This window comes from Pseudomonas sp. NPDC090208 (genome assembly GCF_044746785.1).
GTDB lineage: Bacteria > Pseudomonadota > Gammaproteobacteria > Pseudomonadales > Pseudomonadaceae > Aquipseudomonas.
Genome location: NZ_JBIVCU010000012.1, coordinates 10742 through 66956 on the forward strand (window position 1 = coordinate 10742; position 56215 = coordinate 66956).

At 61.1% G+C, this 56215-nt stretch carries 57 protein-coding genes and 3 tRNA genes (1 of these 60 only partly in view); 36 read left to right on the forward strand and 24 right to left on the reverse strand.

Annotated elements, in window-relative coordinates:
• The first annotated feature begins 1110 nt into the window (after positions 1–1110).
• From ACIPL0_RS19670 to ACIPL0_RS19680, 3 genes are all read left to right on the forward strand, one after another.
• Positions 1111–1383 (forward strand): DUF2790 domain-containing protein, encoded by a 273-nt coding sequence (locus ACIPL0_RS19670; RefSeq protein ID WP_400598890.1) that lies wholly within the window; start codon positions 1111–1113, stop codon positions 1381–1383.
• A gap of 322 nt (positions 1384–1705) precedes the next feature.
• Complete coding sequence (locus ACIPL0_RS19675) at positions 1706–1978, forward strand: DUF2790 domain-containing protein (protein WP_400598888.1); 273 nt, start codon at positions 1706–1708, stop codon at positions 1976–1978.
• Between the two features lie 239 nt (positions 1979–2217).
• A complete protein-coding gene (locus ACIPL0_RS19680; protein ID WP_400598886.1) occupies positions 2218–2982 on the forward strand; it encodes a 2-keto-4-pentenoate hydratase in 765 nt (254 codons plus the stop codon).
• Between the two features lie 320 nt (positions 2983–3302).
• Here the strand turns inward: ACIPL0_RS19680 and ACIPL0_RS19685 are convergent, their stop codons facing one another.
• Positions 3303–4211, reverse strand: a complete 909-nt coding sequence (locus tag ACIPL0_RS19685; RefSeq protein WP_400731569.1) for a LysR family transcriptional regulator — start codon at positions 4209–4211, stop codon at positions 3303–3305.
• A gap of 129 nt (positions 4212–4340) precedes the next feature.
• Here ACIPL0_RS19685 and gcl point away from each other — a divergent pair, with 129 nt between their 5' ends.
• From gcl to ACIPL0_RS19700, 3 genes are all read left to right on the forward strand, one after another.
• Positions 4341–6116: a glyoxylate carboligase gene (gene gcl / locus ACIPL0_RS19690; protein ID WP_400731570.1), complete on the forward strand. Its 1776-nt coding sequence runs from the start codon at positions 4341–4343 to the stop codon at positions 6114–6116.
• A 27-nt stretch (positions 6117–6143) separates the two neighbouring features.
• Positions 6144–6926, forward strand: a complete 783-nt coding sequence (gene hyi / locus ACIPL0_RS19695; RefSeq protein ID WP_400598880.1) for a hydroxypyruvate isomerase — start codon at positions 6144–6146, stop codon at positions 6924–6926.
• Positions 6927–7171: 245 nt separating this feature from the next.
• On the forward strand, positions 7172–8074 hold the full coding sequence (locus tag ACIPL0_RS19700; protein WP_400598878.1) for a 2-hydroxy-3-oxopropionate reductase: 903 nt from the start codon (positions 7172–7174) through the stop codon (positions 8072–8074).
• A gap of 209 nt (positions 8075–8283) precedes the next feature.
• On the opposite strand, the gene ACIPL0_RS19705 is transcribed toward ACIPL0_RS19700, so the two are convergent.
• The gene (locus ACIPL0_RS19705) at positions 8284–9612 is read right to left on the reverse strand and encodes an OprD family porin (protein WP_400598875.1); all 1329 of its coding nucleotides are present in this window, start codon (positions 9610–9612) and stop codon (positions 8284–8286) included.
• A gap of 804 nt (positions 9613–10416) precedes the next feature.
• Between ACIPL0_RS19705 and ACIPL0_RS19710 the strand changes: the two genes are divergently transcribed.
• The 6 genes from ACIPL0_RS19710 (at position 10417) to ada (ending at position 14882) form a co-directional block, all read left to right on the forward strand.
• Positions 10417–10968 (forward strand): tetratricopeptide repeat protein, encoded by a 552-nt coding sequence (locus ACIPL0_RS19710; RefSeq protein WP_400598873.1) that lies wholly within the window; start codon positions 10417–10419, stop codon positions 10966–10968.
• 59 nt (positions 10969–11027) lie between these two features.
• The gene (locus tag ACIPL0_RS19715) at positions 11028–11522 is read left to right on the forward strand and encodes an RNA polymerase sigma factor (protein WP_400598872.1); all 495 of its coding nucleotides are present in this window, start codon (positions 11028–11030) and stop codon (positions 11520–11522) included.
• Positions 11519–12301, forward strand: a complete 783-nt coding sequence (locus ACIPL0_RS19720; RefSeq protein ID WP_400598870.1) for an anti-sigma factor family protein — start codon at positions 11519–11521, stop codon at positions 12299–12301. The genes ACIPL0_RS19715 and ACIPL0_RS19720 overlap by 4 nt, the downstream gene beginning before the upstream one ends.
• 136 nt (positions 12302–12437) lie before the next feature.
• Positions 12438–12815 carry a copper homeostasis periplasmic binding protein CopC gene (gene copC, locus ACIPL0_RS19725; RefSeq protein WP_400598868.1) on the forward strand — a complete coding sequence of 126 codons (378 nt, stop codon included), beginning with the start codon at positions 12438–12440 and terminating at the stop codon, positions 12813–12815.
• A 4-nt stretch (positions 12816–12819) separates the two neighbouring features.
• Positions 12820–13692: a copper homeostasis membrane protein CopD gene (copD, locus tag ACIPL0_RS19730; protein ID WP_400598866.1), complete on the forward strand. Its 873-nt coding sequence runs from the start codon at positions 12820–12822 to the stop codon at positions 13690–13692.
• A gap of 86 nt (positions 13693–13778) precedes the next feature.
• Positions 13779–14882: a bifunctional DNA-binding transcriptional regulator/O6-methylguanine-DNA methyltransferase Ada gene (gene ada, locus ACIPL0_RS19735; RefSeq protein ID WP_400598864.1), complete on the forward strand. Its 1104-nt coding sequence runs from the start codon at positions 13779–13781 to the stop codon at positions 14880–14882.
• A 9-nt stretch (positions 14883–14891) separates the two neighbouring features.
• Here the strand turns inward: ada and ACIPL0_RS19740 are convergent, their stop codons facing one another.
• Together ACIPL0_RS19740 and ACIPL0_RS19745 are read right to left on the reverse strand one after the other, a co-directional pair.
• On the reverse strand, positions 14892–15875 hold the full coding sequence (locus ACIPL0_RS19740) for an MDR family oxidoreductase (RefSeq protein ID WP_400598863.1): 984 nt from the start codon (positions 15873–15875) through the stop codon (positions 14892–14894).
• A 47-nt stretch (positions 15876–15922) separates the two neighbouring features.
• Positions 15923–16561: a TetR/AcrR family transcriptional regulator gene (locus ACIPL0_RS19745; protein WP_400598861.1), complete on the reverse strand. Its 639-nt coding sequence runs from the start codon at positions 16559–16561 to the stop codon at positions 15923–15925.
• Between the two features lie 133 nt (positions 16562–16694).
• On the opposite strand from ACIPL0_RS19745, the gene ACIPL0_RS19750 reads away from it, so the two are divergent.
• The 9 genes from ACIPL0_RS19750 (at position 16695) to ACIPL0_RS19790 (ending at position 25441) form a co-directional block, all read left to right on the forward strand.
• The gene (locus ACIPL0_RS19750) at positions 16695–17777 is read left to right on the forward strand and encodes an NAD(P)H-dependent flavin oxidoreductase (protein WP_400731571.1); all 1083 of its coding nucleotides are present in this window, start codon (positions 16695–16697) and stop codon (positions 17775–17777) included.
• 123 nt (positions 17778–17900) lie between these two features.
• Positions 17901–18668 (forward strand): molybdate ABC transporter substrate-binding protein, encoded by a 768-nt coding sequence (modA, locus tag ACIPL0_RS19755; protein WP_400598857.1) that lies wholly within the window; start codon positions 17901–17903, stop codon positions 18666–18668.
• Positions 18669–19349, forward strand: coding sequence for a molybdate ABC transporter permease subunit (modB, locus tag ACIPL0_RS19760; protein WP_400598855.1), 681 nt, complete (start codon positions 18669–18671; stop codon positions 19347–19349).
• Positions 19350–19351: 2 nt separating this feature from the next.
• Entirely contained in the window at positions 19352–20440 is a 1089-nt protein-coding gene (gene modC / locus ACIPL0_RS19765) for a molybdenum ABC transporter ATP-binding protein (protein ID WP_400598853.1), read from the forward strand.
• 81 nt (positions 20441–20521) lie between these two features.
• On the forward strand, positions 20522–21628 hold the full coding sequence (locus ACIPL0_RS19770; protein ID WP_400598851.1) for a DNA topoisomerase IB: 1107 nt from the start codon (positions 20522–20524) through the stop codon (positions 21626–21628).
• A 37-nt stretch (positions 21629–21665) separates the two neighbouring features.
• Complete coding sequence (locus ACIPL0_RS19775; RefSeq protein WP_400598850.1) at positions 21666–24233, forward strand: excinuclease ABC subunit A; 2568 nt, start codon at positions 21666–21668, stop codon at positions 24231–24233.
• Between the two features lie 100 nt (positions 24234–24333).
• Complete coding sequence (locus ACIPL0_RS19780; RefSeq protein WP_400598848.1) at positions 24334–24687, forward strand: hypothetical protein; 354 nt, start codon at positions 24334–24336, stop codon at positions 24685–24687.
• Between the two features lie 176 nt (positions 24688–24863).
• On the forward strand, positions 24864–25067 hold the full coding sequence (locus tag ACIPL0_RS19785; RefSeq protein WP_400598846.1) for a hypothetical protein: 204 nt from the start codon (positions 24864–24866) through the stop codon (positions 25065–25067).
• A 110-nt stretch (positions 25068–25177) separates the two neighbouring features.
• Positions 25178–25441, forward strand: coding sequence for a hypothetical protein (locus ACIPL0_RS19790; protein ID WP_400598844.1), 264 nt, complete (start codon positions 25178–25180; stop codon positions 25439–25441).
• Between the two features lie 102 nt (positions 25442–25543).
• Here ACIPL0_RS19790 and ACIPL0_RS19795 read toward each other — a convergent pair whose 3' ends face one another.
• Positions 25544–26362 (reverse strand): substrate-binding periplasmic protein, encoded by an 819-nt coding sequence (locus ACIPL0_RS19795; RefSeq protein WP_400598843.1) that lies wholly within the window; start codon positions 26360–26362, stop codon positions 25544–25546.
• Positions 26363–26544: 182 nt separating this feature from the next.
• On the opposite strand from ACIPL0_RS19795, the gene ACIPL0_RS19800 reads away from it, so the two are divergent.
• A complete protein-coding gene (locus tag ACIPL0_RS19800) occupies positions 26545–26748 on the forward strand; it encodes a hypothetical protein (RefSeq protein ID WP_400598841.1) in 204 nt (67 codons plus the stop codon).
• A gap of 97 nt (positions 26749–26845) precedes the next feature.
• Here ACIPL0_RS19800 and ACIPL0_RS19805 read toward each other — a convergent pair.
• From ACIPL0_RS19805 to ACIPL0_RS19835, 7 genes are all read right to left on the reverse strand, one after another.
• A tRNA-Leu gene (locus tag ACIPL0_RS19805) sits at positions 26846–26932 on the reverse strand.
• A gap of 185 nt (positions 26933–27117) precedes the next feature.
• Positions 27118–27191 (reverse strand) — tRNA-Cys (locus tag ACIPL0_RS19810).
• Between the two features lie 46 nt (positions 27192–27237).
• Positions 27238–27313: transfer RNA gene (locus ACIPL0_RS19815), tRNA-Gly, on the reverse strand.
• 61 nt (positions 27314–27374) lie between these two features.
• The gene (pgsA, locus tag ACIPL0_RS19820) at positions 27375–27935 is read right to left on the reverse strand and encodes a CDP-diacylglycerol--glycerol-3-phosphate 3-phosphatidyltransferase (RefSeq protein WP_400598840.1); all 561 of its coding nucleotides are present in this window, start codon (positions 27933–27935) and stop codon (positions 27375–27377) included.
• Between the two features lie 32 nt (positions 27936–27967).
• The gene (gene uvrC / locus ACIPL0_RS19825) at positions 27968–29791 is read right to left on the reverse strand and encodes an excinuclease ABC subunit UvrC (RefSeq protein ID WP_400598907.1); all 1824 of its coding nucleotides are present in this window, start codon (positions 29789–29791) and stop codon (positions 27968–27970) included.
• A gap of 1 nt (position 29792) precedes the next feature.
• On the reverse strand, positions 29793–30437 hold the full coding sequence (gene uvrY, locus ACIPL0_RS19830; protein ID WP_400598839.1) for a UvrY/SirA/GacA family response regulator transcription factor: 645 nt from the start codon (positions 30435–30437) through the stop codon (positions 29793–29795).
• 194 nt (positions 30438–30631) lie between these two features.
• Positions 30632–30988 (reverse strand): helix-turn-helix domain-containing protein, encoded by a 357-nt coding sequence (locus tag ACIPL0_RS19835; protein ID WP_400598837.1) that lies wholly within the window; start codon positions 30986–30988, stop codon positions 30632–30634.
• Between the two features lie 81 nt (positions 30989–31069).
• Here ACIPL0_RS19835 and ACIPL0_RS19840 point away from each other — a divergent pair, with 81 nt between their 5' ends.
• From ACIPL0_RS19840 to ACIPL0_RS19890, 11 genes are all read left to right on the forward strand, one after another.
• Positions 31070–31303: a DNA-binding protein gene (locus ACIPL0_RS19840; protein ID WP_400598835.1), complete on the forward strand. Its 234-nt coding sequence runs from the start codon at positions 31070–31072 to the stop codon at positions 31301–31303.
• Between the two features lie 187 nt (positions 31304–31490).
• On the forward strand, positions 31491–31634 hold the full coding sequence (locus ACIPL0_RS19845; RefSeq protein WP_400598833.1) for a hypothetical protein: 144 nt from the start codon (positions 31491–31493) through the stop codon (positions 31632–31634).
• A 329-nt stretch (positions 31635–31963) separates the two neighbouring features.
• Entirely contained in the window at positions 31964–33049 is a 1086-nt protein-coding gene (locus ACIPL0_RS19850) for a 3-deoxy-7-phosphoheptulonate synthase (RefSeq protein WP_400598831.1), read from the forward strand.
• A 105-nt stretch (positions 33050–33154) separates the two neighbouring features.
• Entirely contained in the window at positions 33155–33436 is a 282-nt protein-coding gene (locus ACIPL0_RS19855; RefSeq protein WP_400598829.1) for a peptidylprolyl isomerase, read from the forward strand.
• A gap of 321 nt (positions 33437–33757) precedes the next feature.
• Positions 33758–35626 carry an extracellular solute-binding protein gene (locus tag ACIPL0_RS19860; RefSeq protein ID WP_400598827.1) on the forward strand — a complete coding sequence of 623 codons (1869 nt, stop codon included), beginning with the start codon at positions 33758–33760 and terminating at the stop codon, positions 35624–35626.
• The gene (locus ACIPL0_RS19865) at positions 35626–36690 is read left to right on the forward strand and encodes a microcin C ABC transporter permease YejB (RefSeq protein ID WP_400598826.1); all 1065 of its coding nucleotides are present in this window, start codon (positions 35626–35628) and stop codon (positions 36688–36690) included. Before ACIPL0_RS19860 ends, ACIPL0_RS19865 begins: the two co-directional genes overlap by 1 nt.
• Positions 36690–37712 carry an ABC transporter permease gene (locus ACIPL0_RS19870; RefSeq protein WP_400598824.1) on the forward strand — a complete coding sequence of 341 codons (1023 nt, stop codon included), beginning with the start codon at positions 36690–36692 and terminating at the stop codon, positions 37710–37712. The genes ACIPL0_RS19865 and ACIPL0_RS19870 overlap by 1 nt, the downstream gene beginning before the upstream one ends.
• A 1-nt stretch (position 37713) precedes the next feature.
• Positions 37714–39297: an ABC transporter ATP-binding protein gene (locus ACIPL0_RS19875; RefSeq protein WP_400598822.1), complete on the forward strand. Its 1584-nt coding sequence runs from the start codon at positions 37714–37716 to the stop codon at positions 39295–39297.
• A 61-nt stretch (positions 39298–39358) separates the two neighbouring features.
• Positions 39359–40771 (forward strand): sigma-54 interaction domain-containing protein, encoded by a 1413-nt coding sequence (locus tag ACIPL0_RS19880; RefSeq protein WP_400598820.1) that lies wholly within the window; start codon positions 39359–39361, stop codon positions 40769–40771.
• Between the two features lie 327 nt (positions 40772–41098).
• Complete coding sequence (locus ACIPL0_RS19885; protein ID WP_400598818.1) at positions 41099–42490, forward strand: GntP family permease; 1392 nt, start codon at positions 41099–41101, stop codon at positions 42488–42490.
• 10 nt (positions 42491–42500) lie between these two features.
• Positions 42501–43271, forward strand: coding sequence for a 3-hydroxybutyrate dehydrogenase (locus ACIPL0_RS19890; protein ID WP_400598816.1), 771 nt, complete (start codon positions 42501–42503; stop codon positions 43269–43271).
• Positions 43272–43447: 176 nt separating this feature from the next.
• On the opposite strand, the gene ACIPL0_RS19895 is transcribed toward ACIPL0_RS19890, so the two are convergent.
• Positions 43448–44623, reverse strand: a complete 1176-nt coding sequence (locus ACIPL0_RS19895) for a PilT/PilU family type 4a pilus ATPase (RefSeq protein ID WP_400598815.1) — start codon at positions 44621–44623, stop codon at positions 43448–43450.
• Positions 44624–44811: 188 nt separating this feature from the next.
• Between ACIPL0_RS19895 and ACIPL0_RS19900 the strand changes: the two genes are divergently transcribed.
• Complete coding sequence (locus ACIPL0_RS19900; protein ID WP_400598813.1) at positions 44812–45087, forward strand: peptidylprolyl isomerase; 276 nt, start codon at positions 44812–44814, stop codon at positions 45085–45087.
• A gap of 152 nt (positions 45088–45239) precedes the next feature.
• Here ACIPL0_RS19900 and ACIPL0_RS19905 read toward each other — a convergent pair whose 3' ends face one another.
• The 8 genes from ACIPL0_RS19905 to ACIPL0_RS19940 all read right to left on the reverse strand — a co-directional run bounded on the left by ACIPL0_RS19905 (position 45240) and on the right by ACIPL0_RS19940 (position 51892).
• A complete protein-coding gene (locus tag ACIPL0_RS19905) occupies positions 45240–46181 on the reverse strand; it encodes a sugar kinase (RefSeq protein WP_400598811.1) in 942 nt (313 codons plus the stop codon).
• 11 nt (positions 46182–46192) lie between these two features.
• Positions 46193–47398 carry an amino acid deaminase gene (locus ACIPL0_RS19910; protein WP_400598809.1) on the reverse strand — a complete coding sequence of 402 codons (1206 nt, stop codon included), beginning with the start codon at positions 47396–47398 and terminating at the stop codon, positions 46193–46195.
• A gap of 43 nt (positions 47399–47441) precedes the next feature.
• Positions 47442–48206, reverse strand: a complete 765-nt coding sequence (locus ACIPL0_RS19915; RefSeq protein ID WP_400598807.1) for an IclR family transcriptional regulator — start codon at positions 48204–48206, stop codon at positions 47442–47444.
• A gap of 210 nt (positions 48207–48416) precedes the next feature.
• On the reverse strand, positions 48417–48806 hold the full coding sequence (locus ACIPL0_RS19920) for a RidA family protein (protein ID WP_400598805.1): 390 nt from the start codon (positions 48804–48806) through the stop codon (positions 48417–48419).
• A 22-nt stretch (positions 48807–48828) separates the two neighbouring features.
• Positions 48829–49620, reverse strand: coding sequence for an amino acid ABC transporter ATP-binding protein (locus ACIPL0_RS19925; RefSeq protein ID WP_400598803.1), 792 nt, complete (start codon positions 49618–49620; stop codon positions 48829–48831).
• Entirely contained in the window at positions 49617–50279 is a 663-nt protein-coding gene (locus ACIPL0_RS19930) for an amino acid ABC transporter permease (protein ID WP_400598801.1), read from the reverse strand. The genes ACIPL0_RS19925 and ACIPL0_RS19930 overlap by 4 nt, the downstream gene beginning before the upstream one ends.
• Before the next feature lie 11 nt (positions 50280–50290).
• Entirely contained in the window at positions 50291–50953 is a 663-nt protein-coding gene (locus ACIPL0_RS19935) for an amino acid ABC transporter permease (RefSeq protein WP_400598799.1), read from the reverse strand.
• A gap of 90 nt (positions 50954–51043) precedes the next feature.
• Positions 51044–51892, reverse strand: a complete 849-nt coding sequence (locus ACIPL0_RS19940) for a transporter substrate-binding domain-containing protein (protein ID WP_400598797.1) — start codon at positions 51890–51892, stop codon at positions 51044–51046.
• A 354-nt stretch (positions 51893–52246) separates the two neighbouring features.
• Between ACIPL0_RS19940 and ACIPL0_RS19945 the strand changes: the two genes are divergently transcribed.
• Both ACIPL0_RS19945 and ACIPL0_RS19950 read left to right on the forward strand, forming a co-directional pair.
• Positions 52247–52528 (forward strand): hypothetical protein, encoded by a 282-nt coding sequence (locus ACIPL0_RS19945; protein ID WP_400598795.1) that lies wholly within the window; start codon positions 52247–52249, stop codon positions 52526–52528.
• Positions 52529–52750: 222 nt separating this feature from the next.
• On the forward strand, positions 52751–53119 hold the full coding sequence (locus ACIPL0_RS19950; RefSeq protein WP_400598792.1) for an NUDIX hydrolase: 369 nt from the start codon (positions 52751–52753) through the stop codon (positions 53117–53119).
• 21 nt (positions 53120–53140) lie between these two features.
• On the opposite strand, the gene accC is transcribed toward ACIPL0_RS19950, so the two are convergent.
• From accC to ACIPL0_RS19965, 3 genes are all read right to left on the reverse strand, one after another.
• Complete coding sequence (gene accC / locus ACIPL0_RS19955) at positions 53141–54517, reverse strand: acetyl-CoA carboxylase biotin carboxylase subunit (RefSeq protein WP_400598790.1); 1377 nt, start codon at positions 54515–54517, stop codon at positions 53141–53143.
• Positions 54514–54945: an acetyl-CoA carboxylase biotin carboxyl carrier protein gene (gene accB / locus ACIPL0_RS19960; protein WP_400598788.1), complete on the reverse strand. Its 432-nt coding sequence runs from the start codon at positions 54943–54945 to the stop codon at positions 54514–54516. The genes accC and accB overlap by 4 nt, the downstream gene beginning before the upstream one ends.
• A gap of 130 nt (positions 54946–55075) precedes the next feature.
• Positions 55076–56215 carry the 3' portion of an MFS transporter gene (locus ACIPL0_RS19965; protein ID WP_400598787.1) on the reverse strand. 198 nt of this gene lie beyond the right edge of the window, so the window shows 1140 of its 1338 coding nt (coding positions 199–1338); its start codon lies off the right edge, out of view — the gene reads right to left on this strand; the stop codon is at positions 55076–55078.

Genomic DNA, 56215 nt, shown 5'->3' on the forward strand with positions numbered 1-56215 from the left:
CGGCCAATACAGCAGTGTCAGAACTGACGCTTTCGCGAGCAGGGCTCCCTCCCACAGATCGAGGTGTTCGCTGGATTCAGGTCGATCAGCACAATCCCTGAGCCCGCACAAAACCCTGTGGGAGGGATCCGAGGTCACGAGGGTCGCGAAGGCGTTCTGTCGGCCAATACAGCAGTGTCAGAACTGACGCTTTCGCGAGCAGGGCTCCCTCCCACAAAAACAAAACCTCAGCGTGATCCCCGTAGCAGTCCGGCTTGCCGGCGGTGGTGATTTCAAGGACGCCTTCGCGGGCGAGCCCGCTCCCACAGGAGGTGTGTGTTTCGCCGGCTTTTGATCTGGGGCCCCGTTCCAGAAGGCCGAACGCAGGCGATGTGCAGTGGGGCGAGCGACAGGATGTCGCGAGAGCCGCGTGGGCCATGGATGGCCCATTCGCGGCGTGCCCACGGAGCGTCGCCGGAGTAAGGGCATGCCGAGCCTGGGCGAGGCACCGTATGGCGGGGAAAGAAGCCCTTGGTTACTTGGGGCTTTTCCAAGTAACTCGCCGTCAGGCGAAACAGGCTGCGTTAGCAGCTACAGCGTCAGGCCAGACACACCGAGTGCACAGGTTTTACGACGACTGCGTCGCCGCTCGCAGGACAAGCCAGCTCCTACAAGGGTCCGCGTAAAGTGCCGAGGGCGAAACAGGGCTGCGTTAGCAGACTCGGCGAAGTAACTGACACACCGAGTGCGCAGGTTTACGACGACTGCGTCGCCGCTCGCAAGACAAGCCAGCTCCTACACACAGGCAGTGATCATCCCGGTTGTGTTGCCATGCCAGGATCCCGCAAACACCATAATCCGTGGGAGGGAGCCGTGCTTGACGGCTTTTCAACTAAATAGGCGTTTGAAAGTACGGCGCCATATTGACCGGTATTGCCATTAATACCGGCAAAAGACTCTTACTGAAATTAATGCAATCCATCTACTTACAGCCATCGATATATCAAGGCCAATGATGACGTCTATCGATGCTCAGTATTTCTGGCAAACACCCGGCACTCCTTAAACTGGCCCCATCAGCAAGCCACCCCTGAAACAGTCGCTTGTTCTCCTGACACGTTGGAGCCCGCCATGAAATATGCATTGTTTGCCGCCCTGTCGATGTTCAGTCTGTTCGCGTCTGCCAACGACACGTCCAGCCCGGCAAGCTCTGCGTCGGCGCAGTCCAATCAGTACGATTACACCCAGGATCTGGACATCGCCAAGGTCGTGCGCATCAGCAATACCGGCACTTCGGGCAATGCCTGCGAGCCGCTGAAGGCGCAGATGGAGTACGTGGACAGCAAGGGCGTGACGCACAAGATCGAGTACACCCGCTTCGGCGACGACTGCCAGAACGGTTGATTGCCCGTCACGAAAACGGCCAACCGCGATAAAACCGCTGCTCTGACTGCAGCGGTTTTATATATCGTTAATGCCTCAACGCTATCGGCTTAATAGCCGCTTATTATCAGTATTAACCTGTCAGTTAATCTTCGACAAGCCTGCCCTCCAAGCCCCCAAGTTCGTTCACATCAATAATCCCCCCTGCCCCTATCACTTTCGATGATGCTCCTTATCGACAGTCACCATTTTTGTAATGACGAGGCCGGACCTAAACTTTGACCCATGAGCAAAACACGACACGCTTTGCTCGACACGATTCAAACTTCTGTGGAGCCTCATCATGAAATACGCACTGTTTGCCGCCCTGTCGATCTTCAGCGCCTTCGCTTCGGCGAACGGTAACGTCAATGCCGCCAGCCAGTCCGTACCGGCGCCGGTCGAGTACACCTACTCCCAGCACCTGGACATCGCCAAAGTCATCAGCATGAGCAGCGATGAAAACATCTCGACGGCCTGTGGCCCGGTTGAATCGCACATGATTTACGTCGACAGCAAAGGCGTGACCCACAACATGGCGTACAGCCGTCTGGGTGAAGGTTGCCAGAATGGCTGATCGGCGCCTTGTCGTACGCCGGACAATCGATCCTCACTGAAAAACCGCTGCTCACCGGCAGCGGTTTTTTTATGCCCGCCAGGCCCGCTAATGACGACGGTATGCGGGCACACATCCGGCAACACGCTCTTCCGTCTTCGACAAATGGGGGTACAGTAGGGCCGCTGGCGTCCGGTTCGAGGCGGCAAGACCGCGGACCGTGGCGCGCTTTCCATTCATTTGTCTGAAGGAAGTCCCGCGTGAATCAACCGTCTCACCCAGCGAAGATTGCCGAATTGATCGTCGACGCCATGCAGCGCGGTCAGAAACTCACCGAGATCCGTGCCGAGTACGTCCCTGTCGATGCTGCTGGCGCCTTCGCCCTGCAACGGGAAATCCTGCGTCTGCGCGACACCGGCGTCGGCGGCTGGAAAGTCGGCGCAAAATCCCCCACCGGCCCGATCAACGGCGCGCTGCTGCCGGAAGACGGCCTGTTCGCCAGTGGCAGCCAGCTCGAATGCGTCAATTACCCGCAACCGATCGTCGAGCTGGAAATTGCCTTCCGCCTGAACAAGACCTTCGCCCCCCGCGAACAGGTGTATTCCGATGAGGAGGTGCTGAGCAGCATCGGTTCGATGGCCACGACCATCGAGGTGGTGTCCAGCCGCTTCGCCGTCTGGCCGAAGATCGAGCCGTTGCTGGCCCTGGGCGATCTGCTCAACCATGGCGCATTGATCGTTGGCGATTTCGAGCCCTACGACGCTGATTTTCCGTTTATCGAACCGGCGCTGAGCTTCATCTACGCCGATGAAGACATCGTCCCCGGCGACGGTGCCAATCCGGCCGGCGACCCGCGCCGTCTGCTGCCGTGGCTGGTCAACCATCACACGCAGAACGGCCGGTCGGTGACGCCGGAACTGGTGATCACCACCGGCTCCTACACCGGCATGCACTTGACCAAAGGGCCGGGGCTGGCGGTCGGTGAAATCCGAGGCTTGCCGCCGGTGTCGGTGGAGTTGATCTGATTGTTTCACGCAATTCCCCGGTAGGAGCTGGCTTGCCCTGCGACCGGCTGCGCAGCAGTCGTAAACCCTGATGACTGTGCATTCCTGACACTCCGCGTTCACCGGTTTTACGACGAGTGCCTCGCCGGTCGCAGGACAAGCCAGCTCCTACAGGGACCGCGCAATCGCCCCGTAGCAGTCCGGCTTGCCCTGCGACCGGCTGCGTAGCAGTCGTAAAACCCGTAAACGCGGTGTGTCAGACCTGCATAGTCGTCAGGTTTTACGACGGGTTCCCCGCCGGTCGCAGGACAAGCCAGCTCCTACAGGGACCGCGCAAGACATCACCCCTGCGTCCAATACCCCGGCCGGTTGTACACCTCCTTCAGGAAGGCAATGAAAAACCGCACCTTGGCCGGTAGGTAATGCTGCTGCGGGTACACCCCCTGAATGTCGTAACTGGGCAAGGCGAACTCGTCCAGCACGGTAATCAACGCGCCGCTGTCGATCTCGTTCTGGATTTCCCAGGTCGAGCGCCAGCACAGCCCCAGCCCCCGCTTGGCCCAGTCGTAAAGCAGCTCACCGTCGTTGCAATACAGATTGCCCGCCACCTTGATCGCCACCGGCTTGCCGTCGCGCTGAAAGGTCCAGCCACGGTGCTGACCGCCCTGCAGGTTGAAGGTCAGGCAGTTGTGCTGCGCCAGCTCTTCGAGGTCTTTCGGAAAGCCATGCTCGGCAAAGTACTGCGGAGAGCCGCACACCACGCGCTTGTTGGCGAACAGCTTGATCGCCACATAGTTGGGGTCGAGCACTTCGCCGATGCGAATGCTCATGTCATAGCCCTCGCGCACCAGGTCGACGACGTTGTCGGTCAGGTTGAACGACAGCTGCAAGTCCGGAAAGCGCGCCTGAAACTCCGGCGCGTGGGGCGCCACATGCTGGCGGCCGAAACCGGCCGGTGCCGACACCACCAGATGCCCGCGCACGCTGCTTTCGTTCTCGCTGATGCTGGCGTCCAGCTCCTCGAACGACTGCAACACCGCCTTGGCGTTTTCCAGGTACGACTCGCCGGCATCGGTCAGGGTCAGGCCCCGGGTCGAGCGGTGAATCAGCTTCACCCCCAGGCGATCCTCCAGCGCACTCAGGCGCCGGCCCATGATCACCGGCGTCACCCCTTCGACCAGCGCGGCGGCGGCGAAACTGCCACGGGTGGCGACCAGCACATAGCTGCGCACTTCGGTGTAACGATCCATTCGATACTCCTGATACCGACAGAACTGCCAAAAGCAGTCATTCACAAAAAGTTCAAATCAAATCAGGCTGGTTACGTACAAAAAATATCGAACCAAGTACAAAAATCAAAGCGTTCAGGAGACTAACAAATGACCATCATGAGAGCCATCGAAGCCGCCGTTCTGGTGATGCGTCGCGAAGGGGTCGATACCGCCTTTGGTATCCCCGGCGCTGCCATCAACCCGCTGTACGCCGCATTCAAGAAAATCGGCGGCATCGACCACGTACTGGCACGTCACGTCGAAGGCGCTTCGCACATGGCCGAGGGTTACACCCGCGCCATCGCCGGCAACATCGGCGTGTGCATCGGCACCTCGGGCCCGGCCGGTACCGACATGATCACCGGCCTGTATTCGGCCTCCGCCGACTCGATCCCGATTCTGTGCATCACCGGACAAGCGCCCCGTGCCCGCATGCACAAGGAAGATTTCCAGGCGGTCGATATCGCCGCCATCGCCTCGCCGGTCGCCAAGTGGGCCACCACCGTCATGGAACCGGGCCAGGTGCCGTACGTGTTCCAGAAAGCCTTTCAGTTGATGCGCAGCGGTCGCCCGGGCCCGGTGCTGATCGACCTGCCGTTCGACGTGCAGATGGCCGAAATCGAATTCGACATCGATGCCTACGAACCGCTGCCGGTGAGCAAGCCGCAAGCCAGCCGCAAACAGGTCGAAAAAGCCCTGACCATGCTCAACGCTTCGGAGCGTCCGCTGATCGTTGCCGGTGGCGGCATCATCAACGCCGATGCTTCGGATGCGCTGGTCGAGTTCGCCGAGCTGACCGGTATTCCGGTCATCCCGACCCTGATGGGCTGGGGCGCGATTCCGGACGATCACCCGCAGATGGCCGGCATGGTCGGCCTGCAGACCTCGCACCGCTACGGCAACGCGACGATGCTTGAATCGGACATGGTCCTGGGCATCGGCAACCGCTGGGCCAACCGCCACACCGGCACCGTTTCGGTTTACAGCGAAGGGCGCAAGTTCATCCACGTCGACATCGAACCGACGCAAATCGGCCGCGTGCTGACGCCGGATCTGGGCATCGTTTCCGACGCAGGCGCTGCACTGGCGATGTTCCTCGAAGTCGCCCGCGAGTGGCACACCGCCGGCAAGCTGAAGAACCGCAGCCTGTGGCTTGCCAGTTGCCAGGAACGCAAACGCACGATGCAGCGCAAGACCCACTACGACAACGTACCGGTCAAGCCGCAGCGCGTTTATGAAGAGATGAACCGCTACTTCGACAAGGACACCTGCTACATCAGCACCATCGGTCTGTCGCAGATTGCCGGCGCGCAGTTCCTGCACGTCTACAAGCCGCGCCACTGGATCAACTGCGGCCAGGCCGGCCCGCTGGGCTGGACCATTCCGGCAGCACTGGGCGTGGCGAAGGCCGACCCGAGCCGCAAGGTGGTCGCGCTGTCCGGCGACTACGACTTCCAGTTCATGATCGAAGAGCTGGCGGTGGGCGCGCAGTTCAAGCTGCCGTACATCCACGTCGTGGTGAACAACTCGTACCTGGGCCTGATCCGTCAGGCGCAGCGCAACTTCGACATCGACTACTGCGTGCAACTGGCGTTCGACAACATCAACGCACCGGAACTGGAAGGCTATGGCGTCGACCACATCGCGGTCGCCGAAGGCCTGGGCTGCAAGGCGATCCGTGTCAGCGACCCGGCGCACATCCAGGCGGCCTTTGCCGAGGCCACCAGCCTGATGCAGCAGTACAGCGTGCCGGTCGTCGTCGAGGTCATTCTCGAACGCGTCACCAACATTGCCATGGGCACCGAGATCAACGCGATCAACGAGTTCGAATCGCTGGCCGAAACCGCCGCCGATGCCCCGACCGCCGTCAGCCTGCTGGACTGAAGACAGCCTCTGCACAAGGAATTCGATATGCCACGTTTATGCGCCAACCTGTCCATGCTGTTCACCGAACTGGACTTTCTGCAACGCTTCGAAGCCGCCGCCAACGCCGGTTTCAGCGGGGTCGAGTACCTGTTTCCCTACGACTTCAGCTCGGCGCAGATCAAGGCGGAGCTGGAAGCCAACGGCCTGACCCAAGTGCTGTTCAACCTGCCGGCCGGCGACTGGGCCAAAGGTGAGCGCGGTATCGCCTGCCACCCGGACCGGGTCGAGGAGTTCTACGCCGGGGTCGATCTGGCCATCGCCTACGCCAAGGTGCTGGGCAACACCCAGGTCAACTGCCTGGCCGGGATCAAGCCGCAGGGTTACGACGATGCGCTGATCGAAAAGACCTTCGTCGACAACCTTCGCTATGCCGCCGACAAGCTGCAGGCTCAGGGTATCGATCTGGTCATGGAGATGATCAACACCCTCGACATTCCCGGCTTCTACCTGAACACCACGGCCCAGGCCCTGGCGATCCGCGACAAGGTCGGCAGCCGCAACCTGTCGCTGCAGTACGACATCTATCACATGCAGATCATGGAGGGCGATCTGGCCCGTACCCTGGAGAAAAACCTGCCGGTGATCCGCCACGTACAGCTGGCCGACAACCCGGGCCGGCACGAACCGGGCACTGGCGAGATCAACTACGGCTTCCTGTTCGGTCATCTGGACAAGCTGGGTTATCAGGGCTGGATCGGCTGCGAATACAAACCGCTGACCACCACTGAAGCAGGCCTTGGCTGGTTGAAGACGCACAACCTGATTTAACGGCTTGCATAGATCTGCCTCTGCCCGAAGGGCGTAGGAGTGAGCTTGCTCGCGATCTGCCGGGAACCGGCAGTAAGACCGGAACACGCCGACTGACTGATACGGCCCGGTAGTCCGGCTTTGCTGCCGCTTCGCGCCAGATCGCGAGCAAGCTCGCTCCTACGGCCTCTGGCCAGAATCAAAAGATATCGAGGCGGTTGCCGAATCGGCGCCCGCCTCCCAAAACAAAAGAAGAGGAATATCTCATGGCGAACATCGGCTTTATCGGCACCGGCATCATGGGTCTGCCCATGGCGGAAAACCTGCAAAAAGCAGGTCATCAACTGTTCCTGTCCAAACACTTCATCGCCCCGCCCGCTTCGCTGGTCGACGCTGGCGCCACCGTGTTGAACAACCCGCGTGAAGTGGCACAGGAAGCCGAATTCATCATCGTCATGCTGCCGGACACCCCGCAGGTCAACGACGTGCTGTTCGGTGAAAACGGCCTGAGCGAAGGCACCGGCCCGGGCAAGGTGGTGATCGACATGAGCTCGATCTCGCCATCGGCGACCAAAGCCTTCGCCGAGAAGATCAACGCCACCGGCGCGCAGTACCTGGATGCGCCGGTGTCCGGCGGTGAAGTCGGCGCCAAGGCCGCGACCCTGTCGATCATGGTCGGCGGCAATCAGGGCACCTTCGACCGCGCCCTGCCACTGTTTCAGACCATGGGCAAGAACATCACCCTGGTCGGCGGCAACGGTGACGGCCAGACCGCCAAGGTCGCCAACCAGATCATCGTCGCCCTGAACATTCAAGCGGTGGCCGAAGCCCTGCTGTTCGCCTCGAAGAACGGTGCAGACCCAGCCAAGGTGCGTGAAGCGCTGATGGGTGGCTTCGCTTCGTCGAAGATTCTGGAAGTCCACGGCGAGCGCATGATCAAAGGCACCTTCAACCCGGGCTTCCGCATCGCCCTGCACCAGAAGGACCTCAACCTGGCACTGGAAGGCGCCCGCGAGCTGGGCCTGAACCTGCCCAACACCGCCAACGCCCAGCAAGTGTTCAGCACCTGCGCGTCGCTGGGTGGCAGCGGCTGGGACCATTCCGGCCTGATCAAGGGCCTGGAGCACATGTCGAACTTCTCGATTCGTGGCGATCACAAGCCGGAGTGAGGTCCAGACGCCACAGCGGATTCCTGTGGGAACCGGCTTGCTGGCGAATGCGTAGGGTCAGCGACCTTGATTCTGTCCGACATAACGCTTTCGCCAGCAAGCCGGCTCCTACAAAGTTCGTGCAGGTTAATAGGTGTACGTTTGATCCACGACAAAAAGCCAGGCCTTCTCACGAAGGCCTGGCTTTTTTCATACCGATGGCAGCGTGATCAGAACACGTTGATCGGGTAGTCGGCGATCAGACGGAATTCGTTCACGTCGCCTTCGGCCTGGTCGCCGTTGGCACGGTGGAACGCCTGGCGCATGCGCAGCGACAGATCCTTGGCCGGACCGGACTGCACCACATACTTGGCTTCGACGTTGATTTCGTGATGTTTGCCGTCGTCACCGTAGCCATAGTTGACATAGGTGCTGTTGGCCGGCATGTGCGAACCGTCGATATCATCACCGGTGATGTAACGGGCCATGAAACTCAGACCGGGTACACCATAACTCGCCATGTTCAGGTCATAACGGGCCTGCCAGGACTTTTCACCCGGGCCGTTGAAGTCGGAATACTGCACGGAGTTGGCGAGGAAGATCGAGTCGCCGGTATCGCCCGGGCCGTTAGTCCCGAACGCTACATAGTCAAATGGCGTATCGCCATGCACTTTCTGGTACGCCAGGGTGATGGTGTGCGCGGTCAGGAAAGAATACGCCGCTGCCAGCGACCAGGTGGTGTTGCTGATATCCCCGGCCTTCGCAGAACCCGCATCGTTTGTGCGGTAAATATTGAAGTCGAAGTTGACCGATTGCGAATCGCTGATCGGCTGGGTGAAATTGACGTTGCCGTAGTATTGATCCCAGACATCCTTGAGATTGGAGCCGTACAGACTCACGCTCAAGTTGTCGTTCACCGAATACTTGCCACCGGCATAATCGATACTGGACGCCGTGACACCCGCGTAAGACGCGTAGATATCGTGGTCATTGTTGGTCGTGACCGGGCCGTTGCCGCCGGTGAAGTGGCCGCCATCCAGTTCCAGACCGGCGATTTCGCTGCTGAGCAGGTTGAAACCGGTCGCCGTCTGCGGGAACAGACGCGAGCCACCGGCAGCGAACACCGGCGCCTGCGGTTGCAGGTTCCCGTAACGCAGTTCGGTTTTGGAGATGCGCATCTTGATCGCGCCGCCCGCGGTACCGTATTCGTCTTCCGGGTGGCCGTGGCTGTCGACCGGCAGGTTGCCGGTGCCGGCGGTACCGCTGCCGCCATCGAGTTTCACGCCCCAGTTGCCATAGACATCGACGCCGAAACCGACCGTGCCCTGGGTGAAACCGGAGCTGAAGTTGCCCAGCACGCCCTGGGTCCAGTCCTTGCGGTCGCCGCCGCCATTCTTGCCATCGCGATTGAAGTAATAGTTCTTCAGATGCACGGTGAGGCTGCTGTCTTCTACAAACCCTTTGGCTTCCGACTGATCACCGACCACACCGGCCATCGCCATCTGGCTCACGCCCAGTGAGACCGCCAGTGTCATCAGGTTCCATTTTGCAAACGTCATTATTATCCCCTGTCTCAATTAAGGCCCAACGTTTCGCAATCCCCCGGGATACGGGATATCCCCCCGGATTCGGGCGAAAGTTGTGAACGATGGAAGTTGTTCTACGGCAGATGGGCTAAATTACATCGACACCGCGACGGGATTCACGGTGAACTTACAGGCTTTACGCCATTTCTTTATTCTTTCCTGAGGCGCTCTACGCCGCATGATTGCCGGGTGTGCTCCCCAGGCCGAAAAACTTTTAGCATTTTTCACCCACTCACTTCACAAACCGGTCGTGATAGTCATTATCGATCTTCGTAATAGTTCTAATCGACGATCCGGTGTTAATGTGGACGCCGATGAAGAACACGACTCGACGGCCTGGTGAATCCGCAGCATCAGGCGGTCGTATCCTGCTCCACTTCATCATTCCTTTGGTAAGACTTTTTAGCCACCTCACGTCAGTGCGGTGGCTTTTTTTATTCTCCGACGGACTCACTATCCGGTTAATACAAGATCCTCGCGAACGCATTGAATGTTCACTTGACCTCGCAGAATCGTTCAATTTTCACACTATTATTAGTTGAAGTTATTTCGCTGTTTCAGCGTTAGTTTCGCGGCGGATCAGCCGCCGATTTCTCCGCCCTCCTGCGCACCTGCCCTCGCCACCCGCCCTGCCTTTCGTCTGCCTTCGTGGCGTTTGCGCCAGCCCGATATAAATTCTTTTGCCAGGCCGAATAACTTGCTCAGCTGAGGTGTTCATCCCATAGCACGCGCAGACTCGGCGCCGTTTCTCAACCTGATGGCCAGGAGCATGACCCCATGATGACCCGCCACACACATGCTGTCGGTTACCGCCTCACCGCGTTTTTTGCTGCCTGTATGGGGCTTGCTCTGCTGGCCGGTCAGGCCCGTGCCTCCGGTGACGAGTCGGCACCGCCCAAGCCGAACTGCCCGAAAGGCCAGGTGTGGGACAGCAAGACACGCAAATGTGCAATGCAGACCAGCCGCGCAACGTCGGACGCCGACCGCACCGACTATGCCTACCGGCTGGCCAAGGACGGGCGCTACGAGGAAGCCCTGACGCTGCTCGATACGCTGAAAAATCCGGACACCGCCAAGGCTCTGAACTATCGTGGTTATGCGACCCGCAAGCTCGGGCGTACCGATGAAGGCATCGGTTATTACCTCAAGTCGGTGGCGCTGGACCCCCATTACGCGCAAGTGCGCGAATATCTGGGTGAAGCCTATGTGATCAAAGGGCGGCTGGATCTGGCCAAAGAGCAACTGGCGAAGATCGAGACCTTGTGCAGCACCACCTGCGAAGAGTATGAAGACCTGGCGGAGGCCATTGCAGCGGCCCCTCAGACATGAAGCACTAGACGAAATACCGGGAGGCGGTCATAGCCGGAGAAGCTGAGTTTCGCAGAGAGTTGGGTCAGCTGTTGCCACGTCTGTGGCGCTACGCCTTGGTGTTGTCGCGACAAAAGCATCTGGCCGACGACCTGGTCCAGGCCACATGCGTACGCGCACTGGAGCGTGCCGGGCAGTTTCTGGCCGGCACCCGTTTCGACCGCTGGTTGCTGTCGATCATGCATTCGATCTGGCTCAACGAGATCCGCGCGCAGCGGGTTCGCCAGGGTCAGGGGTTCGTCGATGCCGAGCACGAACTGGCATTCGATGGCGAAAGCGAGGCGCAGGATCAGATCCTCGCCGCGCAGGTGATCAAACGGGTCAACGCACTGCCGGAAGCGCAACGTGAAACTGTATTTCTGACCTATGTAGAAGGGCTTTCGTACAAAGAGACTGCTGAAGTCCTTCATATTCCCGTCGGCACAGTGATGAGCCGACTCGCGGCTGCACGCCTGAAACTGGCGGAAACCGCACCACGCGCCATGTCGGATAAATCGACAGGAGAACGGCGATGAACCACGGTAACGCATACCCCCCACCTTCAGATGAATTGCTGGTGGCCTATCTGGACGATGAACTGGACGGCGATCAGCGCCAGTTGATCGACACACTGTTGCGCACCGACGCACCGGTGGCCGCGCGCCTGGATCAGCTCAAGCAGGGTGACCTGCCGTTCCGCGCCGCCTTCGATTCGCTGCTCGACGAAGCCCCGACCGAGCGCTTGCAGGCGATGCTCAAGTCATTGCCATCGAGCAATCCCCATCGAGGCACCTTGAGCCGTCGCGGTTTCCTCGCCACGGCGGCGAGTTTCGTGCTGGCCGGGGTGGTGGCCGACCGCCTGTTCATGCACTGGCACGATGCCGAGCCGGATGACGGCTGGCGCACCTCGGTTGCCGAGTACATGGCCCTGTACACGCCACAGACGCTGGAAAACCTGACCACTGACGTCGATTCGCACAACGCCCAGCTGAACTCGGTGGGCGAACAGCTGGGTCTGCCGTTGAATCCGCAGGCGGTCACCCTCCCCGGCGCCGAATTCCGCCGCGCGCAGATTCTCGACTACGAAGGCGAGCTGATCGGCCAGTTGACCTACCTGGACCCGCGCCACGGGCCGCTGGCACTGTGCATCACCAACGCCAGACAGGGTGCTCAGTCGCTGGCCATCGAAGAACGTGTCGGGCTCAACGTGGTGTATTGGTCCAATACCTCCCATGCCTTCATGCTGATCGGCAAGAATCCGTTCGAAGATCTGCGCATCATGGCCAGCAGCGCACAACGTTCACTGCCGGCCTGAGGCGCCGGCAACGGTATTCACTGGAGTCGACGGGCGGTTTCTGGTCTAGTAAGCCACGTATTGATCGTGACTCGCCCCAGGCGACACGCCCGTTGAAGACGGCCACCCACGAGTGGCCGCACACACAGGACTCCTTATGCGCTTGAAGCACTCCCTCGCCTGCCTCGCTCTGCTGACCGGTCTGACCAGCACCGGTGCCTTTGCCCACGCCCACCTCGAAAGCCAGTTGCCCGCCGCCAACAGTGAAACCGCCAGCCCCAAGGAGCTGCGCCTGAATTTCTCCGAAGGCGTCGAAGAAAAATTCACCAAGGTTGCCATCAGCCTCGACGGCCCCGGCGACAGCACCGAAGTCATCCAGACCCAAAGCGTCAGCACCGACCCCGCAAACCGCAAAACCCTGATCGTGGTGCCTGCCGTGCCGCTGGCGCCCGGCAAATACAAGGTCGAATGGCACGCGGTGTCGGTCGACACCCATAAAAGCGAAGGGGTCTACCACTTCACGGTAACGCCATAAACCCATGCAGGACGCATTGATCCTGTGCCGTTTCGTGCATTTCGGCGCAGTGTTGCTGCTGTTCGGCATCGGGGCGTTTCGCGGCTTGCTGTTCGGCAACGCCCTGTCGACTTTCGAGTCGGGCGCACGGCGCGTCCGGCTTGACCGTGCCCTGCTCTGGACAAGCGCGGTCGCGCTGATCAGCGCCGTCGCCTGGCTGTTGCTGGTCACCGCCGACATGGCGGGTAACTGGCACGACGCCGTCGACCGGCAAACCCTGTCGGCGGTGCTTGGCAGCACCTTTTTCGGCCGGGTCTGGAGCCTGCATCTGTTGCTGGCCTTGCTGGTGCTGCTGCTTTCGTTGCGCGGGGCGCAGCATGCGCCGCGTCGGCTTCTGTTGCTCAATGCCTTGCTGCTGATGACACTGGCTCCGGTGGGACATGGCGCCATGTTCGACGGGTTGACGGGGTGGCTGCTGATCGCCAATCAGGCGGCGCATCTGCTCGGCGTCGCCAGTTGGCTGGGCGGGTTGTGCATGCTGGCGGTGCTGTTGCGCGGCGCTGGCGGAGTCGACTTGCACACCGTGCTGTTGCGCTTCAGCGGTATCGGCTACGGGCTGGTGGCGCTGATCGTCGCCACCGGGCTGATCAACATCCGTGCCCTGACCGGCGCGCTCTGGCCAGCCCCGGCCTTTGCCGGCTTCGGTCTGGTGCTGAGCCTGAAACTGATGCTCGTGCTGTGCATGCTGGCGCTGGCGGCATTCAACCGCCATCTGGCCCGCGCCGGTCTGCTCAACCTGCCGGCCCTGCGCAAGAGTGTCATGCTCGAAAGCCTGTTCGGCGCCGCCGCGCTGGCGACGGTGTCACTGCTGGGCACCCTGCCGCCGATCCCCATGTAAACAGAATTCGAGCGCAAGACCCGGAGTGTGTGGGTCTGGTGTCGGCACTAATCTCTGCCCATCGGACCTTTCAGGAGAACTGCCCCATGAGCCGCAAGAACGCTGCCTCGCCCTGCACCACGGAGCAGGACCCACGCTGGGCTGCCGTGCTCGCCCGCGATCCGGCGGCCGACGCACAGTTCGTTTATGGGGTGCGCACCACCGGCGTCTATTGCCGCCCCAGCAGCGCCTCACGCCTGCCGCGCCCGCAAAATGTGGTGTTTTTCGACAGTCCGGCACAGGCCGAAGCCGCCGGTTATCGACCAAGCAGACGCAATGCCGCCGATCGTACGCAGCTCGCCGGCCAGCACGCGGCACTGGTGGCGAACGCCTGCCGGCAGATCACCGAGGCCGAGCAGGCTCCCGGGCTTGAGCAGCTGGCCGAACAGTCCGGCATGAGCCCGTGGCATTTTCATCGGGTGTTCAAAGCGGTGACCGGTCTCACGCCCAAGGCTTGGGCCAGTGCCCACCGGGCCGACAAGGTGCGCTCGAAGCTGGCGGACAAAGGCAGCATCACCGACGCCATGTACGACGCCGGTTTCAATTCCAACAGCCGCTTTTACGAATCCAGCGACAAACTACTGGGCATGACCCCCAGCGATTTTCGCAAGGGCGGCGCCAACAGCGAGATCCGCTTTGCCGTCGGCGAGTGCTTTCTCGGATCGATTCTGGTGGCGCAGAGTCAGCGCGGGGTCTGCGCCATCCTGCTGGGCGATGACCCCAACCGGCTGGTGCAAGACCTGCAGGACCAGTTCCACAACGCTCGACTGATCGGCGGCGACGCCGGGTTCGAGCAATTGGTCGCACGCGTGGTCGGTTTTATCGAGGCGCCAGGGCTGGGGCTCGATCTGCCGCTGGACCTGCAAGGCACCGCATTTCAGCAGCGAGTTTGGCAGGCGCTGTCGCAGATTCCGCCGGGCACTACGGTCAGTTACGCCGAAGTCGCCCGACGCATCGGCGAACCGAAAGCCTTTCGCGCGGTGGCCCAGGCCTGTGGCGCCAACCATATTGCCGTGGCGATCCCCTGCCACCGCGTGGTGCGCAGCGATGGCGCGCTGTCGGGGTATCGCTGGGGTGTCGAGCGCAAACGCCAGCTGCTGGAACACGAAGCTCAACGGCCTGCCGAAACTGGCGCTTCTTCGGGCCGGTAGCTTCGTCTTTCAACGCTGGGTATCGACCACCACCCGGCCGCGTACATGGCCGTCAAGCAGACGCCGCGCGGTATCGACCACTTCGCTCAAGCCGATTTCATGGCTGATCAACGGCAACAGCGACAGATCCAGATCGGTCGCCAGCCGCGCCCAGGCGTCGATGCGGTCCTGACGCGGGCGCATCACGCTATCGATGCCGGCCAGGGTCACGCCGCGCAGAATGAACGGCGCCACCGTCGCCGGAAACTCCATGCCCTGAGCCAGTCCACAGGCCGCCACAGTGCCGCGATAACGGGTGGCGGCGCAGATATTGGCGAGGGTGTGACTGCCCACTGAATCGATGGCCCCGGCCCAGCGCTCCTTCACCAGCGGTCGGCCCGGCTCGGACAACGTCGCCCGGTCGATGATTTCTGCGGCGCCAAGCTGCGTCAGGTAATTGCTTTCGTCCACGCGCCCGGTGGAGGCCACAACGCGGTAGCCCAGCTTCGCCAGAATGGCAATGGCAAAGCTACCGACACCGCCATTGGCGCCGGTCACCAGGATTTCGCCCTGGTCCGGAGTCACGCCATTCCGTTCCAGCGCCATGACGCTGAGCATCGCCGTGTAGCCCGCTGTGCCAATCGCCATGGCCTGCGCTGCGCTGAACGCTTCCGGCAGCGGAATCAGCCACTTACCCTGCAGCCGCGCCATTTGCGCCAGACCGCCCCAGTGCCCTTCGCCGACGCCCCAGCCGTTGAGCACCACTTGGTCTCCGGGTTTGAAGTCCGGGTCGCTGCTGGACGCCACCGTACCGGCCAGATCGACACCGGGCACCATGGGGAAACTGCGCACGATCGGTCCTTTGCCGGTGATCGCCAGGGCGTCCTTGTAGTTCAGCGTGCTGTACGCCACCCGCACGGTGACATCGCCGGCGGGCAGCTGCGCCTCGTCGATAGCGGTCAGGTTGGCGTGATAACCGGTGTCGTCCTTACTGATCAAAATGCCGTTGAACATGCAGCGTCTCCCGTATAGACCGATCGTCTAGAAACAGACCTGGAAAATCAGCGCGGCAAGCCGCGCAGAAATCCCCTGATGAATGTGTTCAGTGGTGCATCGCTTTGCACCAGCCGTGCGCGCAGTACTGCACCTTCCCAACCAATCCAGAAATAGGCCGCCAGTTCAGCGCAGTCGACATGCCGTGGCAGTTCACCCGCTTCGCGAGCCGCTTCGAAACAGGTAGTCAGGCGTCGCTGCCAGTCGAGAAAGGTGCTTTCCAGTGCGTCACGAAACCCGGCGGGTAACACGCTGACTTCCTGACCCATGTTGCCAACCAGGCAGCCACGCCGATAATCGTAGCGAGCCATGCTGGCCTTGGCGCTCTGCACGAAAGCGACCAGACGCTCCAGCGGCGACATCGATTCGTCGAGCAGCCAGCGGTCCAGCAGCCTTGCGAAATAAGTCGCGTAACTGTCGAGCACGGCCAGGCCGTACGCTTCCTTGCTGGCGAAGTAGTGATAAAAGGAGCCCTTCGGCACCCCGACCCGTTTGAGGATGCCGTCGATGCCAGTGGCCATGAAGCCCTGCTCGGTGAGGATTTCCACCCCGCAACGGATCAGCGCTTCACGGGTGTCGAAATCATCCGCCCGCTGGATTTTCGGCGGGCGGCCGGGTCGTCTGGGTTTTGCGATCAATTCATTCATGGGGTTGCATATTAGACCGACCGTCTATTAAATCAACCCATCGCGACAAAAGTCGTAGCATGCCGATTCGAAAACAAGCCTGACTTGCCGTTCTTTTTCCTGCTCCGCCATCTGCCCACTGGAGAATCCGCCCATGACCGCCTGGCCCGATACCCGCATCCTCAAACTGTTCGGCATTGAACAACCCATTCTGTTGTCGCCCATGGCCGGCGCGGCGGGTTCGGCCATGGCGATTGCCGTGGGCAAGGCTGGCGGGCTGCCGTCGCTGCCCTGCGCGATGCTCAGCCATGAGCAGATTCGTGAGGAAGTCGCACTGATCCGTGCCGGCACCCAGGCGCCGCTGAACCTGAACTTCTTCTGCCACCAGACCCCGGCGGCCAACCCGCAAGCCGATGAAGCGTGGAAAAACCTGCTCAAGCCTTATTACCAGGAACTGGGCGCCGATTTTGATGCACCCACCCCCACTTCCAGCCGTGCGCCGTTCGACGACGCGGCCTGCGCGCTGGTGGAAGAACTCAAACCGGAAGTGGTCAGCTTCCACTTCGGCCTGCCTGAAGCCAGCCTGCTGCAACGGGTCAAGGCCACTGGTGCCAAGGTGATCTCCTCGGCCACCACCGTCGAAGAAGCGGTCTGGCTGGAGCAGCATGGCTGTGACGCGATCATCGCCATGGGCTACGAAGCCGGCGGCCATCGCGGGATGTTCCTCAGTGATCAGCTCTATACCCAGGTCGGCACCATGGCTCTGGTGCCGCAGATCGCCGACGCGGTCAGCGTGCCGGTGATCGCGACCGGCGGCATCGCCGACAGCCGCGGCATTGCTGCCTCGTTCATGCTCGGTGCATCGGCCGTGCAACTGGGCACTACGTACCTGTTCACGCCGGAAGCCAAGGTGTCGAAACTGCACCACGCAGCGCTGCGCCAGGCTCAGGACAGCCAGACTGCGCTGACCAACCTGTTCACCGGCCGCCCGGCGCGGGGCATCGTCAACCGCATCATGCGCGAGATCGGCCCGGTCAACGCGGCCGCGCCAGCCTTCCCCACCGCAGGCGGCGCGCTGATGCCATTGCGGGCCAAGGCCGAACCCCAGGGCGACAACGGCTTCATGAACCTGTGGGCCGGCCAGGCCGTAGGCATCAAGCATGAACTGTCGGCGGAAACCCTGACCCGACAACTCGCCAGCGGGGCACTGGAAAAACTGAGCGGCAGCCGTCACTGAGGTTCAGCGCGCAAGAACAGGTTTCCTTGAGGCGACCACTCGCTATATATTCCGGTGGATAGCGTTTAGCCGGTATCCGGTCAGCGTCTGCGGTCACCTCATAAAAACACATGGAGCAGTTTCATGCGCGCAACGTCCCTTCGCGTCACTCTCAAATCCCTGGCCATTGCCGTTGCGGCCTTTTCGGCCAGCAGCGTCTTCGCCGACGAAGTCCAGGTAGCGGTCGCCGCCAACTTCACCGCGCCGATCCAGGCCATCGCCAAGGATTTCGAGAAGGACACCGGCCACAAGCTGGTGGCCTCCTTCGGCGCCACGGGTCAGTTTTACACCCAGATCAAGAACGGCGCGCCGTTTGAAGTGTTCCTCGCCGCCGACGACACCACCCCGGCCAAGCTTGAAAGCGAGAACGAAATCGTCAAGGGCTCGCGCTTCACCTACGCCGTCGGCACCCTGGCGCTGTGGTCGGCCAAGGAAGGTTATGTCGACGACAAGGGCCAGGTGCTCAAGGACAACAAGTTCGAACACCTGTCCATCGCCAACCCGAAAGCTGCGCCGTACGGCCTGGCTGCCACCCAGGTGCTGGACAAACTCGGCCTGACCGACGCCACCAAAGCCAAGATCGTCGAAGGCCAGAGCATCGCCCAGGCGTTTCAGTTCGTGCAGACCGGCAACGCCGAACTGGGCTTCGTCGCCCTCTCCCAGGTGTACAAGGACGGCAAGCTGAGCAGCGGTTCGGCGTGGATCGTCCCGGCCAACCTGCATGAACCGATCAAGCAGGACGCCGTCATCCTCAACAAAGGCAAGGACAACGCTGCCGCCAAGGCGCTGATGGACTACCTGAAAGGCCCGAAAGCCGCTGCCGTGATCAAGTCTTACGGATACCAGCTGTAAATGCCGCTGGGCAGTGCCGACCTCGCGGCCATCTGGTTGACGCTGAAACTGGCGTCGTTGACCACCGTCATTCTGCTGATCGTCGGCACGCCCATCGCCCTGTGGCTGGCGCGCACCCGCTCCTGGCTCAAGGGGCCGGTGGGCGCCGTGGTGGCGCTGCCATTGGTGCTGCCGCCTACAGTGATCGGTTTCTACCTGTTGCTGATGCTTGGCCCTAACGGTGCGCTGGGGCAATTCACCCAGAGCCTGGGGCTGGGCACTCTCACATTCAGTTTCTCAGGGCTGGTGATCGGCTCGGTGCTGTATTCGATGCCGTTCGTGGTGCAACCCCTGCAGAACGCGTTCGTCGCCATTGGTCCGCGTCCACTGGAGGTCGCTGCGACCCTGCGTGCCAACCGTTGGGACACGTTTTTTTCGGTGGTGCTGCCGCTGGCGCGCCCCGGGTTCGTCACCGGCGCCATCCTCGGCTTCGCCCACACCGTCGGCGAGTTCGGTGTGGTGCTGATGATCGGCGGCAACATTCCGGAAAAGACCCGGGTGGTGTCGACGCAGATCTACAACCATGTCGAGTCCATGGAATACGTGCAGGCCCACTGGCTGGCCGGCGCCATGCTGATCTTTTCTTTCCTGGTTCTGTTGGCGCTCTACTCCAGCGGCAAGACCAAAGCGGCCTGGAGTTGACCATGAGTGAAGCCATCGAAGTCCGCCTGAATGTGGACTTCCCCGAATTTGCTGTGAATGTCGACCTGGCCCTGCCGGGACGCGGCATCACTGCGCTGTACGGTCATTCCGGCTCCGGCAAGACCACCTGCCTGCGCTGCGTGGCCGGGCTGGAGAAGGCTGCGACCGGATTTATCCGAATCAACGGCGAAGTCTGGCAGGACAGCGCCAAAGGCGTTTTTCTCGCCCCGCACAAGCGCTCGCTGGGCTATGTGTTTCAGGAAGCCAGTCTGTTTCCGCACCTCACGGTCAAGGGCAATCTGGAATTTGGTTTCAAGCGCATTCGCCCTGCCGAGCGGCGGGTCAATCTGGAACAGGCCACTACGCTGCTGGGCATCGACCATCTGCTGAGCCGGCAATCGGACAAGCTCTCCGGCGGCGAACGCCAGCGGGTCGGTATTGCCCGCGCCCTGCTGACCAGTCCGCGCCTGTTGTTGCTGGACGAACCGCTGGCGGCGCTGGACCCACAGCGCAAAAGTGAAATCCTGCCGTATCTGGGGCGCCTGCACGACGAGCTGGACATTCCCATGCTCTACGTCAGCCACTCTCAGGATGAAGTCGCACGACTGGCCGATCATCTGGTGCTGCTCAGCGACGGCAAGGTGCTGGCCAGCGGGCCGATTGGCGAAACCCTGGCCCGCCTCGACCTGCCGCTGGCCATGGGCGACGACGCCGGCGTAGTCATCGAAGGCACCGTCAGCGACTACGACAGCGCTTATCACCTGGTCAGCGTACGCCTGCCGGCCAGCGAGCTGTCGATCCGTGTCGCGCACCTGCCGCTGGCGTCCGGCAAGCCGCTGCGTTTCAAGGTCCAGGCGCGCGATGTCAGCCTCAGTCTTGAAGCCGACGCGCCGAGCAGCATTCTCAATCGTCTGCCGGTGACGGTCATCAACGAAGTGCCGGCAGATAACGCGGCCCATGTACTGATTCGGCTGGACGCGGGAGGCTCGCCGTTGCTGGCGCGGATCACCCGTTTTTCCCGCGATCAGTTGCAGGTGTTTCCCGGCCAGCGGCTGTGGGCGCAAATCAAATCGGTGGCGCTGCTCGCCTGAACGCAAATTGTCGGCACCCCGGCGCGGCGGCAAGGTCAATGCAAAGACCACCCTCTGGTTCGATGCTCAGGAATGCCTGCCATGCCGGACGCCCTCACCCGTGATGCCGTTACCCGAGATGCGCTCATCCCGGCAGACTTGCCCAGGGATCTGCACTACGTCGACGACAGCCAGCCCGGCCTGAGCCGACGGATTCTGCGCGGCAAGTTTGCCTATTTCGACAGCAACGGCGAGCGCATCCGCGACGAGGAAGAAATTCGCCGCATCAACGCCCTGGCGATCCCGCCGGCTTACACCGACGTGTGGATCTGCGCCGACCCGCGCGGCCATCTGCAAGCCACCGGGCGCGACGCCCGGGGCCGCAAGCAGTACCGTTATCACCCGCGCTGGCGGGAAATTCGCGACGAAAACAAATACGCTCGGATGATCGCCTTCGGCAGCGCCCTGCCGAAAGTGCGCAAGCAACTGGAGGCGCAACTGGCGGTGCCGGGCATGGGCCGGGAAAAGGTCATGGCCGCCGTGGTGTCGTTGCTCGACCAGACGCTGATCCGCATCGGCAACAGCCAGTACGCCCGCGACAACCGCTCCTACGGCCTGACCACGCTGCGCAACAAACATGTCGATGTACACGGCAGCAAGATCCTCTTCCAGTTTCGCGGCAAGAGCGGCGTCGAACATCAAGTCAGCGTCACCGACCGGCGTCTGGCCAACATCATCAAGCGCTGCATGGAACTGCCGGGGCAGAACCTGTTTCAGTACCTGGACGACGACGGACAGCGCCACACGGTCAGTTCCTCCGACATCAATCAGTACCTGCACACCCTGACCGGCGCCGACTTCACCGCCAAGGACTACCGCACCTGGGCTGGCAGCGCCATGGCCCTGGCAACGTTGCGCAAACTGGACTGGGAACCGGAGGCCGACGCGAAAAAACACATCGTCGCGATGGTCAAGGAGGTCGCCCGCCTGCTGGGCAACACTCCGGCGGTGTGTCGCAAATGCTATATCCACCCGGCGGTTCTGGAGGCCTTCGTGATCGGCGAACTGGCCAGACTGCCGCGTTCACGCCAGCGCAAGGGTCTGCGCCTGGAAGAAGCCGCCCTCGCTGGTTTTCTTCAGGGCCTGCAGGCCGCCGAGGCGCTGCGCGAACAGAGCACCGACAAGTCGGGTAAGCTGCCCGAACGATGATCCTGCACTCAGCCCCTTTGCCTGAACGGAACCCTGCATGACCACAGCGCCACACGTGCCCGATGCCGATACGTCCCTCGTCCTGAGCAGCGCCACCGACCGACCGGGTTTCGTCAGGGTCCGTGGCGCCCGTGAACACAACCTCAAGGACGTCGACGTCGACATCCCCCGCGATGCGTTGGTGGTGTTTACCGGCGTGTCAGGGTCGGGCAAGTCGTCCCTGGCGTTTTCCACGTTGTATGCCGAAGCGCAGCGCCGCTACTTTGAATCGGTGGCGCCCTACGCGCGGCGCCTGATCGATCAGGTCGGCGTGCCGGATGTCGATTCGATCGACGGCCTGCCGCCAGCCGTGGCCCTGCAACAGCAGCGTGGCACGCCGAGCACGCGCTCGTCGGTGGGCAGCGTCACCACGCTGTCCAGCCTGATCCGCATGCTCTACTCCCGCGCCGGTCATTACCCGGCCGGACAACCGATGCTGTACGCCGAGGACTTTTCGCCGAATTTGCCTCAAGGCGCCTGCCCGGAATGCCACGGGCTGGGCCGGGTCTACGAAGTGCCAGAAGAACTGATGGTGCCGGACGATTCGCTGACCATCCGCCAGCGCGCCGTGGCCTCCTGGCCGCTGGCCTGGCAGGGTCAGAACCAGCGCGACATCCTCGTGACGCTGGGCTATGACGTCGATATCCCGTGGCGCGACCTGCCCAAGAAGCAGCGCGACTTCATTCTGTTCACCGAGGAGCAGCCCACCGCGCCGGTCTACGCCGGCCTGACCCCGGAAGAGACCCGCCGCGCCCTCAAGCGCAAGCAGGAACCGAGCTATCAGGGCACCTTCATCGGCGCTCGCCGCTACGTGCTGCACACCTTTACCCACTCGCAAAGCGCGCTGATGAAAAAGCGCGTGTCGCAGTTCATGCGCGGCAGCAACTGCCCGCTGTGCGACGGCAAACGCCTGAAGCGCGAAGCGCTGGCGGTGACCTTTGCCGGGCTGGACATCGGCGAGCTGTCGCGCATGCCGCTGCTGCGGCTGGCCGAGGTCTTGCGCCCGGTGGCCGAAGGCGTGGTGGCGGACAAGGCCACCTGCGACATGTCCATCGAAAAACGCCTGGCCGCCCAGCGTATTGCCCAGGACCTGCTGATGCGGGTCAGCACACTGACCGATCTCGGTCTGGGTTATCTGGCCCTGGAGCGCAGTACCCCGACCCTGTCGTCCGGTGAGTTGCAGCGGTTGCGCCTGGCAACACAACTGGGCTCACAACTGTTCGGCGTGATCTACGTGCTCGATGAGCCTTCGGCGGGGTTGCACCCGGCCGACAGCGAAGCGCTGTTCAATGCGCTGCAACAGCTCAAGGCTGCCGGCAACTCGCTGTTCGTGGTCGAGCACGATCTGGAAACCATGCGCCGCGCCGACTGGCTGATCGATGTCGGCCCGGCTGCCGGCGAGCATGGCGGCCAGGTGCTGTACAGCGGCCCGCCCGCCGGGCTGGCCGACATCGAGGCCTCGCAAACACGCCTGCACCTGTTCGCCGACCACAGCGAACTGCGCAGCCAGCGCCGACAACCGTCCGGCTGGTTGCGTCTGGAAGGCATCACCCGCAACAACCTCAACGAACTGGCGGCGGCGTTTCCCTTGGGCTGCTTCACCTCGGTGACCGGTATTTCCGGCTCGGGCAAATCCAGCCTGGTCAGCCAGGCGCTGCTGGAACTGGTCGGCGCCGCCCTCGGCGGCTCCCCTGCAAGCAACGAGGAAGAACAACCGAGCCTGGAGGATGACGCCCCAGTGCCCACCGGCGGGCGTATCGTTGCAGGCCTTGAGGCCATCAAGCGCCTGGTGCAGGTCGATCAGAAACCCATCGGCCGCACACCGCGCTCGAACCTCGCCACCTACACCGGCCTTTTCGACAACGTGCGCAAACTGTTCGCTGCCACGCCCGAAGCCAAGGCCGCCGGCTACGATGCCGGGCAATTTTCCTTCAACGTCGCCAAGGGCCGTTGCGCCGCCTGTGAAGGCGAGGGTTTCGTCAGCGTCGAATTGTTGTTCATGCCCAGCGTCTATGCGCCCTGCCCGACCTGTCATGGTGCCCGCTACAACCCGGACACCCTGGCCATCCACTGGCAAGGCCTGACCATCGCTCAGGTGCTGCAACTGACCGTCGAGCAAGCAGTAGAGGTGTTCGCCGAACAGCCTGCCGTGCTGCGCTCGCTGACCGTCCTGCGTGACATCGGCCTGGGCTATTTGCGTCTGGGGCAACCGGCGACGGAGCTCTCCGGCGGCGAAGCGCAACGCATCAAACTCGCCACCGAACTGCAACGCAACCCACGGGGCGCAACGCTGTATGTGCTCGATGAACCCACCACCGGCCTGCACCCCAGCGATGTCGACCGGTTGCTCAAACAGCTCAATACCCTGGTCGACAACGGCCATACGGTGATCGTCGTCGAACACGAAATGCGTGTCGTCGCGCAGAGCGACTGGGTCATCGACATCGGCCCCGGCGCGGGCGATCAGGGCGGGCGCATCGTTGTCAGCGACACGCCAGAGAACGTTGCGCTATCGAGTGCCAGCCGCACGGCGCCCTTCCTGCAACGGGTGTTGGGGGACTCGTAGAAAATATGAACTGTTTCAACGTGAGGGCTTCTACCTTTCAGACCGCATGTGACCCGCCAGGGAATCAGCGCTGTGATCAATCGACTGACGAGGCGAAGCCATGAACACCTTCATCCCGCTGGAAAAGCTGGCCCACACAGACCTCAACGACTTTCACGAGGTCTGGCTGACCACCCAGGAAACCTACCCGCAAGACCCGTCCCATGCCTACAGCCGCTGCCTGTGGCGGGCTGACCGCATCCTCACGGCAGATGTCGCCATCGACGACGAATACTTCCAGGACCTGCCTTGTCTGTGGCTGAAAGTCGGCGACCTCGACGACACCCAGGCCGTCGAGCAGATCGAACAGATCCTGAGAGACCGACTTGAAGCGCAGCACGTACCCGGGCAGTTCCATCCCGGAGAACGGCCGGACACCCACCATGCGTGCGATGCGCGAGACCTGCGCAGCTAGCCCGTTACCGTCGAACCAGCCTCGTCGGCCTGCCCTCAAGAAGCGGGCCGACGCATCCGCTCAGCGCGGACGTTTTGCAAATCTTGCAAACAGCATCACATCTCGTTCAACCATAATGGCAAATAAGCATCACAAAACTATGCTTGGCTCTCTGCCCGCCCCACGGAGCCCTTTGCATGGAACGCATCGAACACGCCATCACCCTCCTCCAGTCCCTCATCGCCTGCCAGACCAGCACCACCGAGGCGTTGATCCAGATTGCCCATGAAATGGAAAACGGCCACGTGGCAGCGTTATCGCTGGAGAAACTGCAGATCATCGAGCGCACGCAACTGATCGTCACCGCCTGCGTCAAGGAGCTGGCGACCAAGCAGATGTAACCTGCTTTCCGCGCCGCCTCTCGGCCCAGCCCCCACCCGGCCGGACTCGCGTCTACCCTGAAGGATGCACAATCTCTGATTTGCCGAACGCTCGGCAAAGGAGCCTCGACATGGGCAAGCGCATCCTGTCAGCCATCTTCGCCACCCTCCTCCTTGGCGGCCCCGCCTCCCTCGCTCTCGCAGAAGATGAAGTCGCCAAAAGCGTGAAGCAGGACAACAGCGAGATCGACAAGGCCATCGATCACGAAGCGAAAGAGTTCGACCAGAAACCCCATAAAAACAGGGAAGACGCCGACGACGAGCTTAAACACGAAGAGGGAGAGCTGGACAAGCCCGGGAAACCTGTGGATGGCGGGTCGAAGAAGCGTCCGTGAGTAACAATGCGCGCTGACCGGACTGGCGACCGGCTCGACGCTCTGTACACTCAGAGCCTGGATTGAATTGAAATCAGGACGCTGACGCAGCAGAGATAAGAATCAAGGGTTCAGCCCGCTTTGCTGCTGCTTGTTCCATAACTCCAGATTTCGCTCGACGAAGGTTTGCGGCAAGGCGCCCGAGGCGATGTTCTCCATCTCGGCGGTCAAGCGCTGACGTAATGACGGTTGATTGCAATTGGAGTTCTGCGACAGCGCCAGATAAAGCCCCTCACTGGAAACCGGCGGTTCCAGCGCAATCACCGCGCCCTCGACGCCCAACTTGAGGGCCAGCGCCTTGCCCGGAAATTGCTCGAAAATCACATAATCGTTGCGCTTGTGGATCAGTTTTTGAAATGCCTGGCTTGCCGTTGGCACTGCTTCCAGTGAAAGGTTGGCCTTTGCGTAATCATCGAACGCCTGACCATTACTGTTGTTGACGAGAGTTCCGCCATTGCGCCCGATCAAATCCGACCACTTGTGATAGACAAATGCATCCTGGGGCCGCACCCAGACCATGCTGGGCGTGAACAGAAACGGCGGATAAATGAAGTCCACGACTTGCTGACGTTCTTTGGTGAAAAAGTACCCGGCCAGCATATCGATACGCCCGGCCCGAACTTCTTCCTGAGCCCTGGACCACGGGCCCGCGTAAACCATCTCGATATCGAGCCCCAACCGCGAGCCGAGATACTTGATCAAATCGGCGTTAGCGCCAATAAGCCGCTGTGTATTCGAGGGATCTCGCCAGAGATAAGGCGGGTATTCAGCATTTCCCGTTGCAATCAGGTGACTGCAATCATCTGCACTCCATGCAGCCTTGGGCATCAGCAAGCTTACGGTCGTGAGCAATAACAACCAGCATGAAAATCGCTCCATCATTCGGGACCTCTGATGTCGTTGGCCATCAACCCGCTTGCAGGTAACGCCTGAGTGTAGTCCGAGTTTCGAGCAGACCTGCGGCTGTTCGCGTCGTACACCGGCATCTTCGGCACAATGCCTTCCTCCCTTCTGGCGTGCAGACGAAATGATAGGATGCGCGCTCAACTACGGAGGTCTGTGCAGTGCGAATGCTGGGTTATGCGGTAATGATTGTCGGGCTGATCGCAGTCGTTGCCTCCATGAATATCGATGTGACCATCAATCATGGCGCCGGTCCCCTGGTGGACCAGGGGCTGGTGACGATGCGGCGTCAATTGACAATTCTGAGCGCAATTCTTGCTGCCGGCGGCGTCATCATCAGTGTGTTTGGTGGGCGCAAACGCTGAAGAAAAGACAACAAGGAAGTGTGAAGAGGCGCTGGAATCAAGGAAGGCTTAAAACGACTCAGGCGCTTCGGAAAGTTCCGTAAGCGCCTGATCTATATGGTGCCCCGAGCCGGAGTCGAACCGGCACATCCTTTCGGACGACGGATTTTAAGTCCGGTGTGTCTACCAATTTCACCATCGGGGCATGGACTTTGTGTGCCTGGCTGAAAACAGCAATCCAGAGCTGCTGTAGAGGCCGACAAGAGCTGGGAATATATACATCCCTACCCAGTGAAGCAAGTTCGACGCCTATCCAAATGCGACAAAAACATTTTCCTGCTGGAAATAAAAAAGCTCTGTAAATCAGCGATCTACAGAGCTTGTTTATAGTGGAGGCCGAGGTCGGAATCGAACCGGCGTAAGCGGATTTGCAATCCGCGGCATAACCATTTTGCTACTCGGCCCCAAACGCAAAGTATCAATACAACCAATACTTTACGCATTCAAAACTGGAGCGGGAAACGAGACTCGAACTCGCGACCCCGACCTTGGCAAGGTCGTGCTCTACCAACTGAGCTATTCCCGCTTGGTGTGGGCGCCATTCTATAGATTCGAACGACCCCGTCAACCCCTTGATTTAAAAAAACTTATTTTTCTTCTGTCGTTGCACGCAGATGCGGCCAGGCCGCTCTCAGATATTGCACCATGGACCACAGGGTCAGCCCTGCCGCAATCATCAGCAGCAGATAACCCAATACCACCCAGAAGGTAAACGCCGGCGGGTTCGCCAGCAGGATGACCAGCGCCAGCATCTGCGCGGCGGTTTTCCATTTACCTAGATTGGAGACGGCAACCTGAGCGCGTGCGCCCAGCTCGGCCATCCATTCGCGCAACGCGGAAATCACGATTTCGCGACCGATGATGACGGCTGCCGGCAGCGTCAGCCAGAAATTGGCATGGGCCTGAACCAGCAGCACCAGCGCCACGGCCACCATCAGCTTGTCCGCCACCGGATCGAGGAACGCACCGAACGGTGTGCTCTGCTCCAGTCGGCGGGCCAGATAACCATCCAGCCAGTCAGTGGCAGCGGCCAGCGCGAACACCGAACTGGCGGCGGCATAGCTCCAGTGATAAGGCAAATAGAACAGCAGAATGAAGATCGGAATCAGCAGGACACGTAAAACGGTGATCAGATTAGGGATATTCATCGGCACAACTGGCTACGAGGTGAGCGGGCATTCTACTCGCTGTGCAGGTTCGCATAAATCGACTCTGCGAGCTTTTTGCTGATTCCAGGCGCTTTGGCGATTTCTTCGACACTGGCACGGGACAATTCCTGCAAGCCACCGAAGTGTTTCAGCAGGTCGCGTCGCCGTGTCGGCCCTACCCCGGCAACGCCTTCGAGGGTCGATGTGCGCCGGGTCTTGCCGCGCCGCGCACGGTGCCCGGTAATGGCGAAGCGGTGGGCTTCGTCACGAATCTGCTGGATCAGGTGCAGCGCTGGCGAATCTCCGCGCAGGGTGAATTCATGCGCAGCGTCGTTGAGGTACAGGGTTTCGAAACCGGCCTTGCGCGTCGTGCCCTTGGCCACGCCCAGCAGAATCAGATCGGGCACCGCCAGTTCATTCATCACGTCGCGGGCCATGTTCAACTGGCCCTTGCCGCCGTCCACCAGCAGGATGTCCGGCAACTTGCCCTCGCCGTCCTTGATCTTGCCGAAGCGGCGGGTCAGCGCCTGGTGCATGGCGGCGTAGTCATCGCCAGGGGTGACGCCTTCGATGTTGTAGCGGCGATAGTCCGACTTGATCGGCCCTTCCGGTCCGAAGACCACGCACGATGCCACGGTCGCCTCACCGCTGGAGTGACTGATGTCATAGCACTCCAGGCGCTGTGGTGGTTCGTCCAGCTTGAGCACTTCGGCCAGTGCTTCGAAGCGCGCCGCCACATGTTGCCGGTTGGCGAGCCGTGCCGCGAGCGCCTGTTCGGCATTGGTCACTGCCAGTTGTTGCCAGCGCGCCCGCGTACCGCGTACACGATGGCTGATGGCAATCTCCCGGCCACGAGAAGCCTCGATGGCTTCGATCAGCGCCGGGAAGTCTTCGTTGACCACGTTGACGATCACTTCGCTCGGCAACTCGCGCTCGCCACCACCGAGAAAGTATTGCGCCAGAAACGCCGACATGACCTCGCCGACTTCCTCCTCGATACCCACCTGCGGAAAGAAGTTCTTGCTGCCCAGCACCCGGCCGCCACGCACGCTGATCAGGTGCACGCACGCACCACCCGGGTTGACGAATGCCGCAACCACGTCGACATCTCCGTTGCCGCCTTCCATGCTCTGCTGATCCTGAACCCGACGCAGCAGAGCAATCTGGTCACGCAACTCGGCGGCATGCTCGAAATCCAGCGCCGTGGCTGCCTTTTCCATCGACGCATTCAGCTCATCGCTCAAGGCATTGCTGCGCCCTTCGAGGAACATCACCGAGTGGCGAACGTCTTCGGCATACACATCTGGCTCGACGAAATTCACGCACGGCGCCTTACAGCGCTTGATCTGATATTGCAGACAGGGTCGCGTGCGGTTCTTGTAGAAGCTGTCCTCGCACTGACGCACGTGGAAGGTCTTCTGCAGGATGCTCAGGCTCTCGCGAATCGCCCCGGCGCTCGGGTACGGGCCGAAATAGCGCCCCTTGGCCTTTTTTGCGCCACGGTGAATGCTCAGCCGTGGAAACTCGCCATCGGACAGATGCACATAAGGGTAGGATTTGTCGTCACGCAGCAAGATGTTGTACGGCGGGCGCGACTCCTTGATCAGCGTCTGCTCCAGCAGCAACGCCTCGGTTTCGTTGGCGGTGATGGTGGTTTCGACCTGGGCGATACGACCCACCAGCGCGCTGGTTTTCGGCGCGTGTCCGGTCTTGCGGAAATAGCTGGAGAGGCGTTTTTTGAGGTTCTTGGCCTTGCCCACATAAAGCAGCCGCCCGTCGACATCGAACATGCGATAGACACCGGGACGGCCACTGCAGGTGGCCAGGAACGCGCTTGGATCGAACGATTGGGTCATTTCAGGCGTTGGCATCGACCATGCCGTGACGCACGGCCAGCAATGCGAGCTCGACATCACTGCCGATCGAAAGCTTCTCGAAGATGCGATAACGGTAGGTGTTCACGGTCTTGGGCGACAGGCAAAGCTTGTCGGAAATCGTCTGCACTTTCTGGCAGCCGACAATCATCAGCGCGATCTGGATTTCCCGCTCGGAGAGCAGATCGAACGGTGAGTTGGTGGTTTGTGGCTGGAACGACTTGAGCGCCAGTTGCTGGGCAATCTGCGGGCTGATGTAACGCTGGCCCGCGAACACCAGGCGAATGGCCTGGACCATTTCGGTAAGCCCCGCGCCCTTGGTCATGTAGCCGGCGGCACCGGCCTGCAACAGACGGGTCGGAAACGGATCTTCTTCGCAGACGGTGACGGCGACCACCTTCATGTCCGGGTGGCTGCGCATCAGTTTGCGCGTTGCTTCCAGACCGCCGATGCCCGGCATCTTGACGTCCATCAGAACGACATCGGGTTTGAGTTCACGGGCTTTCTTCAGCGACTCTTCGCCGGAATCGGCCTGCCCGACCACCTGCAACCCGTCGATGTCGGCCAACATGCGTGTGATACCTGTCCGAACCAGATCATGGTCATCGACAACCAGCACCCTAATCAAGCAGACACCTCACGGAACAATTTCATGACGACTGCTCGTCACCTTAACAAAAAGAAAGCACAGGACCTAGCGCGGAGCGCGGTTCTGCGGCCATGCCAGATCAACAATAGCGGAGCCGACACGCTATCACTATCAGGCATGGAATTCGCAAAAATCTTCAAACGCGCGCTTGTACTGAAGAAGAGACAAATCTGTCAGGAGGAAAGCTTCTTTTCCGCCGAGTACGAAGCCTTGTACTCCGCAAGCGTAGTGGTCAGACGGCGGATGGCGTCCTGATCCTCCTTGACCAGCGTGCGGTAATTGCCCAGCACTCGTTCCTCGATCTCGCTGAGATCTTCAAGCGGAGCAGGCGTCCGCGTGCCCGTCAGCACATAGAGGACATCCACACCCTTGGCTGCGACGGCCGCCAGGTAGTCAGCCTTGGGCGTGCGATCACCGTTTTCGTACTTCCCTTGAGCGTTGGCCTCGACACCGCCGATCTCTCCAAATGCGCGTTGCGACAGCCCCAAACGCTCTCGTTCTTCCCTAAGCCGGATTCCGATTCCACTCATTTGAATGCATAACCTTGTTGACCCCATCCGTACGAATGGTAGAATTGAACGAATTTGAACAAACTTGAACGGTTTTGAACTATGCCCGGAACCCGCACCGCTGCACAAGCCAAGGCCTGGCTTGAACAACAGGGCAAATCTGTTCAAGAGTTTGCTCGCGAAAACAGCGTGGATCCGGCGACGACCTACCAGATTCTTTCGGGCCGCAAAAAAGGCAGGCGCGGTGAAGCACACAAGGTTGCCGTGCTTCTGGGAATGAAGATTGGCGTCATTCCCGGCGAATCCGTCAGCGAAACCAACACGTCCGCAGATTAGAGTGTTTAGGCGAGATCGTTTGTAGGAGGCTTCCTTTATGAGCAGCCGTTATTCCTACATAAGCAACTCCACTTTTACTTGTTTTGTGTAGGTCGTTTACTGCCACTCAATCGACCCCATTGAATTTTCCAATTGAATAACCGCCTGCCGCTGAAGTAAGCTCGCCGACATTCCACGGAGACAGACCATGTTGCCTTCCACCCTTTCATCGCTGCACCGCACTGCCGAAGCCTCGCGCCCGGCGGCTGACGTTGCTGCATGGAACGTGCAGGCTGCGGTTGCTTCCGTTTCGTATTTTTATGGGTATTGGTTTAGCCACTGGCGCGCCTGATACCCAAACGGCGCCCACGAATCACGGGACGCCAACCAGAGAACTCTCTAACCCCCGGTCGGCCTCCCCGACCGGGGGTTTCGTTTTTCTGGCCCCACACTTTTCAAACACCGTTTTCGTATTGAGGAACAGCACATGTACTACAGCCACTATTACCGCAACGACATCGACTTCGCCTGGCGATTTAGCAACCTCCGTTCGGGCCAGCCTGCCGCCTCCGATCGGTCACTTCATGGTGGCAAACACGCACTCACATGCCATACGCCTCATTGTCGAACACCTGAATAGGTCCGCGCGGGACAATGCCCGCCGACCAGGAAGCCCCCACCATGAATTCGTCCGTTGCCAGCAAGAAACTGTCCGACCTGCCGTCCAGCCCTGTGACCCTGATCGACAGCCACCCCGCTCCAAACCGCCTGCCCAGCACCCTGGCGCTGAAAAACCAGTTGCCGCTGGACGCCTCACTGACCGCACAGGTCGCGGCCCATCGCCAATCGGTGCGCGCCATCCTCAACGGTGAAGACTCCCGCCTGCTGGTGGTCGTCGGCCCCTGCTCCATTCACGATCCGCAATCGGCGCTCGAATACGCCGCGCGCCTGGCCGAACTGGCCACCGATGTCAGCGACCAGATGCTGCTGGTGATGCGTGCCTACGTCGAAAAACCGCGCACCACCGTCGGCTGGAAAGGCCTGGCTTATGACCCGCACCTGGACGGCAGCGATGACATGCTCGGCGGCCTCACGCTGTCGCGCCAGTTGATGCGCGAGATGGTCCGCCTGGGCCTGCCGATTGCCACCGAGCTGTTGCAGCCGATGGCCGCCGGTTACTTCGATGACCTGCTGAGCTGGGTTGCGATTGGCGCACGCACCACCGAATCGCAGATTCACCGTGAGATGGCCAGCGGCCTCGGCATGCCGGTCGGCTTCAAGAACGGCACCGATGGCGGCGTCTCGGTCGCCTGTGACGCCATTCGCGCCGCCGCCCACGCCCATCGGCATTTCGGCGTCGACGCCCACGGCCACCCGGCAATCATCGAAACCCGTGGCAACCCGGACGCGCACATCGTCCTGCGTGGCGGCCACAGCGGTCCGAACTACGATGCGCAGAGCGTGGCGCGGGTCAATGCAAGCCTGGACAAGAATCGCATCGCGGCACGGATCATGGTCGATTGCAGCCACGCCAACAGCGGCAAGGACCCACTGCGCCAGCCACAGGTCTTCAATGACGTGCTGCAGCAACGCCTGGCCGGCGACAACACGCTGATCGGCATGATGCTGGAAAGCCACCTGTTCGAGGGTTGCCAGCCATTGAGCGAGTCGCTGCGCTACGGCGTTTCCATCACCGACGGCTGCCTGGGCTGGGACGGCACCGAACGATTGCTGCGCGAAGCCGTGGACAAGCTGCGCTATCGTTGAGTGTGTTGGACCGGTCGGTCTGAACCTTCTGCAGATTGGAACTTTCTCGGGAAAAGCCTCCCTTAATCCGGTAGGCTCTCCCTTTTTTTGACAGGAGTACTCCCCATGGCTCGAGCGACTGCCCGCCATATCCTTGTTTCCAGCGAAGAGAAATGCAACGAGCTCAAAGCCCAGATCGAAGCCGGTGCAGACTTCGCAGAAGTTGCCAAAGCCAATTCGAGCTGCCCTTCCAGCCGTCAGGGCGGTGACCTGGGCTCGTTCGGTCCTGGCCAGATGGTCAAGGAATTCGACACCGTGGTGTTCAGCGCCCCGGTCAACGTGGTGCAAGGTCCGGTGAAAACCCAGTTCGGTTACCACCTGCTGGAAGTGACCAGTCGTCAGGACTGATTCAGCCGCTGTTGCGAACGGCCCGCCCTTAAAAGCGGGCCGTTTTTATTTGGCGCGCAGGAAAACGTTGCTGTATCGATTCCGGCAAAGAAATTGCTTCGTTTTTCCCGCCGGGATCGATGCAGGCGGCTCATGGCACGCTCGTCCCGAAACTGCCGTCGGATCGCCACGATTCATACTCATTGCACGGTTACAAAGATCCCGGCATTACGGTACCTTGCCACCGGAGGTAACGAATAAAAACCACAGGGCTGGCCGCAATCGCCTGCTCATGACCTTCAACCCTGATGCTGCATGGCAACGTCAGTCAGGATTCGTGTAATGCGTTTTGTTTTTTCATCGCTGATGCTTGCAACACTGGTCCTTGCCTCGGGTTTTCAGTCCCTGTCCGCCGCCCCTCAACACGCCTTGACCGTTTACGGAGAAGCCCCGCGCTATCCGGCGAACTTCCAGCATTTCGATTACGTGAACCCGGACGCCCCAAAAGGCGGCAGCATGCGCCGCTCCGCACAGGAAATCGGCCAGTTCGACCACATCATGCCGTACATCGACAAAGGCACCGGCGTGTCTCAAGTCAACGGCCTGCTCTACGCGCCGCTGGCGGTCAAATCGCTGGATGAGCCCTACACCGTCTACGGCCTGATCGCGGAAAAAATGGAGCGCGCCGCCGACGGCATGTCGCTGCGTTTCTATCTGAACCCCAAGGCGCGCTTTTCCGACGACACGCCGATCACCGCCAACGACGTGCGTTACACCTACAACCTGCTGATGACCCAGGGCAGCCTGTCGTACCGCACCGAATTCCAGGACGTCGAGAACGTTGTCGTCGAGTCTCCGACGCAGGTCCGCTTCGACTTCAAGAGCAATGAAAGCCGCACCCTGCCGCTGGACCTGGCCTCGCTGCCGGTCTTCCCGGAGCACTGGTGGAAGGACCACGACTTCGCCAACGGCGGCGGTTTCGACATCCCGGTGGGCAGCGGTCCATACCGCATCGGCAAGGTTGATCCGGGCCGCAGCATCACCTTCGAACGCAATGCGGACTGGTGGGCGCGGGACCTGCCGGTCAATCGCGGCATGTACAACTTCGATCATTTCAGCGTCGAGTACTTCGGCGATACCGACGTGGCCCGCCAGGTCCTGCGCGGCGGTGGTTATGACTACAACCGCGAGTACTCGGCCACCGGCTATTCCATCGGCTACGACGGCGACGCCCTGCACGAAGGCCGCCTGCAACGCGCGCATCTGGCCAAGGGCTCGGTGCAAAGCTCTCAGGGCTTCGTATTCAACCTCGACCGCCCGAAATTCCAGGATCGCCGCGTGCGTCAGGCGCTGGCGATGCTGTGGGACTTCGAGTGGACCAACAAGCAGATGATGCGCAACGTCTACATCCGCCAGAACAGCTACTTCTCCAACAGTGATCTGGCGGCCACCGAACTGCCGACCGAGTCTGAATTGCAGATTCTCGAACCGCTACGCGGTGCGGTGCCGCCGGAAGTTTTCACCACGGTTTTCCATACACCGAAGACCGACGGCACCGGTTTCATCCGCGACAAGCAGCTGCAAGCGCTGGCGTTGCTGGAAGAGGCCGGCTGGATGCCCCAGGGCGACAAGCTGGTCAACGCGGCCGGAGAACCGCTGAGCTTCACCTTCCTCAACGGCCAGAGCGGCTTTGAAAAGATCCTGCTGCCCTACAAGCGCAACCTGGCGCAGATCGGCATCGATTTCGAAATCCGCCGCATCGACTCGGCGCAGTACCTCAACCGGGTCATGGCGCGGGACTACGACATGATCGTCACCGGCTACGGCGTGTCGACTTCGCCGGGCATGGAGCTGTACAACAACTTCGGCTCGAAAGTGGCGAAGGACTCCGGCTCCAGCAACTACATGGTGCTGCGCGATCCGGCCATCGACACCCTGATCAACGGTCTGGCCAAGGCCGACAGCAAGCCGGTGATGATCGATTACGCGCACGCCCTCGACCGCGTACTGCAATGGGGCTACTACTGGATCCCCAACTATTACCCTCCGGGCTCGTCAACGGTCTGGTGGAACCGCTTCGGCATTCCAAAAGTGCAGGCCAGCAATAGCGAAGCCATCGATACCTGGTGGGAGATCAGCCCGCAAGCCCTGACCAACGAGCAGTTCGCCCAACAACGCGGTGCCTCGGCCATCCCTTCGGAGGTGAAGTAATGCTCGGTTATTTCATGAGGCGCCTGCTGCTGATCATTCCGACGCTGCTGTGCATCCTGCTGGTCAATTTCTTCATCGTCCAGGCTGCGCCCGGCGGTCCGGTGGAACAGGCCATCGCCAAGCTGCAGGGCGTGGCCGGCGGCACCATCGGCGCAGGCCACACAGAAACCATGAACGTCGGCCAGTCCCGCGCCAGCCGGGGTCTGGACCCCAAGCTGATCAAGGAAATCGAGCACCAGTACGGTTTCGACAAGCCGCTGCATGAGCGCCTGTGGCTGATGTTGAAGAACTACGCGCGACTGGATTTCGGTAACAGCTTCTTCCGCGGCGCCAAGGTCACCGATCTGATCCTGCAAAAGATGCCGGTGTCGGTGTCCCTCGGTTTATGGGCGACGCTGATCACCTATCTGGTGTCGATTCCGCTGGGGATCCGCAAGGCGGTCAAACACGGCAGCCATTTCGACATCTGGAGCAGCACCGCGATCATCATCGGCTACGCCATGCCGGCGTTTCTGTTCGCCATGCTGCTGGTGGTGGTTTTTGCCGGCGGCACGTCACTGAACTGGTTTCCGGTGCGCGGTCTGGTCTCGGAGAACTTCGACCAGTTGACCACCGTGGGCAAGATCGCCGACTACTTCTGGCACCTGGTGCTGCCGGTGGCTTCGCTGGTGATCGGCGGTTTCGCCACGTTGACCATTCTGACCAAGAACTCCTTCCTCAATGAGGTCACCCGGCAGTACGTGGTCACCGCGCGGGCCAAGGGTCTCAGTGAACGGCGCGTGCTCTACGGCCATGTGTTCCGCAACGCCATGCTGCTGGTCGTGGCGGGCATTCCCCAGGCGTTCATCGCCGTGTTCTTCGCCGGTTCGCTGATGATCGAGGTGATCTTCTCCCTCGATGGCATCGGTCGCATGAGTTACGAGGCCGCCGTCTCGCGGGATTACCCGGTGGTGTTCGGTTCGCTGTTCATCTTTACCCTGTTCGGGTTGCTGATAAAGCTGGTGGGCGACATCTGCTACACCCTGGTCGACCCACGAATAGATTTCACCGCGAGGAATGCCTGATGCGCAGACTGTCTCCGGTCGCTCGCCGGCGTTTCGAGCGTTTCCGCAATAACCGCCGTGGCTGGTGGTCACTGTGGCTGTTCTGCGGCCTGTTCATCATCAGCCTGTGCGGCGAACTGATCGCCAACGACAAACCGCTGGTGCTCAGTTACCAACACCAGTTGTACTTTCCTGCCTTCAAACGCTACACCGAGCAGGAGTTCGGCGGGCAGCTGCCGTTCCAGCCCGACTACCGCAGCGATTACGTGCGCCAACTGATCAGCAAGGGCGATGGCTGGATGCTGTTTCCACCGATTCCGTTCAGTGACGACACACCCAACTATGACCTGAACAAGCCGGCGCCGAGCGCGCCCTCCTCGGTCAACTGGCTGGGCACCGACGATCAGGCCCGCGACGTGCTGGCGCGGGTGATTTTCGGCTCGCGGGTGTCGATCCTGTTCGCCCTGGTGCTGACCGTCATCAGTGCGCTGATCGGCATCGCCGCCGGTGCGCTGCAAGGCTATTACGGCGGCTGGGTCGATCTGGTCGGTCAGCGCCTGCAAGAGGTCTGGTCAGGGCTGCCGGTGCTGTACCTGCTGATCATCCTGTCCGGTTTCGTCGAGCCGAATTTCTGGTGGTTGCTGGGGATCATGGCGCTGTTTTCATGGCTGGCGCTGGTCGACGTGGTGCGCGCCGAGTTCCTGCGCGGGCGCAACCTGGAATACGTCAAGGCCGCGCGAGCCCTGGGGCTGGATGACCGCAAGGTGATCATGCGGCATATTCTGCCCAACGCCATGAACGCGACCTTGAGCTACCTGCCGTTCATTCTGACCGGGGCGATCTCCACCCTCACCGCGCTGGACTTCCTCGGCTTCGGCATGCCGGCCGGCAGCGCTTCGCTGGGCGAGCTGATCGGCCAGGGCAAGCAGAACCTGCAAGCGCCGTGGCTGGGTTTCACCGCATTTTTCACCCTGGCGCTGATTCTGTCGTTGCTGGTGTTCATTGGCGAGGCGTTACGTGACGCTTTCGATCCGAGGTCCTGACATGTCTGAAAACCTGATTGAAATCCGTGACCTGTCGGTGTCCTTCAACGGCAACACGGTGGTCAAGAACCTCAGCCTCGACATTCCCGCCGGTCAATGCCTGGCGCTGGTCGGGGAGTCGGGTTCCGGCAAGTCGGTGACCGCGCATTCGATCCTGCAACTGCTGCCCCAGGCCGGCACGGTCAGCACCGGCAGCATTCGCTATCGCGGCCAGGAGTTGCTGGGGGCCGACGGCAAGCTGATGCGGCAGATCCGCGGCAACCAGATCGCGATGATCTTCCAGGAGCCGATGACGTCGCTGAACCCGCTGCACACGGTGGCCAAGCAGATCGGCGAGACCTTGCTGCTACACAAGGGCCTGAGCGGCAAGGCGGCGCAGGCGCGCATCCTTGAACTGCTGGAACTGGTCGGCATTCAACAGCCGAAAAAGCGCCTGAAGGCCTACCCCCATGAGCTGTCCGGCGGCCAGCGCCAACGGGTGATGATCGCCATGGCCCTGGCCTGCGAGCCGGAACTGCTGATCGCCGACGAGCCGACCACCGCGCTGGACGTCACCGTGCAGCGCAAGATCCTCTTGCTGCTCAAACAACTGCAGCAACGGCTGAACATGTCGCTGCTGCTGATCAGCCACGACCTCAATCTGGTACACAGCATCGCCCAGCGGGTCTGCGTGATGCGTGCCGGCGAAATCGTCGAGCAGTCGAACTGCCACAGCCTGTTCAAGGACCCGCAGCACCCTTACAGCCGGCTGCTGCTGGACGCCGAACCGGCGGGCGAGCCGCTGCCACGGGACACCCGTGAAAAGGTCCTGGAAGTGGAAAACCTGCGGGTCTGGTTCTCCCTCGGCGGCGGTATTTTCAACCGCCACATGGAGTACCTGAAGGCGGTCGACGATATCAGCCTGAGCATCGAGCGCGGCAAGACCCTGGGCATCGTCGGTGAATCCGGCTCGGGCAAATCGACACTTGGTCAGGCAATCCTGCGCTTGCTCGAATCGCGTGGCAGTATCCGCTTCAAGGGTCACGCGCTGGACCGCCTCGACCAGAAACAGATGCGCCCCTGGCGCAAGCAGATGCAGGTGGTGTTTCAGGACCCTTACGGCAGTCTGAGCCCGCGCATGTCGGTGCAGCAGATCATCAGCGAGGGGCTGGAAGTCCACAGCGAGCTGGACAAGGTCTGTTGCGAGCGCGAGGTGATCCGGGCTCTGGAGGAAGTCGGCATCGATCCATTGAGCCGGCACCGTTATCCCCATGAATTTTCCGGCGGCCAGCGTCAGCGCATCGCGATTGCCCGTGCGCTGGTGCTCAAGCCGGCACTGATCCTGCTCGACGAACCGACCTCGGCACTGGACCGGACGGTGCAGAAACAGGTGGTGTCGCTGCTGCGCCAGTTGCAGGAAAAGCACGGTCTGACCTATCTGTTCATCAGTCACGACCTGGCGGTGGTTCGCGCCCTCGCCCACGATCTGATCGTGGTCAAGGACGGCAAGGTGGTCGAACGCGGCGCCAGCCATGATGTATTCGATGCGCCGCAGCACCCTTACACCAAGGAGTTGTTGGCGGCAGCGCATCCGGGCTTCAACTGAAACGGTTTAAAACCAGCAGTCTGTGCGGCCAGATGCCGGTGACGGATTTACGGAACAGTGCATGAAAGACAGTGAAAGCCTGAAGGATTACCGGCGTGTGAGACGGCTGGCGATCCGTTCGCTGTTCGAGATCATCGAACAGTCCAGCGAAGGGACCGTCATCGTCGACAAGGATGCCCGGATCGTCTGGATCAACGAGCGCTACGCCAGACGCTTCGGCCTGGAAGACCCCAGCCGCGCCGTGGGTCAGCCTTGCGAAAGCGTGATTCCCGGCAGCCTGCTGCGCCAGGTTGCAAGCAACGGCCAGCCGATCCTGCTGGACATGATGGACACCGCCAAGGACCCGCTGGTGGTCATGCGACTGCCGATCCACGATGACGGCGGCGGCGTGATCGGCGCCATCGGTTTTGCCCTGTTCGACGAGTTGCACGCGCTGTCGCCGCTGCTCAAGCGTTATCTGAGCATGCAGCAGGAACTGGCCTCGACCCGTTCGCTGCTGCGCGCGCGTCAGGCCAAGTACAGCTTTGCCCACTTCATCGGCACCAGTGCTGCCAGTCTGGAGGTCAAGCGCCGCGCCCGACGCAGCGCCAATACCGACTCGCCGGTGCTGCTGCAAGGCGAGACCGGCACCGGCAAGGAGCTGCTGGCTCACGCCATTCACAACACCTCGCCACGGGCACACAAGCCCTTCGTCAGCATCAACAGTGCGGCGATTCCGGAAACGCTGCTGGAAGCCGAGTTCTTCGGCACCGCGCCGGGCGCGTTCACTGGCGCCGACCGTCGCGGCCGTCAAGGCAAGTTGTATCTGGCCGAAGGCGGCACGCTATTTCTCGACGAAATCGGCGACATGCCGCTGGCCCTGCAAAGCAAGCTGCTGCGGGTGTTGCAGGAGAAGGAATACGAGCCGGTCGGCTCCAATCAAATGATCAAGAGCGACGTGCGCCTGATCGCCGCAACCTCCACCGATTTGCAGGCAGCCATCAAGCGTGGCGAGTTTCGTGCCGATCTGTATTACCGCCTCAACGTGCTGCCGATTGAAGTGCCACCGTTGCGTGAACGGCTGGACGACTTGCCGGCGCTGACCGAAACCATCCTCGAAGAACTGCGCAGCCAGCACGAACTGAGTGCGTCGGCCTTGGCCACTCTCAGCGAGCATGCCTGGCCCGGCAATATCCGCGAATTGCGTAACGTACTGGAGCGCGCAGCGTTGCTCAGTGACGATTTGCACTTGGGTGCCGAGGAAATCCGCGCCGCCATCGGCACGCTGGTGCCGCTGATCAAGCCACCCGCGCCACCTCCCCCTGTCAGCGACGAGACCTACGTCGAGGCCCGTCAGCGGTTCGACCGCGAATTGATCCAGGCCAAACTGGCGCAATGCCGCGGCAACGTGATCCTCGCCGCCCGTCAGTTGGGGCTGGGGCGTTCGACGCTGTACAAGAAGATGGCGGCGTTGGGGATCGTTGAGTCTCAATAAAGAGATGAGCTGTCTACATATCAGGACGCTGCCCCTGTAGGAGCTGGCTTGCCCTGCGACCGGCTGCGAAGCAGTCGTAAAATCAGCACATGCGGTTTATCTGACACGGCCAGTGCGCGTGGTTTTACGACGACTTCGTCGCCGGTCGCAGGGCAAGCCAGCTCCTACAAGGGGTGTGCGTCTCGATTTAGAGACGTGTATTTCCCAAGAAACTCGCGAAAAATACAAATATCTTTATATATCAATCACTTAGCGTAATGGCACGAATGTAGCTATACCTGTTGGCGGTTTGTCCGCACCGAAAACAAAAACAACAGGAGACACTCGATGAGTGTGATCATCGCCTTGGCAGCCCTCGTGCTGTTGATGTTGGCTGCGTACCGAGGTTACAGCGTTATCCTCTTTGCCCCCATCGCCGCTCTCGGTGCGGTGCTGTTGACCGATCCGTCTGCCGTGGCGCCGGCCTTTACCGGCGTGTTCATGGACAAGATGGTCGGTTTCGTCAAACTCTACTTCCCGGTGTTTCTGCTGGGTGCGGTGTTCGGCAAGCTGATCGAGCTGTCGGGTTTTTCCCGCTCGATCGTCGCTGCAGCCATCAAGCTGCTTGGCACTCGCCAGGCGATGCTGGTGATCGTATTGGTCTGCGCCCTGCTCACCTATGGCGGCGTGTCGCTGTTCGTGGTGGTGTTTGCGGTCTATCCGTTCGCCGCCGAGATGTTCCGGCAGAGCAACATTCCCAAGCGGCTGATCCCGGCGACCATCGCCCTGGGCGCGTTTTCCTTCACCATGGACGCCCTGCCCGGCACCCCGCAGATCCAGAACATCATCCCCTCGACCTTCTTCAACACCACCGCCTGGGCGGCGCCGTGGCTGGGGCTGATCGGCACCGCCTTCGTGTTCTGCGCCGGCATGCTGTTTCTCCAGCGCCAGCGCAACAGAGCGCAGCGCGCCGGCGAAGGCTACGGCACCGAGTTACGCAACGAGCCGGAAACCGCTGCCGACATCAAACTGCCCAACCCGTGGATAGCCCTGGCGCCGCTGCTGCTGGTCGGCGTGATGAACCTGCTGTTCACCCAGTGGATTCCCCAGTGGTACGGCAAGACCCACACCCTGGCGCTACCGGGCATGGCCACGCCAGTGCAGACCGACATCGCCAAGATCACCGCGATCTGGGCGGTGGAAGCGGCGCTGCTGGTGGGCATCGTTTTCGTGCTGCTGTTCGCCTTCGGCACGGTCAAGTCGAAACTGGCCGAAGGCAGCAAAGGCGCGGTGTCCGGCGCCCTGCTGGCGGCGATGAACACGGCGTCGGAATATGGTTTCGGCGCCGTGATTGCCTCGTTGCCGGGCTTTCTGGTGCTGGCCGACGGCCTCAAGGCCATCCCCAATCCGCTGGTCAATGAAGCGATCACCGTGACCTTGTTGGCCGGCATCACCGGTTCGGCCTCCGGCGGCATGAGCATCGCCCTGGCGGCGATGTCCGACAGTTTCATCGCGGCGGCCCATGCCGCGAACATTCCGCTGGAAGTCCTGCACCGGGTCGCGGCCATGGCCAGCGGCGGCATGGACACCTTGCCGCACAACGGCGCGGTCATCACCCTGCTGGCGGTGACCGGCCTGACCCACCGCGAGGCGTACAAGGACATTTTCGGCATCACCCTGATCAAGACCGTGGCGGTGTTCGTGGTGATCGCCACTTTCTATGCAACCGGCATCGTATGAGGAACCCCACATGAGTCTGCAAGGCAAAACCGCACTGGTCACCGGCTCCACCAGCGGCATCGGGTTGGGCATCGCCCTGACCCTGGCCAAGGCCGGCGCCAATCTGGTGCTCAACGGCTTTGGCGATGCCTCGGCCGTGATCGAACAGGTCAAGCAATACGGCGGCAAGGTCGGCCATCATCCGGCGGACGTCAGTGACGTGGCACAGATCGCCGACATGATCGCCTACGCCGAGCGCGAGTTTGGCGGCGTCGACATTCTGGTCAACAACGCCGGCATCCAGCATGTCGATGCGGTGGAAGACTTCCCGGTGGAGAGTTGGGACAAGATCATCGCCATCAACCTGTCTTCGGTGTTCCACAGCACCCGCCTGTGCCTGCCGGGCATGCGCGCCAAGGGCTGGGGGCGGATCGTCAACATCGCCTCGGTCCACGGCCTGGTCGGCTCCACCGGCAAGGCGGCCTATGTCGCGGCGAAACACGGGGTGATCGGCCTGACCAAAGTGGTCGGCCTGGAAACCGCCACCAGTAACGTCACCTGCAACGCGATTTGCCCGGGCTGGGTGCTGACGCCGCTGGTGCAGAAACAGATCGATGACCGTGGCGCGGAATCCGGCGATATCGAACAGGCCAAGCATGACCTGCTGGCCGAGAAACAGCCGTCGCTGGAGTTCGTCACGCCGTCGCAGCTGGGTGAGTTGACCTTGTTCCTGTGCAGCGAGGCGGGGGCGCAGGTGCGGGGTGCGGCGTGGAATATCGATGGTGGGTGGTTGGCGCGCTAGTTAGCGGGCCAACATTCCTGTCAAACACACCCATTTCATTGATGAAATGGGGACTCACTGTGGGAGCGAATTCATTCGCAATGGGTATTTCGGCAGACACATATTCGTTGTGCGGAACGCCGTATCGCGAATGAATTCGCTCCCACAGGGGCATGCCTCACAGCAAAGCGCAAACGTTAGAACCGCGGGGTTCCCGGCTCGTCACGCTCGTCGACCAGCCCCCAATCCTTCATGTCCACCTGCGTGGCCGGCTGCGGCGCCGGCGGCGGTGTGGTGATGACGGCCGGGCCGCCTTCGTCGTGGAGTTTCAGGCGCAGGCGCAGGTTGTTCATCGAGTCGGCGTTTTTCAGCGCTTCTTCTTCGCTGATCGCGCCTTCGATCACCAGGTCGTACAGCGCGTTGTCGAAGGTCTGCATGCCCAGGTTGGTGGACTTCTCCATGATGCCCTTGAGCTCGTTGAGCTCGCCGCGCAGGATCAGGTCGCGGATGGTCGAGGTGCCCAGCATCACTTCCACCGCCGCCCGGCGCTTGCCATCGACCGTCTTGACCAGCCGTTGCGAAATGAACGCCTTGAGGTTGTTGCCCAGGTCATGCAGCAACTGCGCCCGGCGGTCTTCCGGGAAGAAATTGATGATGCGGTCAAGCGCCTGGTTGGCGTTGTTGGCGTGCAGGGTGGAAATCGCCAGGTGCCCGGTGTCGGCAAACGCCAGCGCATGCTCCATGGTTTCCCGGTCACGAATCTCGCCGATCAGAATCACGTCCGGCGCCTGACGCAGGGTGTTTTTCAGGGCCGCCTGAAAGCTGCGGGTATCGACCCCCACTTCGCGCTGGTTGATGATCGAACGCTTGTGTTTGTGGATGAACTCCACCGGGTCTTCAATGGTGATGATATGGCCGCTGGCGTGGCGGTTGCGGTGGTCGATCAATGCCGCCAGCGAGGTCGACTTGCCCGAACCGGTGGCCCCGACGAACAGCACCAGACCGTGCTTCTGCATGACCACATCGAGCAGCACCGGCGGCAGGTTCAAGTCCTCGAAGCGGGGAATGTCGAGTTTGATATTGCGCGCCACGATGGACACTTCGTTGCGCTGCTTGAAAACGTTGATCCGGAAGCGACCGATGCCCGACAGCGAGATCGCCAGGTTCATCTCCAGCTCGCGCTCGAATTCCTGACGCTGCTCGTCATCCATGATGTTGTCGGCGATCTGCGCGACATCACCGGGCTTGAGCGATTCAGTGCCCAGCGGCTTGAGCACGCCGTTGAACTTGGCGCACGGAGGCGCGCCGGTGGAGAGATAAAGGTCCGATCCGTCCTGGGTGGCAAGCACCTTCAACAACGCCGGGAAATCCATAAGTCACACCGCACATAAAGGTTTTAGAAGACTGCAGGTCAGCCTTGTCTGCTGACCATCGACCTGTACCAACGTTCGGCTCTGAATAGTCAGGTATAGCGACGTTTGTCCGATCAGGCGAAGGAAATTACCTGAAATCGCGCCGCAAAGGCATAATGCGCGGCTTTTTATCGAGGCCTTTTATCATCATGAAAGCCCAAGCCCGTCACATTCTGGTGAAGACCGCCGAACAGGCCGAGCAACTCAAGCAGCGCATCGCCAAGGGCGAGGCGTTCGACGTGCTGGCCAAGAAGTATTCCACCTGCCCGTCCGGCAAGCGCGGCGGCGACCTGGGCGAGGTGCGCCCGGGGCAGATGGTGCCGGTGATCGACCAGATCATCTTCAAAAAGCCCCTGCGCACAGTACACGGGCCGGTGAAAAGCAAGTTCGGCTATCACCTGGTGCAGGTGTTTTTCAGGGATTGACCCCGCCGTCAGGCACCTTGTGGGAGCGGGCTTGCCCGCGAACAAAGCGTCCGAACGACATCAATGTGTCGGGTGGACGGCCCTCTTCGCGAGCAAGCTCGCTCCCACAAAGTTTCAAGCCATGGTCGGAAATGGCGTTCCGTCCATGTAAATCACGCGGGCATCGCACCACGCGGAATCAACGCCCCCGGATGCTGGATCACCAGGCTCGCCAGACGATGCCCGGCTTCGGCCGCTTCCTGCGGGTTGCCTGCGCGCAAGCGTTTGGCCAGATAGCCGGCGCTGAACGAATCACCCGCCGCCGTGGTGTCGATGACCTTCTGCACTGCGTGTGCGGCGACCTCGTAACGACGGTTGTCGGCACGCACCAGACAGCTTTGCGCGCCGCGCTTGATCACCACTTCCTTGACGCCCATGTCGCGATAGGCGGCCATGATCTGCTCGCTGTCGGTGTAGCCGAACAGCGCCTGCTCGTCGTCCTCGGTCAGCAGCGCCACGTCCACTTCATGCATCACCGCGCGATAGGCCTGACGGGCCTGATCGACGCTGCGCCACAGACGCGGCCGGTAGTTGTTGTCGAACACCACGCAGGCGCCACGATCACGGGCGTCGCCCAGTGTCGAGAGCAACCGCGCCCGGCCGACTTCACCGAGCACCGCCAGGGTGATGCCGCTGAAATACAGCACGTCATATTGCACCAGCGCTTCCAGCACCGGGTCGGCGCCCGGCGTGGTGAAGCACTCGCGCACCGCCGCTTCGTTGCGCCAGTACAGAAAGCGCCGCTCGCCGTTGGCGTCGGTCTGGATGCAGTACAAGCCCGGCAAACGTCCGGGCAGACGCTGGACCAGATCCAGGCCGATGCCCTCATCCGACCAGATCTTGCACATGGCATCGCTGAAGCTGTCATCGCCCAGCGCGGTGACGTAATCCACCTGCGCTGCCGGCCCCAGCAGACGGGACAGATAAACCGCAGTGTTCAGGGTGTCGCCGCCGAAGCTCTGCTTCAACGTGCCGTCGGCATGTTGCTGCAACTCGATCATGCATTCGCCGATCAAGGCCACACGCGGGTGCAGGTGACTCACCAGTTCGCTCATCGCAGTCCCCGTCAGAAGCAGGTGTCGAAGGTTTCAATGACGGTCAGGTCATCGCCGACCAGGCAGCCGGTGCGCCATTTGTCGAACGTCAAGCATGGGTGCGAGGTGCCAAAGGAAATGATGTCACCGATCTTCAGCTCGCAGCCCGGCGCCACGGTCATGAACGCGTGCTGGTCCATCACCGCCGTCACTTTGCAGGCGCTGACATCGTCACCCAACGCTGGCAGCACGCCGGCCTTGTAGCGTTTGATCGGGTTGGGCATGCCGGCATCGAACGCTACGTCGCGCTTGCCCAGAGCGATCACGGCAAAGCCCGGCTCCGGCATCGACTGCACGTGGGCCCAGATTTCCATGGCCGGTTGCAGGCCTTCGCTCAAATCGCTGCGGCGATCGAGCACGCAGCACTGCGCTTCTTTATAAATGCCGTGGTCATGCACCACGTAGCTGCCCGGACGCAACACGGCGAGGAAGCGCTCGCGTACCTGCTGCTTGTCGAACTCTTCGGCGATCAGGTCGTACCAGGCCGAACCCGAGGCGGTGACAATCGGCCGGTCCAGGGCGAACGCGCCCTTGTCCTGCAGGGTCACGGCCAGACGCACCAGCGAAGCGGCAAAAGCGCGGATGCCACTGATGGCCTTGTCGCCATGGATCACGCCTTCGTAGCCTTCGATGCCGGTCAGTTTCAGCGCCGGCTGCGCCGCGATGGCCTCGGCCAGGGCCATGACTTCTTCTTCACTGCGGCAGCCGCAACGTCCGCCGACCACGCCGTATTCGATCATGACGTTGAGGTGCAGGCCCTTTTCGGCGAAGAACTCGCCCAGCGCCTTGACGTTGTCCGGGTGGTCGACCATGCAGTGAAAGTCGAACATCGAGTCGCCGAGCATTTCGGCGATGATCGCCATGTTCGGTGCGCCGACCAGTTGGTTGGCCATCAGCACGCGGCGCACACCGTGGGCATAGGCGGCGCGGGTCTGGGTGGCGGTGGCCAGGGTCATGCCCCAGGCACCGTGCTGCAACTGACGCTGGAACAGCGCCGGGACCATGCTGGTCTTGCCGTGGGGCGCCAGTTCCGCGCCGCTGTCGCTGACGAATTTCTGCATCCAGCGCAGGTTGTGCTCCAGCGCCTTGTCGTGGATGACCAGCGCCGGCAGGCTGACGTCGCGCACCAGTTGATCGCCCGGTTGGGCAGCGCCTTTTTCGATTGCAGCAATGTTCATGGGTGTTCTCCAGAATTCTTGTTCGAACGGATGACCATCCGTGTTATTCGGCGACCCGCCGGGCCAGGCCGTTGGCGCTGTCGATCAGCACCTTGCGGTAGTGCTCGTAATGGGTCTTGGCATCGGCCCGTGGCGCGACGATGCACAGGGTGGCAATGCAGATGCCCTGCTTGTCACGCACCGGCGCGGCGAAACAGTGGGTGAAGGTGTCGGCGATGCTGTTGAAGGAAAAAAAGCCTTCGTCGTGGGCCTTGCGGATCTCGCCGATAAAGGTCTCCAGCGGCAGGCGCTCGCCGTCCGGCAGGATGAAATCGTCAGGGTCGATCAGGTCGATGATCTGTTGATCGGTGAGATGGCCGAGCAGCAGGCGCCCGGACGCCGTCCACGGGATCGGCGCGTCTTCGCCGATGTCCGAGGAAATACGGAAATGCCGCGCGCCTTCCTTCATCAGCGCGACCGTGTATTTGCGCCCGTTGAGCAGGCACATCTGCGCGGTTTCGCGGGTCTGCTCGACGATTTCGCCCAGGCTGACTTCGGCTTCGCGGGTGAAGTCGAAATGCCGCAGGTGGGCCTGGCCGAGGAAATACAATTGGCGCCCCAGATAGACGTGACCGTCCTTGCCGACGTTTTCCAGGATGCGCCGCTCCAACAGGGAGGCGACCAACTCATAGACCGTCGATTTCGGGCTGCCGATGCCGCTGGCGATTTCGTTCGGCCGCAGCGGCGTGCCCGTCTCCTTGAGGTAATCAAGAATATCGAACGCCCGATCCAGACCACGGGCCCGGCGCTTGATGGTGTCTTCGGTCATCGTTGTGCTTTCCATTGAGCGGTGTGTCTTTGTGAAGAAGGCTGGCAGTGTACAGACTCTTTCTGTAGGAGCTGGCTTGTCCTGCGACCGGCGACAGCGTCGTCGTAAAACCTGACAACTATGCGTGTCTGACACGCCGCGTTTACAGGTTTTACGACTGCTGCGCAGCCGGTCGCGGGACAAGCCGCGCTCCTACAGGTGATCGCAGCGTTACGCCTTTTTCTTGTACGCGATGCAGTCGATCTCGACCTTGCAGTCGACCATCATCGCCGCCTGTACGCAGGCGCGGGCCGGTGCGTGTTCGGGTTTGAAGTATTCGCCGAAGACCTTGTTGAAGCTCCAGAAATCGCGCGGGTCGTCCAGCCACACGCCGACGCGAACGACGTCTTCCAGGCTGTAACCGGCTTCGTCGAGGATGGCGATCAGGTTCTGCATGGTCTTGTGGGTCTGCTCGACGATGCCACCGTTGATGATTTCACCGTTTTCCGCCGGGACCTGGCCGGACACGTGCAGCCAGCCATCGGCTTCGACGGCGCGGGCGAACGGGCGTGGCTGACCGCCACCTGCTGTGCTGCCAGCGCCGTAACGAGTGATGCTCATGAAATATCTCCTGTGTTGAGCGTTAAAAACGGATGTTCTTGAGGAATTCGCTCAAGCGCGCCGATTTCGGCTGCTCGAACAATGTCTTGGGCGGGCCCTGCTCTTCGATGCGGCCCTGGTTCATGAACACGATCTGGTCCGACACTTCGTAAGCGAAGCGCATTTCGTGGGTGACCAGCAACATGGTCATGCCCTCTTCGGCCAGGCCCTTGATCACGCTGAGGACTTCGCCCACCAGCTCGGGGTCCAGCGCCGAGGTCACTTCGTCGAACAGCATCAGGCTCGGGTTCATGGCGATGGCGCGGGCAATCGCCACACGCTGCTGCTGACCGCCGGACAACTGACCCGGATAGTGATTGCGTCGCTCCAGCAGACCGACTCGTTCCAGCCACTTTTCCGCCAGGGCAACGGCCTGATCCTTGGGCAGTTTTTTCACCTTGAGCAGGCCCAGGGTGACGTTCTGCAACGCGGTCAGGTGCGGAAACAGGTTGAACTGCTGGAAGGCCATGCCGGTCATGGCGCGATGGCGGGCAATGACTTTTTCCGCATGGCGCACACGCTTGCCGTTGACGTCGCTGTAGCCGATGTCCTGGCCTTCCAGGCGGATATGCCCGCCCTGGAATTCTTCCAGCAGGTTGACGCAACGCAGCAGCGTGGTCTTGCCCGAGCCGCTGGAGCCGATCAGGGTCACCACGTTGCCCTTGTTCATCTTCAGATCGACGCCCTTGAGCACTTCGACCGGGCCGTAGGATTTGTGCAGCCCTTCGATGCTCAGCAGAGCCGGGGCGGCGTTTGCGGTTTGAATCTGAGTCATGGCAAGGCCACCCGTTTTTCGATTTGCCGGCCGAGAATCTCGATGCCGTAGTTGATGATGAAAAAGAGGAATCCGGCGAACAGGTAAAACTGCAGGGTCATGAAATTGCGCGCGATGATCTGCTGGGTGCTGAGCAGCAGTTCGGCCACGCCGATCACCGACAGCAGGGTCGAGGCCTTGACGATCTCGGTCGACGAGTTGACCCAGGTCGGCAGGATCTGCCGCAGCGCCTGGGGCAGCAGCACGTAGCTCAGTGACTGGCCGAAGGTCAGGCCTATCGCCTTGCCCGCTTCCAGTTGCCCGCGCGGGATGGCTTGCAGCGAGCCGCGTACGATTTCCGCGACGTGGGAGCCGCAGAACAGCGTCAGACCCAAAGCGCCGGCCTTGAACGCAGTGATCTGCCAGCCCAGTGCCGGCGCCATATAGAAGCAGGCCAGCACCAGCACGAAGACCGGTGTGCCGCGTATCAGGTCGACGTAAGCGCGAAACGGCAGGCGCGCCCACCATTTGCCGTAGGTCAGGATCAACCCGGCAAACAGGCCGATCACGGTGCCGCAGACAATCGCCAGCCCCGCGCACTGCACGCTGGTGACGAAGCCGGACCACAGCGCCTCACGGGCGATCCACAACTCTTGCAGCCAGGTCGGTTGCTCGTACATATCCGGCCTCCTTAGCGGCGAATCGCCAGACGCTGTTCGAGGTAACGCAACAGCATGGCGATGAGGTAACAGGCCGCGACATACAACGCCGTGGTCACCAGCCAGGTTTCGATCACCCGGTAGCTTTCGACGTTGATCTTGCGCGCGTAATAGGTCAGTTCCGGCACAGCGATGGCGGCTGCCAGCGAGGTGTCCTTGAACAGCGAAATGAAGTTGTTCGACAGCGCCGGCAACACGTTGCGCAGCATCACCGGGACGATGATGTAGGCGCGCACCTGCCACTCGCCCAGACCGATCGCCAGCCCCGCTTCACGCTGGCCCTTGTGGATGCTCAACAAGCCGGCACGGAATACTTCGGTCAGGTACGCCCCTGCGTACAGCGACAGGGTGACGATGAACGAGGGAATCTTGTCCATGCGGATGCCCAGGCTTGGCAGGGCGAAATAGATCAACAGGATCAGCACCAGAATCGGCGTGTTGCGGACCACCGTCACGTAGACCGAGGCGATCACCCGCAAGGCGCGGTATCTGGACAGCATCGCGAAGGCCGCCATCAGGCCGATCACACAGCCGATGGCGATGGAGACCAGGGCCAGCTCAAGGCCGAGCCCCAGTCCCGCCAGCAGACTGGGGAAATCCCGCCAGACTGCTGCAAAGTTCAACTGATAATTCATGGTCAGCAGTACCTGAGACGGGAAGGCGCAACGGCCCTCCCTGCCCCGTCAAGGCTCATCATCGTGAAAACGTCGCGAGCGCAGTAGCTTTCACTTGTATTCCATTGGGAAGCCGATGGCGGGTGTCGGAAGCTCCACGCCGAACCACTTCTTGAAGGATTCCGCATAGGTCGGGAATTCCACGCCCGTCATCGCTTCATGCAGCGCGGTGTTGACGAAGTTCAGCCAGTCCTGATCGCCACGTTTGACGGCGCAGGCGTAGGTCTGAGGGCTCCAGGCAAAGGCTGGGGTACGGTAACGGCCAGGGTTCTGCACCATCAGGTACTTGACCGAAGACTGGTCGGTGGCGGCGGCATCGGCACGGCCGGAGTTGATCGCCTGATACATCAGGTCAACGCTGTCGTACTGATCGACCTTGGCCTTGGGCAGCGCCTGATGCACCAGCTCTTCGGCGTAGACGTTCTGCAGCACGGCCACGGTGACGCCCTCGCCGGCCGCTTTCAGGTCGTCGATTTCCTTGTACTTGCTGTTGTTCGGCAGCAGCAGCGCCACGCCTTCGCGGTAGTACGGCAGGGTGAACGCCACCTGCTGGGCACGGCTGGCGGTCACGGTGATGAACTGGCAGCTCATGTCGACCTTGTCGGTCAGCAGGTTGGGAATTCGTGCATCGGAGGACTGCACCACGAACTCGACCTTGTTCGGATCATTGAACAGGCCCTTGGCGACGATGCGGGCGATGTCGATATCGAAGCCCTGCAGCTTGCCGTCGGCACCCTGGAAGTGCCAGGGCGCGTTGGTGCTGCCGGTGCCGACCACCAGATGACCGCGCTGCAGGACAGCGTCGAGTTTGCTGTCCGCTGCCTGAGCAACGGAAGCCAACGTGGCCGTGGCCGCCAGAACGAACGCACAAGCTTTCAGAAAAGAAGGTCCGCGATGCATGAGAGAAACTCCGCCGATTTTTTGGTTTTTTTTCCGCTATAACGGAAGTAGGTTTGTAACAACGGAATGAACAGCAGAAAGTGTGCCACAGAAACGGCTGAACACAAGCCTTGAGAAAAAGCTCGCAATATCAATGGGCTAGCAATGATGAGCAGGTAAGGCGATAAAACGTCGCAGCAGATGGCGCTACGGAAGACCACAGGCGCTGTGTAACCGGGCCCCAGTGTTGGGCGCGCTGCGCCACAATCGGGCAGGCGAAATGGGCTGGCGATCACCGTTGGTCATGCCGAGGGCACATTGGCATCGCGATAGCTGCCTAACAGGAGTAACGCTCACGCTCACAGGAGGTACGTCATGCGCGTCCACACGTTGTCGAGCTTGTTACTGGCCGGGTGGCTGGGCCTGGTTCCTTTCGCGTCGCTGGCAGAAGACACCACCGCCCCCGCAGCATCGGCCCTGCCGCCCGGCGTCAACCCGGCCTCGCCGGCTGGCGGCAACGGCGGAGATGCCGACGGGCTGGAGAAAAAGTCCGCCACCCCCGCTCCGCCGGGCTCGGTCAAGAAATCGTCAGCGGCAGAAACCGACAAGAAATCCCCCACCGGCAAACAGAGAAAACCCGTGCATAAGAAGCAGTGATCCGAGTAGGTACGGCCCGTGCGCAGATGAACTTTATGTGACTGCGCACCGAGCACCATCCACCTGCTCTAAGCTGAAACCAGCATCCTGAAAAATGGAATAAAAACGAAGGAACGTTGGCACCGTAAATGCTTCATAGCTTTATATGAAGTTTTTGTGACAAGCCTGTGACTACATACAGTGATCAGGCTTCTCACAGGTTGTACGGTGGAGGGACAGCACATGAAAGAACGAGCCACAGTGATTTGCCGGCGGGACAACCAGATCCTGTACGTGCGCAAACCCAAGGCCAAATGGACCCTGCCCGGCGGCAAGGTCGAAGCCAACGAATCCCCTGCCCAGGCTGCACTGCGTGAACTGCGCGAAGAAACCGGCCTGATACTCGGCGACCTCACCTACGTGACCCGTTTCGAAGGCGAGACCGTGCTGCACCACGTCTTCGAAGTGTCGGTCACCCTCTCGGCGACCCCGGCGCCGCAGAACGAAATCGCTGACTGCAAGTGGTTCACCGCCAAACAGCTGGGTGACGTGAAGATCAACACGTCAGCCAAGTCCATCGTCAAGGCGTTCCTCAGCGATCCGAGCCGCTGATCTCATTGCCAGACTGGCGGCTCAGGACTTCTGCACCGCCAGTTTGTGTTCCAGATAGTGGATGTTGACGCCGCCTTTGCAGAAGCCTTCATCGCGGGTCAGATCACGGTGCAGCGGGATGTTGGTCTTGATCCCGTCGACCACGATTTCGTCCAGGGCGTTACGCATGCGGGCCATGGCCTCGTCGCGGTCCTTGCCCCAGGTGATCAGCTTGCCGATCAGCGAGTCGTAGTTCGGCGGTACCGCATAGCCACTGTACAGGTGCGAATCGACGCGAACGCCGTTGCCGCCTGGGGCGTGGAAATGCTTGACCTTGCCCGGGCTCGGCATGAAGGTGCGCGGATCTTCAGCGTTGATCCGGCACTCCAGTGCGTGGCCGTGAATCTGCACGTCATCCTGGGTGTACGACAGCTTGTTGCCAGCGGCGATGCTGAGCATCTCCTTGACGATGTCGATGCCGGTGACCATTTCCGATACCGGGTGTTCGACCTGTACGCGGGTGTTCATTTCGATGAAATAGAACGCGCCGTTTTCGTACAGGAATTCGAACGTACCGGCACCGCGGTAACCGATGTCGACGCACGCCTTGACGCAGCGAGCCAGCACTTCCGCGCGGGCCTTCTCGTCGATGCCCGGTGCCGGCGCTTCTTCCAGCACCTTCTGGTGGCGGCGTTGCAGCGAGCAGTCACGGTCGCCCAGGTGAATCGCGTTGCCCTGGCCGTCGGACAGCACCTGAACTTCCACGTGACGCGGGTTGGTCAGGAACTTTTCCAGATAGACCATCGGGTTGCCGAAGGCTGCGCCGGCTTCCGAACGGGTCAGTTTGGCCGAGGCGATCAGATCCTCTTCCTTGTGCACCACGCGCATGCCGCGACCACCACCGCCACCGGCGGCCTTGATGATCACCGGGTAACCGACCTGACGGCCGATACGCAGCGCTTCTTCTTCGTCTTCCGGCAGCGGGCCGTCGGAACCGGGAACGGTCGGTACGCCGGCCTTGATCATCGCGTCCTTGGCCGACACCTTGTCGCCCATCAGGCGGATGGTGTCAGCGTTCGGGCCGATGAAGGCGAAACCGGATTTCTCGACCTGCTCGGCGAAGTCGGCGTTTTCGGCCAGGAAGCCGTAGCCGGGGTGAATCGCCGTGGCGCCGGTGACTTCGGCGGCGGCAATGATCGCCGGGATGTGCAGGTAGGACTGGGCAGCCGATGCCGGGCCGATGCAGACGGATTCGTCGGCCAGACCCAGGTGCATCAGTTCGTTGTCGGCCTTGGAGTAAACGGCGACGGTTTTGATGCCTTGTTCCTTGCAGGCACGCAGAATCCGCAGAGCAATTTCACCGCGGTTGGCGATCAGCACTTTTTCCAGCTTGGCCACTGAGGGGTCTCCTGTGTTCATGCGAGGGTGAACAGCGGCTGGTCATATTCGACCGGCTGGCCGTCCTCGACCATGATCGCCTGCACAACACCGCTGCACGGCGCCTCGACGTTGTTCATCATCTTCATGGCTTCGACGATGCACAGCACATCGCCCTTGTTCACCTGTTGGCCGATTTCGACAAACACCGCCGCCTCGGCCGACTCGCGCCGGTAGAACACGCCAACCATGGGCGCCGTCACCACCTGCCCTGGCAAATCTTCACTGACAACAGACGCAACAGAGACGGCCTCGCGTACCTCGGCCGTTGCCATGGCCGCCGAGCGCTGCACCTTGTCCGCCAGCTCTCGCTGCAAGCGCAGCCGCGTATTGCCTTCGGTCAAGTCCAGTGCCGACAGACTGGACGTCTCGATCAGCGCCACCAACTCTTTAACTTTTGCAATATCCATAACCACTGCCTGCTTTATTCAAGACAAACGATATCCCGCCTCGGAAAACTTCCCGAAGACAACGCACCTGTTCAACTCACTTTTCTACAACTTGAGCGCGCCCGCTAACACCGACGGACGCATCACTTGTTTACCGACGAAGATCGCCTTTGGACGTTTCACGCAAGGTCACCACGGCAATCAATGCAAGTATCGCCGCGCCGCCCATGAAGTAACCGGGTATCAACAAGTTGCCAGTACTGCCAATCAGCGAAGTGACGATATACGGCGTCAAACCGCCACCCAGAATCGCCCCCACATTGATACTGATGGCCATGGCCGTATAACGCACGCGGGTCGGGAACTGTTCGGCATAGGTCGGATAACCCACCGACTGCACCACTGGCATCGGCAAGGTCGCGACAAACATGGCCAGCGCCGCAATCCAGAAGCTGCCGCTGCCCATCACCATCATCATCGGCACCACCAGCACCACGTAGCCGAGAAAACCGATGATCAACGCCTTCTTGCGACCGATACGGTCGGACAGCCCGCCCCAGAACGGCATCATCGCCGCCATGCAGAGACTGATCACGGCGATCACCCAGTACACCCTGGATTTGTCGAAATGCAGGTACGTGGTCAGGTAGATGTTCATGAACACCATGCCGATGAAGTACCCGGCGTTCTGCGCAAAGGCAAACACGATGACGCGCATGAGGGCCGGCAGATTATGGCTGAACACCTCACGAACCGGCGCCACGGGCGGTTTGTCCTTGGCCAGAAAGGCTCTGAACTCCGGGGTTTCCTCGACGTTGTGGCGCATGTAGAACGAAAAGACTACCAACGGAATCGACAGAAAGAACGGAATCCGCCAGCCCCAGTTCTGCAACTGCTCGGCATCCAGCAACCCGGTGGTCACCCCGCAGACAATCGCCCCCATGGCACCGCCCACTGCAACTCCCAGCGGCGTGAAGGAACCGAAAAAGCCACGTCGGCCGTTGGGCGACGACTCCGCGACGAAAGCAGCAGCCCCCACCACTTCACCTCCGGCGAAGAAACCCTGAAACAGGCGCAGCAACACCAGCAGAATGGGCGCTGCGATGCCGATCTGCGCCGTGGTCGGCAGCACGCCGATCAACGCAGTGGCGGTGCCCATGCCGATGACCGTACTCAGCAAGACATTGCGTCGACCAAAGCGGTCGGCAAGGCGGCCCAGCACGACCCCACCGATCGGCCGTACCACGAAGGCGATGCCGAATACTGCCAGCGTCGCCAGCAGTGCTGCGGT

Coding starts and splice junctions, on each gene's coding strand:
- ACIPL0_RS19670 (WP_400598890.1), top strand. CDS start 1,111: ATGAAATATGCATTGTTTGCCGCCCTGTCGATGTTCAGTCTGTTCGCG.
- ACIPL0_RS19675 (WP_400598888.1), top strand. CDS start 1,706: ATGAAATACGCACTGTTTGCCGCCCTGTCGATCTTCAGCGCCTTCGCT.
- ACIPL0_RS19685 (WP_400731569.1), bottom strand. CDS start 4,211: ATGGATCGTTACACCGAAGTGCGCAGCTATGTGCTGGTCGCCACCCGT.
- gcl (WP_400731570.1), top strand. CDS start 4,341: ATGACCATCATGAGAGCCATCGAAGCCGCCGTTCTGGTGATGCGTCGC.
- hyi (WP_400598880.1), top strand. CDS start 6,144: ATGCCACGTTTATGCGCCAACCTGTCCATGCTGTTCACCGAACTGGAC.
- ACIPL0_RS19700 (WP_400598878.1), top strand. CDS start 7,172: ATGGCGAACATCGGCTTTATCGGCACCGGCATCATGGGTCTGCCCATG.
- ACIPL0_RS19705 (WP_400598875.1), bottom strand. CDS start 9,612: ATGACGTTTGCAAAATGGAACCTGATGACACTGGCGGTCTCACTGGGC.
- ACIPL0_RS19710 (WP_400598873.1), top strand. CDS start 10,417: ATGATGACCCGCCACACACATGCTGTCGGTTACCGCCTCACCGCGTTT.
- ACIPL0_RS19720 (WP_400598870.1), top strand. CDS start 11,519: ATGAACCACGGTAACGCATACCCCCCACCTTCAGATGAATTGCTGGTG.
- copC (WP_400598868.1), top strand. CDS start 12,438: ATGCGCTTGAAGCACTCCCTCGCCTGCCTCGCTCTGCTGACCGGTCTG.
- copD (WP_400598866.1), top strand. CDS start 12,820: ATGCAGGACGCATTGATCCTGTGCCGTTTCGTGCATTTCGGCGCAGTG.
- ada (WP_400598864.1), top strand. CDS start 13,779: ATGAGCCGCAAGAACGCTGCCTCGCCCTGCACCACGGAGCAGGACCCA.
- ACIPL0_RS19740 (WP_400598863.1), bottom strand. CDS start 15,875: ATGTTCAACGGCATTTTGATCAGTAAGGACGACACCGGTTATCACGCC.
- ACIPL0_RS19745 (WP_400598861.1), bottom strand. CDS start 16,561: ATGAATGAATTGATCGCAAAACCCAGACGACCCGGCCGCCCGCCGAAA.
- ACIPL0_RS19750 (WP_400731571.1), top strand. CDS start 16,695: ATGACCGCCTGGCCCGATACCCGCATCCTCAAACTGTTCGGCATTGAA.
- modA (WP_400598857.1), top strand. CDS start 17,901: ATGCGCGCAACGTCCCTTCGCGTCACTCTCAAATCCCTGGCCATTGCC.
- modB (WP_400598855.1), top strand. CDS start 18,669: ATGCCGCTGGGCAGTGCCGACCTCGCGGCCATCTGGTTGACGCTGAAA.
- modC (WP_400598853.1), top strand. CDS start 19,352: ATGAGTGAAGCCATCGAAGTCCGCCTGAATGTGGACTTCCCCGAATTT.
- ACIPL0_RS19770 (WP_400598851.1), top strand. CDS start 20,522: ATGCCGGACGCCCTCACCCGTGATGCCGTTACCCGAGATGCGCTCATC.
- ACIPL0_RS19775 (WP_400598850.1), top strand. CDS start 21,666: ATGACCACAGCGCCACACGTGCCCGATGCCGATACGTCCCTCGTCCTG.
- ACIPL0_RS19780 (WP_400598848.1), top strand. CDS start 24,334: ATGAACACCTTCATCCCGCTGGAAAAGCTGGCCCACACAGACCTCAAC.
- ACIPL0_RS19785 (WP_400598846.1), top strand. CDS start 24,864: ATGGAACGCATCGAACACGCCATCACCCTCCTCCAGTCCCTCATCGCC.
- ACIPL0_RS19790 (WP_400598844.1), top strand. CDS start 25,178: ATGGGCAAGCGCATCCTGTCAGCCATCTTCGCCACCCTCCTCCTTGGC.
- ACIPL0_RS19795 (WP_400598843.1), bottom strand. CDS start 26,362: ATGATGGAGCGATTTTCATGCTGGTTGTTATTGCTCACGACCGTAAGC.
- pgsA (WP_400598840.1), bottom strand. CDS start 27,935: ATGAATATCCCTAATCTGATCACCGTTTTACGTGTCCTGCTGATTCCG.
- uvrC (WP_400598907.1), bottom strand. CDS start 29,791: ATGACCCAATCGTTCGATCCAAGCGCGTTCCTGGCCACCTGCAGTGGC.
- ACIPL0_RS19835 (WP_400598837.1), bottom strand. CDS start 30,988: ATGAGTGGAATCGGAATCCGGCTTAGGGAAGAACGAGAGCGTTTGGGG.
- ACIPL0_RS19840 (WP_400598835.1), top strand. CDS start 31,070: ATGCCCGGAACCCGCACCGCTGCACAAGCCAAGGCCTGGCTTGAACAA.
- ACIPL0_RS19845 (WP_400598833.1), top strand. CDS start 31,491: ATGTTGCCTTCCACCCTTTCATCGCTGCACCGCACTGCCGAAGCCTCG.
- ACIPL0_RS19850 (WP_400598831.1), top strand. CDS start 31,964: ATGAATTCGTCCGTTGCCAGCAAGAAACTGTCCGACCTGCCGTCCAGC.
- ACIPL0_RS19855 (WP_400598829.1), top strand. CDS start 33,155: ATGGCTCGAGCGACTGCCCGCCATATCCTTGTTTCCAGCGAAGAGAAA.
- ACIPL0_RS19860 (WP_400598827.1), top strand. CDS start 33,758: ATGCGTTTTGTTTTTTCATCGCTGATGCTTGCAACACTGGTCCTTGCC.
- ACIPL0_RS19865 (WP_400598826.1), top strand. CDS start 35,626: ATGCTCGGTTATTTCATGAGGCGCCTGCTGCTGATCATTCCGACGCTG.
- ACIPL0_RS19870 (WP_400598824.1), top strand. CDS start 36,690: ATGCGCAGACTGTCTCCGGTCGCTCGCCGGCGTTTCGAGCGTTTCCGC.
- ACIPL0_RS19875 (WP_400598822.1), top strand. CDS start 37,714: ATGTCTGAAAACCTGATTGAAATCCGTGACCTGTCGGTGTCCTTCAAC.
- ACIPL0_RS19880 (WP_400598820.1), top strand. CDS start 39,359: ATGAAAGACAGTGAAAGCCTGAAGGATTACCGGCGTGTGAGACGGCTG.
- ACIPL0_RS19885 (WP_400598818.1), top strand. CDS start 41,099: ATGAGTGTGATCATCGCCTTGGCAGCCCTCGTGCTGTTGATGTTGGCT.
- ACIPL0_RS19890 (WP_400598816.1), top strand. CDS start 42,501: ATGAGTCTGCAAGGCAAAACCGCACTGGTCACCGGCTCCACCAGCGGC.
- ACIPL0_RS19895 (WP_400598815.1), bottom strand. CDS start 44,623: ATGGATTTCCCGGCGTTGTTGAAGGTGCTTGCCACCCAGGACGGATCG.
- ACIPL0_RS19900 (WP_400598813.1), top strand. CDS start 44,812: ATGAAAGCCCAAGCCCGTCACATTCTGGTGAAGACCGCCGAACAGGCC.
- ACIPL0_RS19905 (WP_400598811.1), bottom strand. CDS start 46,181: ATGAGCGAACTGGTGAGTCACCTGCACCCGCGTGTGGCCTTGATCGGC.
- ACIPL0_RS19910 (WP_400598809.1), bottom strand. CDS start 47,398: ATGAACATTGCTGCAATCGAAAAAGGCGCTGCCCAACCGGGCGATCAA.
- ACIPL0_RS19915 (WP_400598807.1), bottom strand. CDS start 48,206: ATGACCGAAGACACCATCAAGCGCCGGGCCCGTGGTCTGGATCGGGCG.
- ACIPL0_RS19920 (WP_400598805.1), bottom strand. CDS start 48,806: ATGAGCATCACTCGTTACGGCGCTGGCAGCACAGCAGGTGGCGGTCAG.
- ACIPL0_RS19925 (WP_400598803.1), bottom strand. CDS start 49,620: ATGACTCAGATTCAAACCGCAAACGCCGCCCCGGCTCTGCTGAGCATC.
- ACIPL0_RS19930 (WP_400598801.1), bottom strand. CDS start 50,279: ATGTACGAGCAACCGACCTGGCTGCAAGAGTTGTGGATCGCCCGTGAG.
- ACIPL0_RS19935 (WP_400598799.1), bottom strand. CDS start 50,953: ATGAATTATCAGTTGAACTTTGCAGCAGTCTGGCGGGATTTCCCCAGT.
- ACIPL0_RS19940 (WP_400598797.1), bottom strand. CDS start 51,892: ATGCATCGCGGACCTTCTTTTCTGAAAGCTTGTGCGTTCGTTCTGGCG.
- ACIPL0_RS19945 (WP_400598795.1), top strand. CDS start 52,247: ATGCGCGTCCACACGTTGTCGAGCTTGTTACTGGCCGGGTGGCTGGGC.
- ACIPL0_RS19950 (WP_400598792.1), top strand. CDS start 52,751: ATGAAAGAACGAGCCACAGTGATTTGCCGGCGGGACAACCAGATCCTG.
- accC (WP_400598790.1), bottom strand. CDS start 54,517: ATGAACACAGGAGACCCCTCAGTGGCCAAGCTGGAAAAAGTGCTGATC.
- accB (WP_400598788.1), bottom strand. CDS start 54,945: ATGGATATTGCAAAAGTTAAAGAGTTGGTGGCGCTGATCGAGACGTCC.